Raw genomic sequence first — 57,435 nt, 5'->3', positions numbered from 1 at the left:
GGGATCGGCAAGACCCGCCTCGCGCTGGAATTCGCCCGGAGCGTGCGCGCTGCCGCCGAAGGCCGGGCCCGGTTCGTCGAGCTGGACTCGTTGCACGACGGCAATCAGCTGCCCCGGGCCGTCGCCACCGCACTCGGCCTGGGCGAACGCGGCGGCCGCAGCGGTGTCGAGATGCTCGCCCACACCCTGGGCGAACGCTCGATGCTGCTGATCCTGGACAACTGCGAGCACCTGGCCGAGCCCTGCGCACAGCTGGCCGCGTCCCTGCTGAGCCGGTGCCCCCGGCTGCGGATCCTCGCCACCAGCCGTGAGGTGCTGCGGGTTCCGGGCGAAGTCGTCTTCCGGGTCGGCGAACTGTCCCTGTCACCGCTCGCCGCCAAGGACGACCCTGCGGCCGTGCTGCAGGCCGACGCCGTACAGCTCTTCGTGGAGCGCGCCGCCGGCGCCGTACCCGGATTCGCGGTGGACGTCGGCAACGCCCGTACGGTGGCGGAGATCTGCCGGCGTCTCGACGGGATGCCGCTGGCCATCGAGCTGGCGGCCCGCCGCACCGGAGCCCTTCCGCCGAGCGACATCCTGGCCGGCCTGGACGACCAGCTCGCGCTCCTGACGGACGGCAGCAGGACCGGGCCCCGCCGGCACCGCGAACTGGCCGCGGCAATCGACTGGAGCCATCGATTACTGGACGCGGAGGAGCAGACCCTCTTCCGCCGTCTCGCCGTCCTCGTCGGCGGATTCGACGCCGTGGGCGCGGCCGCGGTCTGCGCCGACGGCGAGGTGTCACCGCGGGATGTGCTGCGCGTACTGTGCGCCCTGGAGGCCAAATCCTTGATCGTGCGGCTGCCGGGGACCGAAGGAACTGCGAGATTCAGGCAGCTGAGCGCCATCCGGGCCTACGCACTCGACCGGCTCGCCGACTCCGGCGAACTGCACAGGATCTGGCAGCGCGCCCTGGACTGGCTGACCGGTCTGCTGGAGCCCACGGCCGGCCAGCTCTTCGCCGACCAGATCGGCGGAGCGCCGGCGGGGGAACGGGAGAACCTTGCTGCGGCAGTCGCCTACGCCACCGACCGCGACGGCAGGCCGCCCCTCGGGCTGGCCCTCGCGCTGGCACGGGTACATTTCCAGCAGGAGCAGCTGACGGCCGCCCGCGCCCTGCTGACCGCGGTACTCGCGCAGGACGACGGCTGCGCGCACGGCGGTGCGGCACTGGCGCTCGCCGCACGCGCGGCCTGCCAGCAGCAGGACCCTGCGGCCGCTCTGCACTTCGCGGAGCAGGCGGTGGTGATCGAGCGGCGGCGCGACAACCGCACCGCACTCGCCAACGCCCTGGACGCCCGGGCCGCGGCCCTGGTGTGCGGCGGGGAGTTCGCCCGGGCCGTCGCCGACTTCACGGAGTGTCTGGAGATCGTCGTCACACTCGGCCGCCCCCGCGACACCGCGTCGTGCCGCCACCATCTGGCCTGGGCGCTGCTGCACATCGACAAGGCGGCCGAGGGCGACGAACTGATGGCCTCATGCCTGCCGCTGTTGCGGGGGCAGTCCACCTGGGCCCAGTCGGCGGCGGCCCTGCACACCGCCGGTGCGATCCGGCTCGCCCTGGGCGATTCCGAAGCGGCTCAGCACCTGTTCGCCGAAGGTGTGCGCACGGTGCCCGGCGAGAGCTTCCACGCGCTGTATCCACTGGAGGGGCTTGCCGTCGTGGCGGCTGGGCGGGGCCAGATGAGGCGGTCCCTGCGGTTGTTCGCGGCTGCTGCGCAGGCGCGCAGGCGGCTGGAGAGCGAGCCGGAGGCCGAGTGGCGACGGCAGGTCGAGGCGGCGACGGCCCGAGCGGCGGCGGCGCTGACCCGCGCGGGACGGGACGCCGCGGTGACTCAGGGACGCGGGATGGGCTGGGAGCGGCTGATCGCCTACGCCTTGCGCGGCAACGACGAAGGAGCGACGCCGGGCGTCCGTACGGACATCGGGCAGTCCCTGCTCACAGGGCGGGAGATGACGGTGGCGGCGCTGGTCGCCGAGGGACTGACGAACCGTGAGATCGCCGCTCGTCTGGATCTGTCGGCGAGCACCGTCTCGACCCACCTCGACAAGGTGCGGGACAAGCTGGGCATGCGCTCCCGTACGCAGATCGCGCTGTGGGTTGCCGGAAAGGAGAAGCGTCGGGCCGCCCCCGCGCACGATCCGCGCCGCGGCGAGGTTTCGTAACGCCGCCAGGTCGCCGGTCATTCGATCGATCCGCGTGCCCGCCGCAGCGACCAAGCTGAGCGGAGCAGGGCGTTCCAAGGACCCGACGGCGTGGATCCGGGCCCTTCCCCCACGGAATGCCCTGCTGGACAGCAATCCGGCGCAAGGAGACGCGATGCGGCACGGCCACGATGCGGATGGCGAACACACGAGTTCGAGGCGGGCGTTCATCAGAACGAGTTCCGTGGGAATGACCGCTGCCCTTGTGGCGACAAGCGCGGCCGGTGCCGCCCTGGCGGCACCGGTGAGCCTGGTGCAGGAGGCGCGTGTGGCGGGACGCCCGCTCGCCGTCACGCCCGCCTGTGACGGTCACGAGACCCCGGCGGCGACGGAAGGCCCGCTCTTCAAGCCGCAGTCCCCCGAGCGGACGGACTTCCTCACCCCTGCCGTCCGCGGAGTGCAGCTCGACCTGAGCGGCATCGTCTACGACACCGCCTGCAAGCCGCTGCCCGGGTCGCTCATCGAGTTCTGGCAGTGCGACCAGAACGGCGACTACGACACCGCCGGGTTCTCGCTGCGCGGACACCAGTACACCAACAGCAGGGGCGCGTTCCGGCTGCGCACGATCATCCCCCGGGACTACTGGGGCCGTTGGGGCCGGCGGGCGCCCCACATCCACACGCAGGTCCAGGCCCCCGGCGGACCGGTGCTCGTCACCCAGCTGTACTTTCCCGACGACACCCAGGCGTACGGCCGCAACTTCGCCGCGCTCAACGCCTCCGACCGGCTCCTCAACCGGGCCTGCACGATCACGCTCGCGGGCCCGCAGGGGGGATACACCGGCGCCTTCGATTTCGTCATCCAGACCACGGCCACGTAGCCGACCGCCGATCACCCAAGGATTTCCGTGATGAATACGAGCAAGTCATCCCGGCGCCTGCGCCTCGGTCGGTCGCCACTGGTCGCGGCGTTGGCCGCAGGCGCCATAGCGGCCGGGGGCCTGATCGCCGCCGGCACGGGCTGGGCCGGACCCACGCCCGCCGACGAGGACGTGGCGGCCACACCGGCGCGCGTCGCCGGACAGTGGCAGTCGACCAAGGTCCCGGTGGCCAAGGGCGACATCACCGCCGTGGCCGCGCTCAGCGACAAACAGGCCTGGTCCGTCGGCTACCGCCTGAAGAGCGACACCGAGCTGGAGGCTCTGGCCCTGCACTGGGACGGCACGTCCTGGACGCAGCAGTCGACGCTGCCGGACGGCAGCTTCCCGCAGGCGCTCGCCGTACGGTCGGCCCGTGACATCTGGGCGGTCGGCGGGACGGCGGCCCACTGGGACGGCACCTCCTGGACCACGCACGATCTCGACCGTGACCCCGCGGGCCGGTTGACACCCGATGCCGTGGTGACGACGTCCGACGGGAAGGCCTGGACGGCCGGCCGCGCGGTGCCTCGGGGCATCAAGAACGGGGTCCCCGCCATTCAGTCGTGGGACGGCACGGCCTGGCGCCGGCAAACCCTGCCCGACGTCGGCAAGGGCGAACTCACCAGTCTCACCGCCGTCGCACCGGACGACATCTGGGCGGCGGGCACGTCCTTCGCCACCGACGACGCCGCGGAGACGGCCCTGCTGCTGCACTGGGACGGCACCTCCTGGACGCGGGCCGCCGCACCCACCGCTGCCAAGGACGAGCACCGCTGGCTCAGCGGCATCACCGCACTGCGTGCCGACGACATTTGGGCGGTGGGCGGTTCCGCGTCCAAGGAAGGCGATCGCCCCTACGCGGTGCACTGGGACGGCAAGAAATGGACCGACGCCCAAACACCCGACATCGCTGACGGCCGGCTTCGAGCCGTCGGCAGGGCCGGGGACGGCAAGCTGTGGGCGGTCGGCGGCAAGGGTGCCGTCTCACTCGCCCTGCACTTCGACACGCAGCAGCGCCGCTGGGAGAAGGCGGCCGATCCCGGTGTGGTGGTTCGAGGATTCTCCACCGTGCCGAGCACCGCAGACCTGTGGTGCGTGGGCATCGCCAAGGAGGGCGACCTCGTCCCGGTGGTGACACGCTTCACAGGCTGACCGGCGGCACCCGGGCCCGGACCGCACGCCACGGTCCGGGCCCCACCCATGCGGATGGTCATGCCCTCGGCATGGGAGGCGACCGCGCCCAGGTGGTCATCGTCGAGAAGGACTCCGGCGGCAGCAGGCCAGGTGCAGGTGAGCCCAGTGTCCGGTACGACCGCGTGAGGTGCCGTACCGGACAGATGGAGATCAGGCCTCGCGCGAACCCTCGTACATCCCCTCGATGACCTCGGCGTACTCGCGCTCCACGACAGGGCGCTTGACCTTGAGGCTCGGGGTGAGTTCACCGTGCTCGACGTCGAGGTCTCGCGGCAGCACCGAGAACTTCTTGATTGTCTGCCACCGTTGCAGGTCGCCGTTGACCCGCTGGACGAACCCGTCGATCAGCTCGTGGACCTGGGGTGAGGAGACGACGTCGGCGTAGCTGCGGCCGCCGAGGTCGTGAGACGCCGCCCACGGCATGATCACGGTCTCGTCCAGGCTGATCAGGGCGGTGCAGAAGTTACGGCCGTCGCCGATGACCAGGATGTTGCTGACGAACGGGCAGATGGCCTTGAAGCGGTTTTCGATCTCGGTGGGCGCCACGTACTTGCCGCCGGAGGTCTTGAACACGTCCTTCTTGCGGTCGGTGATCCGGACGAAGCCGTCCTTGTCCATCTCGCCGATGTCGCCGGTGTGGAACCAGCCGTCACTCTCCAGTACCTCCGCGGTCTTGTCCGGGAGGTTGTGGTAGCCACGCATGAGGCCCGGGCCTCTCAAGAGGATCTCACCGTCCTCGGCGATGCGGACTTCGGTGCCGGGAAGCGGTTTGCCGACCGTGCCGACCCGATAGTCGTCGACGGGGTTGACGATGCAGCCGGCGCTGGTCTCGGTCAGCCCGTAGCCCTCGAGGACGTGCACGCCGGCGCCGGAGAAGAAGTAGCCGATGTCGGGGGCGAGGGCGGCACTGCCGGAAACGCTGGCGCGCAGATTGCCTCCGAAGGCTGCGCGGATCTTGCCGTACACCAGCCTGTCAGCGACGGCGTGCTGCACGGCGAGCGGCAGGGGCACCCGGCGTCTTCCGGTTGCCGCCATGCTCTCCTGCCCGGTCCTTGCGTAGTCGCGGGCGACCTTCGCCGCCCAGAGGAAGATCTTGTATTTCGCGCCACCCTCGGCTCTCGCTCTGCCTGCGATGCCGTTGTAGACCTTCTCGAAGATCCGCGGCGCGGACGCCATCAGGGTGGGCCTGACGGCTGGCAGGTTGCTGACGATGCGGTCGACCCGTCCATCCACCGCCATGACGTGGCCGGTCTTGATCTGACCGGAGATCAGGGCCTTGCCGAAGACGTGTGACAGCGGCAGCCACAGAAACTGGACATCGTCGGCCAGCAGCCCGCCGGCCTCCTGAGCCACGGCCTGGTACGACCAGCAGTCGTGCACCAGGCGCACGCCCTTGGGCCGGCCGGTCGTGCCGGAGGTGTAGATCAGGGTGGCGAGTTGCTCCGGCTCGATCGCCCGGACCGTGTCCTCGATCGCCTTCGGGTGCTCTTCGAGATACGCCATCCCCTGTTTCTCCAGCTCAGCGAGGGAGAGCACCTCCAGCCCCGGCACCTGAGGGAGGTCCGCCTGAGGGTCGAAGAGGATGGCGTGACCGAGCTCGGGCAGGCGTTCGGCGTGGGTGACCACCTTGGCCAACTGCGCGGCGTTCTCGACGAAGATGGCCCGGCTGCCGGAGTCGGAGAGGATGTACACCGTCTCATCGGCATTGGTGCTCGGGTAGATGGCGGTGGCTGCGGCGCCCGCGCACATCGCGCCCATGTCGGCCAGGATCCACTCCACCCGAGTGGAGGAGGAGATCGCCACCCGCTCCTCGGGCCGCACACCGAGGGCAAGCAGGCCGGCGGCGATCGCCTTGACGCGCTCAGCGGTCTGCGCCCATGTCAGCGAGCGCCACTGCTCAGTGCCGGAAGCGCCATCGTCGGCCGGCACGGGGTAGCGGTAAGCCTCCCGGTCGGGTGTGGCCTCGAGTCTGGAGAGAAACAGGTGCGCCACGGAAGGCGGGCGGTTCTCGAGAAGGGACTGCGCGGAACTCACATTGACCTCCGGGGCCCGGGTACGCCCATCAACGATGGTTAACTGACAGGTAACTTGCGCGTACGGGCCCAGGGTATGGGGATACCCGCCCACGCGTAAGGGAGGAAAACGCTGAACAAAGCCGCAGAATCGATGCCGCAGCACACATAAGGGGACGCGGTCACCGCCGACTTCCGCCTCGAAGACCGGCACGACCCCTACTGGCACGACGCCTACTGGCACGGCCTCGAACTCGACGTGGCCGCACCTCTGCACGGCCAGGGCCCGCCCCGCGCCGGCCGGTCAAGGGTGAACTCGTGATCCTCCGGCGCTGACCGCGGAGGCGGCGGAAACTACCGCGGCCCAAGCGGCGGCAGCCCCATCGCATTGGGGAACGGCACGCCGCCCGCCTCGACGATCCGACGAGCGATCGGGCGCAGGCAGTCGGCCAGCCGGGCCACGCCGTCCGGTCCGAGCACATCGACGACGGGGCGGGCAAGTCGGTCGGTGGTGGCCTCCAGTGCGTCGCGCTCACGGCGCCCCTCGGTGGTGAGAGCGCCGCCGTCCTGTGCGAGCACGCCGCGACCGCGGAGTCGTTCCTCCGCGGCCTGCCACTCGGCCTCGGTCCAACCGCGGTTGAGTCGTTGCTCGGGCGGGGCGAGACCCAGTGCCACCGTGATCACATTGGCTTCGCAGCCGTCCACCCCCGCGGTCACCAGGGCGGCGACATGACCGTCGCCGCGGAATTCGCGCAGCGCGGTCGCCGCCCACCACAGCGCCAGATGGGGAGGCTCGGGCACCGGCAGCGCGGCATGCGCGGCGAACAGCACCCGCCCGGCGGGCGGCAGGGTCCCGACCGCCCGGCGCGCGAGATCCGCGGCTGCGGCTATCTGCGGACTGTCGACGAGATCCCCGAGCAGCCGACGCAGACACCGGTCGACCACGTCGAGACGGGCGGCCAGGACCGTCTCGGGCGGGCAGCGGTCCCAGGCGTCCGGAAGCGCGCGGGCAACCCGGGCCGGGGCGAAGTTGTAGAAGGCGGCCGTCACCACGTCCGCGGGGACCGCGCCGAGTGCGGCCGACCGGGAGGCGAAGTACCCCATCCAGAAGCCCTTGAGCCCGGCCCCGGCGGCGGAGTAGACGGGTCCCGCCTCCGGCGCGAAGTAGACGGGTGCGTGAGTGCACTCCAGCAATTGCCAGATGTCATCCATGAACGCGAGGCTAGAGGTAACGGCCGAAGGCGTGGCCTCCGAGTCCCCGGATGTGATCACGTCAACACCCGCGCACAGGGGCCGCTGCACGGTCATCGTCACTCATCCGGCCCAGCAGCGTCGCTCAGCCTCACCCCGATCCGCCCTGGCCGCCCAGGGACCTTCAGGGGGAGCTGATGAAGGGTTCTCTGGTGCGCCACCGGTCACGGCCTGCTCGGGGTGTCCGCAGTCAGCGCGATGGCGGCGGCCACGACGCGACCGTGCCCGCCGTCAGCAGAACACCGAACGGCGACCGGTCGGCGATGCGGCCGCCCGCCGTGAGGCCGGCGCGGCGTGCGGCCTGCGGCCGGGCCGGTCGACCCCGCCCCGGGGCGAGGTCGTGCTTCCCGGTGCAGGTCGCCTCGACGACACGAGGGTTCGGGGCGCGTCGCCGGACCACACGTGCAGTGACACACGCGAGGCCTTCTCCTGATTCAGCTGCTTGGCCGCCGCTGGTCTTGGAAGGCCTCGTTCCGTCTCGCCCTCGCGCCGCTCCGTGGATGCGGACACCGCGAGACGGCTCACCCAGGAATCATCCACGAGGGCCAAGAAATCTGGACGGCGATGTCGAGAACCCGTGACTGGCTCCGTCCCCGCGATGAACGCGACAACAATGGGTCGCCCCAGCACCGAGGAGAAACCCGATGGCCAAGTACTTGCTGCTCAAGCACTACCGCGGCGCCCCGGCTCCGGTCAACGACGTGCCCATGGACCGGTGGACGCCGGAGGAGATCTCGGCCCACGTGCAGTACATGCGCGACTTCGCGGCCCGGCTCGAGGGGACCGGCGAATTCGTCGACGGTCAGGCCCTTGCCCCCGAGGGGACGTTCGTCCGATACGACGGAGAGGGTCGCCCGCCGGTCACCGACGGCCCGTTCGCCGAGACCAAGGACCTCATCGCGGGCTGGATGGTGATCGACGTCGACAGCTACGAGCGCGCCGTCGAGCTGGCCGGGGAGCTGTCCGCCGCCCCCGGGGCGGGCGGGGAGCCGATCCATGAGTGGCTCGAGGTGCGCCCGTTCCTGGCCGCGGCGCCCACCATCACGGACTGCCCTCATCGATGAACGAGGCCCTGCTCCGAAGCCTCACGCCGAGCGTGATCGGAATCCTCGTCCGCCGCGGAGCCGACTTCGCGGCGGCCGAGGACGCCGTGCAGGACGCGCTGGTCGAGGCGGTCCGCGTCTGGCCGGCCGGCCCCTCCCCAAGCTCGTCGAGCAGGGGAGACCCCATGCGGGACCCGAAGGGCTGGCTGGTCACCGTTGCCTGGCGCCGTTTCCTCGACGCGACCCGGGCGGACACCGCCCGCCGCCGGCGTGAGGACCTCGTCGACGAGGAGCCGGCGCCCGGGCCCGCGCCCGCCGTGGACGACACGCTCCAGCTCTACTTCCTGTGCGCCCACCCCTCGCTGACGCCGTCGTCCGCGGTCGCGCTCACACTGCGCGCCGTCGGCGGGCTCACCACCCGCCAAATCGCCCAGGCCTACCTGGTGCCCGAGGCGACCATGGCGCAGCGCATCAGCCGTGCCAAGCGCACCGTGTCCGGCGTGCGGTTCGACCAGCCCGGCGACGTCGCCACCGTGCTGCGCGTCCTCTACCTGGTCTTCAACGAGGGCTACTCCGGCGACGTCGACCTCGCCGCCGAGGCCATCCGGCTCACCCGGCAGCTCGCGGCCGCGATCGACCACCCCGAGGTGGCGGGGCTGCTCGCCCTCATGCTGCTCCACCACGCCCGGCGCGCCACCCGGACCGCGCCCGACGGCAGCCTGGTGCCGCTCGCCGAGCAGGACCGCGGCCGGTGGGACACCGAGTCGATCGCCGAGGGCGTCGAGATCCTGCAGGCGGCCCTCGCCCGGGACCGGCTGGGCGAGTTCCAGGCCCAGGCCGCCATCGCAGCACTCCACGCCGACGCCCCCACCGCCGAGGAGACTGACTGGGTGCAGATCGTCGAGTGGTACGACGAGCTCGCGCGCCTGACCGACAGCCCGGTCGTCCGGCTGAACCGCGCGGTGGCCGTCGGCGAGGCCGACGGACCGCGCGCCGGCCTGGCAGCGCTCGCGGCGCTGAACGACTCACTGCCCCGCCACACCGCGGTGGCGGCGTACCTCCACGAGCGCGACGGAGACCTGGCGACGGCGGCACGGCTGTACGCCGAGGCGGCCCGAAAGGCGCCCAACCTCGCCGAGCGCGATTACCTGACACGCCAGGCCGCCCGGCTCAACGCCCGCGGGCGGCGCTGACGGATCGTTGTTCGGATTTCCCGTGGAGGTCTCCACCACAGCCGAGGGCGAGCGCGACATCGGTGCCGGCCGGCGGGAGCGACGCCTTCAGCGGCGCTCCGCCGGGCTGAGCGGTGTGAACGGGGCAGTGGTGGTCATGACCGTTCCTGATGGGCCGGGGGTCAGCGGGCGGCCGGTCGCAGCCGTACGGGCAGGGCCTGGTGCCCGTTGCTGATCAGGGAGGGCAGCGGCTTCAGCTCATCGGCGGGCACGGCGAGTTCGATCTCGGGAAACCGCTCGAAGAGCTGCTGGAGGGCGGTGGCGACTTCGAGGCGGGCGAGCGGGGCGCCGAGGCAGAAGTGGACGCCGTACCCGAAGGCCAGGTGCTCCTTCGTCGGCCGGGTGATGTCGAAACGGTCGGCGGATTCCCCGTGCCAGTCGCGGTGGCGGTTGGCGGCGGCGTAGGAGGCGAGGATCGCCTCGCCCTGGGCGATCGTCTGCCCGTCCGGCAAGGGGATGTCCGTGAGGGCGTAGCGCAGGGGCAGGTGCTTGACCGCGGGCTCGTGCCGCAAAGTCTCCTCGACGACGCTGCTCCAGTCGGCGCGGCCGGACTGGAGATGGGCGAGCTGCTCGGGGTCGGTCAGCAGGGCGGTGACGGCCTGGTCGATCACGTTGACGGTGGTCTCGTAACCGGCGGAGATCATCAGCAGGAGCGTGTCGCGCAACTCGTCGTCCGTGAGGGCGCTGCCGTCGCCTTCGTCGTCGCGGGCGGCGATGAGGAGGGAGGTCATGTCGTCGCCGGGCTCGGCACGTTTGGCCGCGATCAGCTGGTTGAGGGCCTCGTACAGGGCGGCTGTGTTTGCGCCGGCCTGTTCGGTGGTGAGGGTGGTGTCGAAGACTCCGTCGACTTCGGCGCGGAAGCCGTCGCGCTGTTCGTGGGGCACGCCCATGAGTTGGCCGATCACCTCGATCGGCAACGGGTAGGCGAGGTGCTTGCGCAGGTCGACCGCTTCGCCGGCCGGTTTGGAGTCGAGGTCGTCGAGGAGCGTGGTGACGACCTTTTCGACTGCGGACCGCATGGCCTGGATGCGGCGGGCGCTGAACGCCGGTGCGACCATGCGGCGGAGCCGTCGGTGGTCGCCGCCGTAGGCGGTGAACATGTTGTTCACCGCGACCCACAGGGCGAGGGGCCAGGTGGAGACGGTCTCGGCGAACGCCGGCCAGTGGGCGCGGGCGTCCTTGGAGACCTGCGGGCTGGTGAGGAGTTCCTTGAGGAGAGAGGGGTCGGTGACGGACCACGCGGTCACACCGAGGATGTCCACGCGGGTGGCCGGACCGCGTGCGCGCAGGGCCTGGTGCTCGGCGTGGTGGTCGGAGCCGGTGGGGTCCAGGACGAGTATCGGCTGCTGGGACACTGTGTTCTCCTTCAGTGGCGGTCGGCAGGCGGACGGGGAGGGCTTCCAGGGCGCGGTGGAAGGGACCGGGCCGGCGACGGGGACGGCGAGGTCTGCTCCGGGCATGGCTTTGAGCGGTGGCAGATCACGGTCTCGGCGATGAGGTAGGTGTCGGAGCGGGCCAGGTGTGGGACTGATGCTCCAGGCCGGTTGGGCGCGGTTGCCTGGGATTGCGCCCGGACTCGGGTGAGTTCGGGGGTCGTTGCAGGCCGCCAGGGAGATGGCGCCCCCCTGGTGCGTCGGGAGCAGGACGGCATCGAGGTCCGCGGGGTAAGGGGATGGGTGATGCAGTGGTTCGCCAGCGGCGGGTCAGTCTAGAGGACGGTGTCGAGAGCGTCACACACCGTGGTCCGGCCCGGCGTGCAGACTGGCGGAAAAGTTCTCGTCGGTGACGTTCATCAGCTCGGTGTTGCGATGCGGTTGGTCAAGGGTTCGAGTCCAGTGACGAGATCACCGACCAGTTGGTACGACGCGCGCCGACCTGGTCGTCACTTCCGCTGTCCTCGGCGATCCGGTCGGTCTCCACGCCCACTGCGTGGACGGCTGCGGCGACCGCGAGCGCGTGTGCAGCTCGCGGTCGCGGTCGGATTCGGACAGAGGCAAGTCCGCTTGCTGTGGAGCCGGTTCAGTCGGTCTCCAGAGGCCTCCCCGGTTCGTGTCGCCGCTCGAACCGGGCACGAGAGGCGTCGTGGGCGCCGCGCAGAAGCCGCACGACCGTGTCCGTCGTTCTCTCACCGGGATTGACGACAGAGATCCAGCCGAGCGCGCCGTACACCGGGTGGGGCATCACCCTGTCGGCGGCTGCGTAGTCGCGAGGGCGGCTGAGACTGCGCGGCTCCTCCCCAGTGAGCTCCCGGAACGTCGGCCGATCGACGTGGATGTTCACACGCCAACGGCCCGGAGGGTCAAGGTCGGAAACGGTGTCGTCGGGGTAGTTCTTGATGACGATCGTCCCGTAGGGCTGGGCGTTCTGAGGCATGTGGCCGTCGGGGGTGCAGTAGAAGAACGCATCCCCCCACGCCAGCTCGGGGAAGTCGCCTCCCGGCTCCGGGACGACCACGAGCGCGCCGTCGAAGCCTCGCACGGCCGCGATGATCTGTTCCATACTCATGGTTCAAGGATCACCTTCAAGTGCTTATGTGGGGTTGGCCGATGGACGAGCCGGTGAGCGGTTCGCAACGGGTACTGCTCCGAACAGTCGATGTCGCCAGAGAGTCGGGGTACTCGCTGCAACAGGTTCGCGACCTGGAGCGGCTGGGAGTCATTCCGCCGGCCGCTCGGTCGAGCAACGGTTACCGTTCCTACACACCGATTCACGTGCACGCTCTTCGCGCCTATCGAGGACTCGCAGGTGCCGTTGGGCCTGTCGCAGCCCGCCAGATGCTCGCGGAGCTGCGAACACAGACGATGGCGGAGGCGGCCTCGGCGATCAACGCGGTACATGTTCGGCTCGCGCGGGAACGAGACGAGGCTCTTCGCGCCCAGCAGGCGTTGCGTGCGATCCAGGCCGAAGCGAACAAACCCGAGTTCGAGCAGGAGAGTGACGCGATGACGATCACAGAGCTCGCCGGAGCGCTCGATGTACGTCCCTCGACCCTGCGGTTCTGGGAGCAGGAAGGGCTTGTGACCCCCGAGCGAGTGACGTCACTGCGGGCACGTCGCTACGGTCTTTCAGCCATCAGAGCTGCCCGAATCGTTGCGGCCCTCCGCAGCACCGGTTACAGCATTCTCGCGGTGCGCGAGATCATGGGCTCCCTGCACCGGCTCGACGGCCTGGGAGAGACCCAACGCATCCTGCGACAACGTCTTGACCGGATCGCCACACAGACCGTGGCATTACTCCGAGCAGGCGCAGACCTGGCAGCCGTCGTCGTGTCCGACCAGGAACGGACGACCGCCCAGCGTCCTGCGCCGGAGAGCCGTCGGCAGAAGCGGGCGGGCGAGGGCGACGCAGGCAACCAGCTGTTGGCGGATCGCTCTCCCAGGGGTTGAACCGGCAGGCTTACGGCAGCGGTTGACGCGGGGCGATACTGACCAGCATGGTCGACTGGTTCATACTCGTGGGCTATCTGGCGGTCGCCATGACGGCCTGGTGCCTCGACGGCATCGCACACAGCAGCGCTGCGCAGGCCCGGCTGGAACGGTTCGTGGCCATGGACCGCCAGAACGCGGTCGTCGAACCGGCTGCCTCTGAGCGACTTGGGCCGCTGGCGCTCGGTCTCTTGGCGGACACCTCCAGGGCACGGGCGAAGCAGGGTGCCGTGGCCGGGCTGGTGGCGAGCGGGGCGCTGCACCGGGCGCCCCCGGATGGGCTGCCAGGCCCGCAACGATGGGTGGCTCACCATCCGTTGCCTGAACACGCCAACGACCTCGAGGGCGAAATCTGGCGCGCAGCCGCCCCGCGGAGCAGCGCGTACTCCTACGGGCCCACAGGGCACTACTTGTGGGACCTGCCCAGCGGCGATCGCTGCCTGAGCGCGGTCGAGAAGCATCTGGTCGGCGAAGGCTACCTGCGCCGTTCATCCCTGCCCGTCCCTGACGAACAGCGCCGGCGGGGCTGGTGGTCCACAGCAGCCGCTGCGGCGGTGGTGCCCGTGGTAGCGGTGCTGATCTTCGACCACGCATGGATCCGCGCCATGTCGGCACTGTTCGTCGGCGCCGTGACGGTCGCGGTGGCGTCGAACCCGGAAGGGCTGCACCGCAAGCGAACGCTGCCCATCCTCACCGCCCAGGGCGAAATGGTGCTTCGGCAGGCGCGCGAACGGTTCGCGGACCTGAACCCGGCGATCAGGCCCGCACTCACGGCGTACGACCCATGCACGGTGGCCACGGCGGTCGCGCTCTTCGGGAGCCAGGCGGTGGGACACGTCGACGAGAGGATCCTGGACGACTGGTACGCGCCCGTGACCTACGTGGACGGCCCTGGAGACTGAGCTCGTAACAGAATGCGGCACCGTCCAGCAGGGCTCGAGCGGCGAACCGCGTCGAAATCCACGAGTCATTCGGTCGCGGACCAGGCCGGAGGTGCGCATGACCCAGTCGCGTCGGATGGCGGCGCCGGAGCAGTCGTCTCGGACGTGGAGCAGGACGGCGGGAGGGTCACGGGCGGTGCGGGCCCGTATGGCGTCCACGTACGACTGGGAGCCGAAGCCGCGTACGGCGTGGACCCGGATGCCGAGCTCGGCGAGCCGGTCGGTGAACATGCGGCGCAGCGTGTCCTTCTCGGCCGCCAGGTACGGCGCGGTTGCCTGGCCGGCGGTGCGGTCCAGGGCGAACCAGTCGGGGCCGCCGGCGAGGAACGCGCGGGTGTAGGCCCAGGCCACAGAACGTGGACATTACGAGGGACATGGCTGTCACGTGAGGAGGCGGCCGGCTGTGTTGCCCTGCGTGCCGGCTTCTTCGTCGAGCCGGTCGACGAGGATCATCGCCACGTCGTCCGTGAGGCGGCCCTCCGTGTGGCGGAGCAATTGCTGGTGCAGTTCGCCCAGGAACTCCGGTCGGGCGAGGGCGTGCGCCGCTTCCATCGCCTCGGGCAGGCGGAAGAAGTCCTTGCCGGGGCTGCGGGCCTCGATCACGCCGTCGGTGTAGAGCAGCAGACGGTCGCCCGGTAGGAACGGATAGGTCTCGGGCTTTCCGGGAGGGCCTGTGATGAGCTCTTCCAAGCCGAGCGGTGGCAGTGGAGTGGTGGGCATCAAGGCCTTGGCCCTGCCCTGGTGCAGCACCAGCGGCGGCGGATGGCCACGGTTGATCAGTTGCACGACGGGCTTGTCGGGCACCTGGGCGATGAGCGCGGTGACGAACCCCTCCATCACAGCTTCCTGATTGAACGCGCCCGGCACGGCGGCCTCCCGGCGCAGCGCGGCCGAGCAGTGGTTCATGACTTCCACCAGGTCGTCCTCGTAGTGCGCGGCCTCCCGGAACGCGCCCAGGACCACCGCGACCGCTCGAATGGCATTCAGCCCCTTGCCGCGAACGTCGCCCACGATCATGCGGACCCCGTAGGGGGTATGCACGGCCTCGTACAGATCACCGCCGACCTGCGCCCCGGTTCCCGCCACGAGGCCCAGGCTCGCGGCCCGCACCGGACCCATCCGGGTGGGGACGGGGCGCAGGATGACCTCCTGTGCTGCCACGGCGATCCGGCGCACCTGCTCGAGCTCGCTCTGCCGGCGCGTACGCACCGCGTTACTCAGGATGACACTGGCCACACAGACCACGAGCAGACCCAGGAAGTTGCCGTAGACCTGCGGGGTACCCCACGCCTGGTTGTAGGTGGCGGTCGTCACGCTGACGGCCAGAGCGACGGCTGCCGCGCACAGGGTGCCTGTCGGCCCCATCGTCAGTGCGGCCAGCGCCGGCGTGGCGATGAGGAGGGGGCCGGTGACCAGATCATGCATGGGCGAGAGCTCGATGCCCAGCACGGCCAGTGCGAGCGCGAAGGGCAGACTCTGTGCGAGCGTGAAGAGGAGCTGGCTGTGACTGCCCCCTGGTCGAGGAGACGAGCGGAAGAGCGACCGCATGGGTACAGCCTGCCTCGCTGAGGGCCTTGTGTCCTCCCAGGAAACCGGTGAACCGTGGCCGACAGACCTCGGTGCTGTTACGGCCCTGAAGCGCTGAGATCCGCCACTCGAGCACTCACCCACCGGCTGAAGCGCTCGCTCACCACTGTGGCCAAGCGTCCGGCTCGGCCCGTTCGGCCAACTACAACGCTTGACTCCGGACGGATTGGGCACGGCGTCGAGGTGCCGGCACCTGCCGCGCACTCGGCGCCACTCCTGTCCGCGGGCCGCCGGCCCTCGTCGTCAGGTCGAACGTCACTGGTCGCCGGGGCGGCGGGGTGCTGTCATGGGTAGGGAAGACGCGTTGACGAGCCGGCAGGGCCGCGGAGGCCGACGCGCGCGCGTCGTCCGCCCAGGCGGTCCGACCGCGGCCGCCCCGTCGCAAAACGGAGGAGGCCGACGCCATGCTGCACCGCCGCACGGTCGGTGATGTGATGACCGAGGAGGTCGTCACCCTCCGCCCCGACACACCGGTCCGGGAGGTCGTCGGCCTGCTGGACGCAAACGACATCGCCTCGGCCCCGGTCGTCGACGCCGACGGCACTCCCGTCGGCGTCGTGTCCGCGTCCGACGTGCTGCGGCACGAGACGGGCATGCCCGATCCGCAGGGGCAGGACGGGAACGACGAGGGTGCCTGGGGCAAGGCCCGGGCCCGGACCGCGGGCGCGCTCATGAGCAGCCCCGTCTTCACCGCCCGCGCCGACTGGACGATCACCCGGGCCGCGCGGGAACTCCGCAGGCGGCACGTCAAGCAGCTGCCGGTGGTCGGCGACCACGGGCTCCTCACCGGCATCGTCAGCCGCAGCGACCTGCTCGACGCCTTCATCCGCTCCGACGCCGAGATCCGCGGCGAGGTCGAGCAGGACGTCCTGGCACGCATCCTCGGCCTGGACAAGGGCACCGTCGCGGTCGAGGTCCGGGACGGTGCCGTCACCCTGCGGGGTCACGTCCCGGAACCACGTCTCGTCCCGGTGGTCGTGGGGCTCTGCCAGGGCGTCGACGGTGTCGTCGCCGTGTACGCCCACCTCGCCGTCGCCCAGGCCGGCTAGGCCGGGGGTTACCTGCACGCCACCTGGAGCGCTACCGCCGGCCCATCAGGACGCTGATCGGCCGAGCACGGCACTCAAATGGTGCGCCAGTGGCGCACCAGGTCGTCGAGAGCGGACGGCGTCATCGCCGGGACGCTCCGAGGGTCTGGTCGGCCGTCGCGAAGCAGTGCTCCGTTGGCTTCAGCCCTTCGTAGAGGTGGCCGAAGTACTCCGTTTCCGCCGTTCCTGTGAGCACCGCCAGCAGGAAGTCGAGGCACCCCATGTCGTGGTGCTCCCACAGTGGGCCGCGCCCCTTGTTGTAGAGCACGGTCCACTCGTCGGGCTGCTGACCGGGCCGCGCCAGCCAGTACAGGAAGGCCCCCGTGCCCTCCTCGAATGCCCACGGCAGGACCCGCGCCCCCGCCTCCAGCAGGCCGGCGGGCTTCGCCTCGAACTCCCACAGGTCGGCCAAGATCTCGTCCCGTTCCGTCGTCTGCGCGTGCAGGTCGCAGTCGTCGTGGGCGGAGTCGGGGACGAGCAGCCAGATCGTGTCGTCGAAGATGCCGGCGCCGTATGTCTCGACCAGTTGCTTGTAGTCGGCGGGCAGAGCCGCGCCCAGGGCGCGCTCCGCCTGCGCCCAGTCCACCGCGGGCGGCGGATCGGCGGGCGGCGGGCAGAGGCGGACGAGGGTATCGAGGGCGATCACGGAAGGGACGCTACGGGACCCCCAGCCGGCGCCCGTGGGCGGCATGAGCGGGGCCGAGAGTGCGCCGCAGCGCGCGAGCAGGAACGCGGGCACCCTTGGCGCGTACGCCACGCGTCCGCATGCGCAGAGACTGATGATCAGTCCTACGGGGCAGGGCGCTCAGTCGTCGGCGATCTGCAGGGCCAGCGCGAAGTGCTCACCGTCCGTTCCTGCGAGCAGGCTGTCGAACAGTGGGGTAAGCCCGTTCACGGCGCCGCACCCGGGGTCGTGGTTGGTCCACCAGCTGGCCTCCGGTCCGAGCAGCGACACCACCCGGTCCGCGGCGCGCTCGGCGGCCTCGATGGGCAGGTGTCGGTGGCTCGGCCAGACCAGGTCGACGGCCGCGACCCGGGCCAGGAACGCGGCGGCCCCGTGGGTTTCCACCGGTTCCAGTGCGGCGCAGATCTCAAAGGCGGACGGCGGGGCGTACCCGAGCAGGAAGCGCCGCCAGGCCTCGTCCACCGCGACCTCGGCCAGCAGCGTGCGGATCCGGCCCGCCAGCTCTGGCAGGTCGGGGGCCGGCTCAGTGAACCGCCCGGTCGCCACGAACACCCGCATCGGCGTTGACAGCTCTGCCATGCCGGCTTCCAGATCGGTCAGGACCCCCATGGACGTCACAGCGGGATTCTGCCGTACGCCCCCGCTCGCTCACCCGCGCCCGTTCCATCCAGAACGCTCAAGGGCCGGCTGAAGCGCTCCGTCACAGCAGCCCTGCCAGGCCCTGGCAGGGCGCCCCGGGGGACGGACGTTCGATTCTTGTTCGAGTACGGTGGAGGTCGGGAGGTGTCGCGATGGACGAGCAGCACGACCAGGCCGCGGGGGCCGGTTCCCCGATCCTGCATCTACGCTGCCCGCGGGATGTCGATCCCGAGCTGTACCGCCTGCTGCTCGGCCTGGTGGCGGATGTGACTCCGGTGGTACAGGCCCTGCCGCCGTCCGCTGCCGTTGCGGATGTGTCCGGCAGCCTCCGCTTCTTCGACCGCGGTCCGGCCGAACTCGCCCGGCTGATCCGGGCCCAGGCCCAGGCGCTGTACGGCTTGCCCGTGGCGATCGGGGTGGGGCCCAGCTGGACGGTCGCGGCGATGGCGTCCCGGGAGCCGGGGCGGGACGGAGTACGTGCGGTCGGCTCCGGCCCGGAGGCGGTGGCCGCGTTCCTTCACCCGCGGCCGGTCGGTGAGCTCCATGGCATCGGTCGCGCGCAGGAGCGGACGCTGACGGCGTACGGGGTGGATACCATCGGCGCGCTCGCAAACCTGCCGGAGGCGACCGTGCAGCGGGTGCTGGGCGGGAGGCCTGGCCGACTGCTGAGTGAGCGTGCCCGCGGTATCGACCGGCGCAGGGTGGTACCGGCCGAACTGCCGCACAGCGCGACCGCTCAGCGCCGCTTCCCCACCGACACCCTGGCGCCGGAGGTGGTGCGGTCCGCGCTGTTGTCGCTGGCGGTCGAACTCGGCGAGCGGCTGCGCGGTCGACGGCAGGCGGCGAAGGCCGTGACGCTGACGGTGACCTTCGCGGACCGCACCCAGCTCCACCGCGGCCGCCGGCTGCCCGGCGGCCCGTCCGCGCATACCGACGACTTGCGCGACGCGGCGTACGAGATGTACCGGGCGCTGGGGTTGCAGCGTGCCCGGGTGCGGGCGGTCGCCCTGTGTTGCGAGCAGCTGGTGGACGCGGCCGCGGCCTGCGAGCAGCTCTCCTTCGACGCCGACCGGGAGCACCGGCTGCGCGCCGAGCGGGCCGTCGACACGCTCAACGCCCGTTTCGGCTCCGGCACTGCGGGCCCTGCGGCAACCTACCGGCGTGCCGGTTGAACCTCCGGCGCCCTGAGGCCTTGGGTCGTCCGGTTCTCCAGCGGCCGTCGGCCTACCGCTCGAGCAGATCGGCCGGCTCCGGCCGGCTGTCGCTGCCGAGGCAGTGGGCTGCCCTCACCTTCAGAGCCGTGCCGGTTGTCCTTGCCGAGCGGGTGGCGCCGACTGGACGCTGTGAGCCGTCCATACCGCTCCTCCCCCACCAGCGCCGTCGAGGTCTGGCCGCGCACTAGCGCTTTGTCGCGTGGGCTGTTGACGGCCCCTGGGAACGGATCCTTTCGGCTGTTCGGCCGGGACGCCGTGACGAGGTGGGTCGGCCAGTGTCGGTGGACTACACGTCTCGTAGGAGGGTCCGAGAGACAGGCTCCAGCCGCCAAGGCCCGCTTCACCACCCGGGACGCCGAACAACTCGCCCACCAGGACGGACTCTTCGACGCCATGGTGTGCGGCTGCGCACTTGCGCCTTTCCCGGAGAAGAGTGGGGACGCCTGATCGCTTGTGGCTCCCCACGCCTTTCGCTCATGGGCCGCCGTTGGGAGGTGGGGCTTCGTGCAGACGCAGCGCCTGTGCGTCGTAGTCATGGAGGACTTGGCGGAGCTGTTCCAGCGCCTCCTGCGGGATGTCCGGTGGAGCGGACTCGGCCACGAATCGGGCAGCGGCCACCAGCGCCGCGAACTCGAAGGCGTGAGCGGTCGCGCGCAGGACACCGGGCCGTGCCCACTCCAGATGCATGATCAGCCCTTGGATGCCAGGTAGGCCTTGATCTGCCCGAGTTCCTGCTCGAAGTCGTCGTAGTCCTCACGCATGCCGTTGAGGTAGGCGCTCCAGCCGAGGCTGTTCTTCGCGTAGTGGACAGCTTCCTGAATTTCCTCGTCCGTGGCCCCGAACAGCTTCGCGGCCTCGGTGTGGAAGAGGGTGCAGTAACGGCACTTCGTCTCCGAGTGCAGTGCGATCCCGATCAGTTCCTTGTACTTGTTCGGGATGAGCGTCTCACCCAGCTCGATCTTCTTGAAGATCTCCCACTCGTGGTCCAGCAGGTCATCGGGGATCTGGGAGAAGAAATGCGGCACAAGGCCCAACGTCTCCTTGATCTCCGCCTCGACCTCGCTTCGGCTGCGGCCCGCCATGGCGACCACTCCTCTCGGTCCGGCGAAACAAAACCCCCTCCGTCCACGCTAGAACGCACAGGTGATCAGGGCGACCGCGGCAGCGCTCGCCTCTCCCCGCGCTCATTTGGGTGGCAGGCCGGCCGCGAAGCCGCGTCCCCGGTCGATCCAGTCGTCAAGGTCCGAGTCCTCGGACAGGGCGGAGGCGGCAACAACCACCCACCCGCGCATCGGGCGGCCGGTGAAGTCGAAGGGCCGCGTCCCGGGCCGCGCGAGCGCGGCGTCGGTGGCCTCGGGTCCGACGCGGACCATCAGCCCGTCGCCGATCACGCCCACGGCCATGTTGCCGGCGTGCAGGAACGCCAGGCCGCCGAACATCCGCTTCTCCGTGACCGCCGGATCCGTGCCCAGCCGGTGCCGGATCCGTTCCGCCAGTCCTTCGTCGTATGCCATGACAGCCCTTCGGATCGTGCTCGTCAGCGGGACGGGGTCAGTCGCTGTTCCAGGTCCCGCAGGTCCTTGACCAGGGAGGAGCGGACCTTGCGCCCCATCAGGGGCGCGGCCGGCCGGTGGAAGCCGGCCGTATCCCCCGGACTCGGATGCGGGCCGGCGGGCCGCCCTGGTGCGGGGTGAAGGTGTACGTGAACCCCAGCCGGGTGCCGGCATGCAACCGCCCCGAACATGCCCCGGCCCGGCCGCATCGTCCGGGGCACTATCGGCATACGGTCCCGGTGGGCGGAACCTTGCCGTCCAGGAGGTACCGGTCCACCGCGCCCTGCACGCATGTGCTGCCGCTGTTGTACGCGCCGTGCCCCTCGCCCTCGTAGGTCACCTCGATGCCGACCCCCTTGCCGAGCTCCTCCGCCATCGCCCTGGCGCCCTCGTAGGGGGTCGCCGGATCGCCGGTGTTGCCGATGACGATGATCGGGTTCGCCCCCGGCGCGCTGACATCGGGGTCCTCCCACTGCCCGGACACCGGCCAGTGGCTGCAGCCCATCAGGGCCCAGCCGAGATAGTCGCCGAAGACCGGCGAGACACGACGGAACTCCGGGAGCCGGGCCTTCGCCTGCGCCAACGTGTACCGCTCCTTGTAGTCCGCGCAGTTGATGGCCGCGTTGGCCGCCTGGAGATTGCTGTACTGCCCTTCCCTGCTCCGGCCGTTCAGCGAGTCGGACAGCGCGAGCAGGAGCGCGCCGTTGCCGCCGTCGGCCTCGTCGAGCCCCTGTTCCAGCAGCGGCCAGTACTCCTTGGAGTAGAGGGCCTGCGCGATGCCGTTCGTCGCCTGGGTCTCGGTGAGATCGCGGTCGCCGATCCCTTTGATCGTCTTCTTCTCGAGCCGGTTCTGGAGATCGATGATGAATTCCTGGATCTCCTGCGGGGTGCTGCCCGGCAGCCGGCAGTCGTCGCCGCGCGCGATGCAGTCTTCGGCGAAGTTGGTGAGCGCCAGCTGAAAGCCCCTGGCCTGGCCGAGCGAGCCCTCTTCAACGTTGCTGGTGGGGTCGACCACGGCGTCGAAGACGGCCCGTCCGACGTTCTTCGGGAACAGGTGCGCGTAGACGCCGCCCAGTTCCGTGCCGTACGAGATGCCGAAGTAGTGGAGCTTGTCGTCGCCGAGGACCTGACGCATCAGATCCATGTCACGGGCGGCGTTGGCGGTGCCGACGTGCGGCAGATCCACACCGGAGTTCTGCTCGCAATTGCCGTCGTACATACGGAGGTTGTCGGTGTACGCCTTCTCCTCCGCGGCGGTGTCAGGGGTGGCGTCCTGCGCGTAGTACTTGTCGAGTTCTCTGTTACCGAGGCATTCGACGGGCTGGCTGCGTCCGACCCCGCGCGGATCGAAGCTCACGAGGTCGTAGCGGGCGCGCAGCCTCTCGAAGTCCGGCGCCGCGGCGGGCAGGGTGCTGACCCCGGAGCCGCCGGGACCGCCGAAGTTGAAGATCAGCGAGCCGATCCGCCGGGACTGGTCACGGGCCTTCGCCCGTATGAGGGCCAGCTCGATGGTGTCGCCGCCGGGCTCCGTCCAGTCGCGCGGGACGTCCACGAAGGAGCACTCCCACTTGGTCCCGCCCGGCAGTGGCGAGGGCGCTGTACCGCCGCCCTCCGCCTCCGAGGGGGCCGGGCACGGCTGCCAGTCCAGCGTCTGGGCCCCGAGCTCACGGTCGGGTTCCTCGCTGCCACCGCCGCCGTCGGAGCAGCCGGCGGTGACAAGGAGGAGGGACGCGGTCGCGGCGGCGAGGACGGTGCCGGTGCGCCGCGCGACGCCCTGGACGCCGGCGCCGGCGCTGTCGGCGGGGTGGCCGGTGGGGGAGGTCGGCATGAGCCCATCGTGCGGCGCGGCGCGGCGGTCCGCCTGTCGGCGGCGGGCCGGACGGGTGAACCCGGCCGGTGCGGCAGGCCGGTGGGGCCGAGGAAGGGGGCTGATCGGGCAGGCAGGTTGAACGGCGCTCATCATGAACCATCCGGGGCTTGCACCACGGGGCGGGCGCTGCCCATTGCGCCGCACCGGGACCGGACTTGCGGACCGTCTCGTGAACGCCCCGCCGACGGGGAGTCGCGTCGGCCGATCCCGGCCGAGGCGGGGTGCAGCCGGTCGGGCCGGCCCCCGGGAGTCGGCGGTCGAGTCGACGCGGGCGGGGCGTCGACGTACTCCGTGTCCGGCTCCGGCACTCCGGCTCCGGCTCCGGCTCTCCGGCGGAATCGGCTGACCGGTGAGGCGTCCATGCAGAAGGCGTTGAAGATCCCGGCCCCCCATGCCGCTTCCGCACCAGCCATGCCGGAGCGTGGCGGGCTGCGAAGATCCGTGGCTCACCTGGTGCGCGTCCGAGAACGCGACCGAGCTGATCCAGTCCGTGGAGCCGGTGACGACGAGCTCGTACCCCGCCGTCGCCTCGTCGTCCCAGGTCGAGTCCAACGGGACGCGCGCGGTCAGCTCAACGCCTGCGGGCACTTTGACCTGGAGCCGGTTGACGGGCCGGCCGGACCGGGGCTCGGCCACCACCGTGCCGGACGCGTCGAGGAGTTGCAACGTGCAGAGGTCGGCGATCTCCTGTGGCGCCTGGCCATCCCCTGGGCAGTCCCAATACGTCGCGGACGAGGACGTCCTCGCTGTTGAGGGCCACTCCCTCCAGGGCTCGTCCGGGGCGCTGGGGGACCGCAGAGGCGGTGGCCATGCCGACCGCATCCGGCGATGCCGCGGTCGGTGTCGCGACGTCCATGACGTAGCCCCGTGGGACGGGAAATCTGCGAGCGGGCAGTGAATACGCCTCAGGAAGGCGGTGTGGTCGCCGGCGGGGAGGAAGCCGGCTCCAGGCGGACGCAGCAGTGACCGGGGCTGGGCGCCAGGCACGCCTGGAGGCAGCCTTCGTCGAGCCCTTCCAGCACGCCGCGGAGCAGGTGGAGGTTCATACCGCACACCGTCCGGGTGTGCTCGCGGGCGAGCGCATGGAAGGGGCAGTTGCCCAGGACGATGGCGTCGCCGTCGGAGCGGGGCTCGAATCCGTACCGCTCCAGCAGGTCGAACACATCTACCCGCTCCTGTCCGGCAAGCTGCGTGCCCAGCTCGTGGGCCTTTCGGTGCAGGACGGTCCGCACCGGTTCACCGGTGGATTCCGATTCCTCCAGGGCACGGGCGAGGAGCCGCCCGGCAAGTTCGTAGTGCCGCTCGGGCAGGCTGACGGTGACCTGCTTGGTGGAGCGTTTGTAGAGCTTGGCCGGCCGGCCCGCTCCAGGGCCGGTGCGTCCGCTGCGCCGCTCGTAGACCACGTCGAGCAGTGTTTCGTCGGCCAGGCGGTCCAGGTGGAAGGCCGCGGTCTGCCGCGCAAGGCCCAGGGCCTCGGCGGCTTCGTCGCGGCTGACCGGTCCCGGCTGGCGCACGACGTGGTTGTAGAGCCTCCGGCGGGTCGGCTCGTCCAGAGCGGCGACGGCGGAGACATCGGGGCGGGGTGCTTCCTTCGAGTGGTCCACGAACACCAGTGTAAAACCCACAGCCATTGACTAAAGAGAGATGGCGCTTCTATCGTTAATGGGAGTTGTCGATAGAAGGAAGGGCGTCATGTCGTCCGCAACCACACCCACCATGTCCGCCGGCTCCCGGCGGGCCGCGCTCACCGACCCCGGCTACCAGGCGTTCTTGATCCTGCGCACCGGCTTCACCGTGGCGCCGATCCTGTTCGGGCTGGACAAGTTCGCCAACCTGCTCGTCGACTGGCCCACCTACCTCGCGCCCTGGATCAACGACGTCGTTCCGGGCAGCGCCCAGGCGGCCATGTACGCCGTCGGAGTCATCGAGATCGTCGCGGGCCTCGTCGTCGCCATCGCCCCGCGCTTCGGGGGCTGGCTGGTCGCCGGATGGCTCGCCGGCATCATCATCAACCTGCTGACCATCCCCGGGCACTACGACATCGCGCTGCGCGACTTCGGCCTCCTGCTGGGCGCGGTCGCCCTCGCCCGGCTCGCCCAGCGCTACCACGGTAAGGACCAACGGCACTGACAGCCCCGCAGAGGGCACGGACGGCGAACGAGGCGGGTGAGCGCCCAGGGCCCACCCGCCTCACATCTGCCCGAGGCCCGCATGGCACGGGCGGCACGAAAACCGGCGCGGGCGGCGCAGTGGGGCGGATGGGAAGCTGGGGACATGGGAACCAACAGCGGTTCTCCGCCCATGCGCAGCGATCCGGACCCGTCGAGCGGGGGCTTGCGCCTCGGTGTCTACGTTCCGCTGCGGGAGTACGCAGTGATCGGTGACGGCCGCACTGCCGCTCTGGTCGCCCGGGACGGGTCGGTGGACTGGCTCGGCGTGCCCGACCTGGACTCCCCCGCGGTGTTCGGCGCGGTGCTGGACGCCGCCCGCGGTGGCCGGTTCGCTCTCGCACCGTCCGTGCCCTGTCGGGCGGAACGCCGCTACCTGCCCGGAACCAACGTCCTGGAGACGACCTTCGTCACTGCCCGGGGCGCGGTGCGGGTCACCGACGCGCTCACCCTGCACGAGAACGCGACGCTCACGCCGATGCGGGAGCTGCTGCGCCGCGTGGAGGGACTGTCGGGTTCCGTGCCCATGTGCTGGAGCGTGCAGCCCCGGTTCGGCTACGGCACCCGCCGCACCCGCTTCGCCCGGCACGCCGGTGGCCCCGTGGCGACAGCCGGAAGGGTTGCGCTCGCGATCCGTGCCTGGGACGTCGGCGAACCCGAATGCGACTACGGAGCGATCAGCGGCCACTTCGACCTCGCCGAGGGCAGCCGTGCACTGATCGCGGTGCCGTTCGCCGACCAGGAGCCCCTCGTTCTGCCGACCCGCGCCGAGTGCGAGGCACGCCTGGACGGCACATGTGCGGCCTGGCGGAGCTGGGCACACGATCGCCTCTACACCGAGCGGTGGCATCAGGCAGTGATGCGCAGCCTTCTGGCGCTGAAGCTGCTGGTCCATGCGCCTTCCGGTGCGGTCGCGGCGGCGGTGACGACCTCGCTGCCGGAGAACATCGGCGGCGAGCGCAACTGGGACTACCGCTTTTCCTGGGTGCGCGACTCCGCCTTCACCCTGGCCGCGTTCCTGCGGCTGGCTGCCCGGCGGAGGCACACGCCTACTTCTGGTGGCTCATGCATGCCTCGCAGCTCACCCATCCGCACCTGAACGTGCTGTACCGGCTGGACGGCGGCCACCGCACCCCGGAGAGGTCCCTTCCCTGGGAGGGGTACCGAGGGTCCGGTCCGGTCCGCATCGGCAACGCCGCGGTGGGCCAAGTCCAGCTGGACACCTACGGCGAGTTGCTGCAGACGGCGTGGCAGTATGCGTTGGCCACCGGACGCCTCGACGCAGACATCGCACACCGCCTCGCCGAGCTGGCGGACTTCGTCTGTGCGACCTGGCAGGAGCCCGACGCGGGCATCTGGGAGGTCCGCACCGCCCCGGCACTTCACCCAGTCGAAAATGATGTGCTGGGTGGCACTCGACCGCGCCGCCGACCTCGCCGAACGCGGTCTGATCCCCGCCCGGCACTTCCCCCACTGGCAGACCACACGCAGCCGGATCCGCGCCTTCGTCGAGACGCGCTGCTTCTCACGGGACCGCAACAGCTACGTACGCTCCGCCGGCAGCGAGGACCTGGACGCCGCCGTCCTCCTGGGCCACTTGTACGGATACGGTGGCGACGATCGTCGCATGCGGGCCACGATCAGCACCCTGGACCGCCATCTGCGGCACGGGCCCTACGTCGACCGGTACTCGGGAGAAGACGGCCTCAGCGGCGACGAAGGAGCGTTCCCGCGCCGCGTGGGGAACCGCTGCGGGCGCCTTCGTCGGCACACTCGCGCTGACGACCGCGCTGCGCACCGCCAGCGAGCTGCGCCTGACCCGCATGGATGTGCCGTTTCTCCTCGGCACCGCGGTGACCGTCAACCGCACCCGTGCAAAAGCCATCGGCTACCTGATGCACTTCCTCAACGGGCAGGTCTTCGCGTTCGTCTACCTCGCGGTCTTCGTTGCCATCGACCAGTCGGGCTGGTGGCTGGGCGCCCTGTTCGGACGCGCGCACGGCTTGTTCGCCGGCACCGCACTGGTCAACATCCTGCTGCCGCTCGTCCACCCGCGCATCGGCAGCCCCCTGACCAGCGCCCCGCAGGTGGCTCTGCTGGAACCCCCGGGCTTTCTGATGCGCAACTACGGGCCCGGCACGCCTGTGGTCACCGTGCTCGCGCACATCGGCTACGGGGCGACCGTCGGCGGCTTCACGAATCTCGCAGCCTGATGCGACGGACCGCGATGCAGGTGTCCGCCGGCCCCTGATCCGGATGCCGTCACGCCGTCCCCGGCGGTCGGGCGAGGACGGCGACGACGAGGGGCACGAAACGGTCGTGGTCAGCCCGTGGCGGCCGCCGTGATCAGCTCGGTCCGCAGTTCATGGCTCCCGTCGGGCAGCCTTGCCTCATAGAAGATGCGGTATCCGCCCGCGGGCAGGGAGAGGACGTCGAGGTAGCGGACATCCACGACAGGGGCGTCGTCGAACGCCATGAGCGCCGCATCCCCGCCCGTGGACTGCGGTCCGGCGAGAGAGGTGCGCTCGAACCAGTTCTCCTCGGCAGTGGCTCTTCCGTCGTAGCTGACGCGGCCATCGGCCAGGACGCTCGTCAGCCGTGCACCGCGAGCGTCCCACGCGCCGGGACGACCGCTGAGCACGGTGCCGTGCTGTTGCCACCGCAGCCCGTCGTCGCTCGTGGCGTAGGACGTGGTCATGCGGTCCTCCTGGCCCGGCTCGTCGAGGAGGTGACAGCAGATCCACGCCTGCCACTGACGGCCGTCGTGCCGTATCACCGGGTCCTTGACCGCTGTGGCCTCATCGCCCTCGAACACCGGGTGCACCTGCGCATCGAGCAGCCCCTCCGGAGACGGTGCCTCAAGAACGCCGATCCACCAGTGCTTCGTGCCGGGCGTGGCGCAACTGACGTAGAGCCGCCACCGTCCGGAGCCGGTCCGTACCAGCGCGGGACGTTCGACCATCATGGCGCCGAAGCGCTCCTTGGTGAGGATGCCGACCGTCGTGTACCGCTCGCCGTCGACCGAGCGGGCGATGACGTTGTAATCGTCCGCGTCCCGTACGCGGTAGGCGAGGACGATGGATCCGTCCGTGTCGAGGGCGGCGCTCGGGGCACCCGCCCACCGCTGCGGGCCCGTGCCGGGGGCGGGTACGGCGACCATGGCGCGACCGGGCCCGGGCAGCGGAAAGGGACCGGACACTCGGTGTGCCGCGAGGCCGGAAGTGCTGGTGATTCTGCTGAATGCCATGGCCACAGGCTCCCTGCCGCCTCCCTGGAGCCGGAAGTGGCATGACTGCCAGGGTGCGGGAAGTTTCTGCCATACTCGCCTCCGTGATCGGTGATGTGGTTGCTGTGATCGGGGACCGGGCCGCCGCCTTCGAGCTGGGTATCGTGTCCCATGTCTTCGGGTTGGACCGCTCGGACGACGGGCTGCCGACGCATGACTTCGCCGTGTGCACACTGCGCCCTGGACTCGTCCCGACCACCTCGGGTTTCTCGATCGCCGTGGAGCACGGAGTGGAGCGGATCGCGACCTCCGATCTGGTGACGGTCCCGGCATGGCCGCAGCTGGACGCCCCGGTGCCCCCGCAGGTTCTGGAAGCACTGCGTCACGCGGTCGCCCGCGGGGCCCAGGTGCTCTCCGTGTGCACCGGCACCTTCCTGCCGGCCGCCGCCGGCCTGCTCGACGGCCGCCGGGCCGCGACGCACTGGCAGTTCACCGACCTGCTCGCCGAGCGGTTCCCCGGGGTGGACGTCGACCGTGACGTCCTGTACGTGGAGGACGGCCCCATCCTCACCAGCGCCGGAGCAGCGGCCGGAATCGACGCCTGCCTGCACGTGGTGCGCCGGGAATACGGCGCTGCGACAGCCAACGCCCTGGCCCGCCGCATGGTCGTACCGGCTCACCGGTCGGGCGGACAGGCGCAGTTCGTCGAGACACCCGTCCCGGCACCTCGAACGACATACGAGCTGTCCGGCCTGATCGACTGGATACAGGGGCACCTCGACCAGCCGCTGACCGTGCCCGCCCTCGCCGCCCGGGCGGCAATGTCGCCCCGGACCTTTGCCAGACGGTTCAAAGCCGTCACCGGCACCACCCCGCACCGCTGGCTCCTCGATCAGCGGCTCCACCTTGTGGAAGAACTCCTGGAAACCACCGACCTGCCCATCGAGGCGGTGGCTGCCCGGGCGGGCTTCGGCAGCGCCGCCACCCTGCGTCACCATTTCGCCGCCCGCCGCGGCGTCGGACCCGCCGCCCACCGGCACACCTTCCGCACCGAGCACCAAGGGGCTGACGCCCGGCGGTGACACACCAGGCGCTGGGGGCTGCGCGCTTTCGCCGCCGCCGTCGGTTGACTCTGGGAACCCGTCAGGGGCCGGCGCGCCGCTGAACCGCGCTGATCTCCGTCCCGCGCTGCATCACGCCGGGACGGCGTATGGGGCAGGGAGCGCGGACAGCGACTTCGGCGACGTACCGGGCCGGATCCGGCGACAGCTGCCACCGGGGCTCGGCCGGGTCACAGCGAGCCGAACGGGCGCCTGAGCCCGCCCGGCTCGGTCAGCGCAGCCCGTCCCAGCCCCAGCGAGGGGTGGGACCTGGCTCGCCGACGTCCGTGCCGGGCGGGTCGGCCGACACCGTGCGGGCGATCTTCGTGCCCCAGTCGAAGTACTCCACCACCCGGCGCTGCAGCAGCTCGTCGCCGGGCAGTTCCTTCGCGACCGAGTCGGTCATCAGCTCCATCCAGCGAAGCCGCTGCTCCTCGGTGATCTGCAGTCCGAGATGGGCGCGTAGGAGGGCATGGTGACCGCCCAACTCGTCGGTGAAGCGGGTGGGTCCGTCGAAGACCTCTGCCAGCCAGACGGCGACATGCTCGATATGGGTGGGGGTGAAGTCGGCAAACACGGGGGCGAGCACCGGGTCGGCGAGTACCGCCTCGTAGAACGTGTTGCTCAGGCGGCGCAGCGCGTCCGCGCCGCCGACCGCCTCGTACAGCGTGCTGGGCTTCTCGCTCATGACTCCCACGATTTCCCGGATGACGGGAAACAGCCAAGCCTTTCCGCTCTGGGCGCATGGACCGGAAGGACGAAATCCGGGTGGGCCCTGGGAGCGTGCCGGCCCCGGCCAGGCTCGCGTCCGGTCCGCCGACCTTGCTGGAGCTGTAGGGAGAAGGGCCTCGGTGGAGTGCACACGTGCGTCGGGCCTGGGGCACCAGCCTCAGGTGACCTGCGCCGATGCTGCTGCCGCCGGCGGTCCTGGCCACGAGCGTCGTGCGCCCACGGCATCATGGCGACCCCGCCCCCGGCCGTGGGGCTGCGGACATCAGTGGTGGAGATCGCCCGGGTGGACTGCGGCTGCCGGGGAAGCCGGTGCCGGCGCCCCTCGGCGCGGCCGGCGCAGCTTGCTTGCTCCACGGGGCGGGAGCGGGTGACGGTTCTGTGCCCGAATTGCGCTGTCAGCTGCCCAGTCGGGTCCGCAGCAGTTCCTTGCCCAGCTCGGCGCCCTTGCGGCTGTCGGCCTGGGCTTTGCGGAACAGCTCGGCAACCTCGGTGTCGTTGTCGCGCTCGGCGTCCTGGATGTAGGTCTCCATCCGCAGCGCGTTGTTCAGGCAGGCCTCGATGTACCAGATCAGGTTGTAGTGCTTGTCCTTGGTGCCGGTGACGTCACCGGTTTCGCTGCTGCTCATGCCGTCTCCTCAAGAAGGTTGGCCTCGGGAGGACCAGGTGTTGCCGTGGTGCAGTGCTCAGTGGTTACGACCGGTGATCAGGTCGCGGGCCCGGTCCACCAGGCCGGCACCGGGAGCGAGGATTTTGTTGGCGGGAGGGGTGTCCGGCGCGGAGGGGTGCGGCCGGGTCGGGGCCGTCTTCTTGGCCCTGCGGATCTTGTCGCCCAGTTCGTCCAGCTCTTCGGCAGTGCAGGCCGCTGCGAGCAGGGGGAAGAGGCGGTTCTCCTCGTCCCTGACGTGTTCGGCGACTTGGAGTTTCAGCTTTGCCACCAAATGGTTGAACTGATCGTCGTCGGTGTCGAGGCCTTCCAGGTCCTTCAGCATCCGCTCGACGCCGGCGTGGTCCTCGAGCTCCTTGCCCGCGAGATCGTCGCCGCCGTCGACGTGCCGGCGGACCGCCGGGTAGAGGTACTCCTCCTCGGCGACGGAATGCCGCACCAGCTCGACCGTGAGCTGGTCCGCGAGCTGACGACGCCGCTTGTCCCCGACCGGCTGCTGCTCGATCCGGGCGAACAGCTCGTCCACCTCACGGTGGTCGGCCGTCAGTTCGTCGATGACGTTTCCGCCGTGTCCCATGCCGGTTCCCTTCTTGATCTTCCAGGCGCAGTACACCGTGGCAGCCCGAGTACCCAACACCCGAAACGACACGCATGATCCGGCCGACACGTGCGGCAGTCGGACCACAAGCAGGGCCGCTCAGCCGCAGTCCGGGCTGCGCTCGGCCGATACGAAACCGGTCGGGTCGGTGTCGAGGCGCCGTTTTTCGTGCGGCAACTGCCGGATCTGCATCCGCGGCATGACCGTGGGCCGGGCACACGAGTCACGCGGTGCGGGAGATCGCCGATCTCGGGCATCTCCCCGCGATCGTCGGCGACGCTGCACCAGGGGCCGATGAGCTCTTCGCCGGGGGCGGGTCGCGCGGGTCGGCGAGCCCGCGTCGGTCATCTCCATCAGCGGCTGCCCAGCGCTACTGCGGCTGTTGAGGTGGGGCCTCGCGTTGCGGCACCACCGCGACCGGGCAGTCGGCGTGCTGGAGCGCGGCGTGTGCCACGTGACCGAGGGGCAGCGCGAGAGGCCCGTGCCGTCGAGGGGCGCCCAGGACAAGCAGGTCGGCCGTGGCCGACCGCGTGAGCAGGACTTGGTGGACGGGGCCTTCGGCGGCGACGCGACGCACCAGTACGTCGGGGTGTTCGTGTTCCCGGTCGCGCAGGGCGTCCTCCAGCAGCGTCGCTGCCGGGTCCTCATCATGGTGTGCGGGGCCCCCGGTGAGCAGCGGATGTCTCAGGGATTTGAGGGCGGGGCGGCGCCAGGCGTGTACGGCTTCCACCGTGCAGCGCCGCGCTTCGGCCTCGCGGAACGCGAAGCGGATCGCCGCTGTGCTCGTTGGGGCGTCGCCGACGCCGACCGTGATTCGGCCATTGGCTCCTTGGCGGTTCTGCGGGCTGCCGCGTACGACGATCACCGGACAGTGCGCGTGCGTTGCCAGAGAGCGGCTGACGGAACCCAGCAGCGCACCCGTGATCGGCCCTCTGCCGCGGCACCCTGTCACCACGGCGGCGGCGTGGTGTGCCTCCCGCAACAACGCTGCCTCGGCGTCCTCGGGAACGATGTCGACTGTGATCTCCGCGTCGGGGTGGCGTCGCCGAGCCCGTTGGGCAGCGTGGCCGACGATGTCCTGCGCGAGCGCATGCTCAGGAGGAACCTCCGCCGACTCCGACTGTGTGAAGACGGGGCCTTCGTAGCGTTCCCAGAGGGAGGCGTGCACGATGCGCAGCGGCAGGCCGTGCAGGGCCGCTTCGTCCGCAGCCCAGTCGGCCGCCCCGAGACCGGCTTCCGATCCGTCGACGCCCACGACCATCGGTAGTGTCATCTGCCCCACCGCCTTCAGCACGCATGCGCCAGGATGCCTCAATTCTCCCGCGCCTTTGCCCCTGTGCCATGTCTGGATGGTGCAGCGCTGACGGAAGGCGCGGAGTCCGGCCCGTTCTCCCGGCGACCAGCGCGGCAACCTCACTGCTGAGCGAAAAGGTCCGGCCGATCCGGCCCCGGCGAGCGAGTGCTCGGGCTTCGAGGTGAATCCAGGCAACGGCGTGGGGATGCCCGGCCGGCCTCAGGGCCGGCTTCGGACGGCTCGAGCGCCACCGAACGCCACACAGAAAACGCGCTGGTCCGCATGGATCAACGCAGTTGCGAGAACGAGCGGTGGGACACCGCCGACCCGCGACCCTGGTCGGTGCTGGACAGACCGCCATGCGGGTCAGGCGGCCCCACGACGGCTATCGGTCGACTTCGTCCAGGAGGTGAGGGCCGTTGTTGCGCACACTGTTCACGGCTGTCGAGACAGGGCGGACGTCCAGGTTGCCGTCCGCCGGCCGGCTGAGGAGGGCGCGTAGGTCGCCGGTGTCCTCGTGGCGCGGGTCGAGCCAGGCGTCGTAGTGGTCCGGGGTGAGGGCGAGCGGCATGCGGGGATGGACCCGGCCGGCCGCGTCGGTGGCTTCCGTGGTGATGACCGTGCAGGTCATCAGCCACGCGGCGGTGTCGTCTTCCTGTTCGACCTCCGGATTGCGCCAGTACTCGTACAGGCCGGCAAGCGCCATCACCTGCCCGTCGGCCGGTCGGATGTAGTACGGCTGCTTGCGGGCCTTGCCAGCTCTTTCGGTCTTGGACTGCACCCACTCGTAGAAGCCGTCGGCCGGGAGCAGACAGCGGCGCTGGGCAAAGGCACGACGGTAGGCGGGCTTCTCGTGCACCGTCTCCACTCGCGCGTTGATCATGCGAGAGCCGATTTTCGGGTCCTTCGCCCAGGACGGCACCAGGCCCCAACGCAGCGGCCGGAGTTCCCTGAGCACGGATGCCTCGTCGCCGCCCTTGCGCGGGCTGCGCTCCAGGACGGCGTAGACGTCGTCGGTAGGGGCGACGTTCCAGTTCGGCGCCAGTGCTTCTTCGGGGCGCCAGTCAGTGACGTTGAAGAGCCCGGTCAGGTCCTGCGGACTGCGGGTGGAGACGTAGCGGCCGCACATATCGCCACTGTGCCACGACATCCGCGCCGGACGGAGCATGGGACTTGGAGCTGCTGGAGTTCGTCGATCCGGATGCGTACGCCGTCCTTGACCGACGTGCCGTCCCCGTCCCCGATCTGAAGGGAGCGCCGCCGGCGGGCATGCACTCACCGGCCGGTCTTCCCGGCCTTGCCGCAACGAGGCCGGCGGTCCCGGGTCCGACCTCCTGCTCCTACGGATCGAGAACGCTGCCTGAGACGGCCCGGCGGTCTGCGACAGAGAGAACGCACAGTCGAACACCGCTGTCGGCATGGACGCAAGGGGCTCAGGGAGTGAGGCAGCCGGGTGGCGTAAGGAAGCACCCGGAGAGCACTCGCCGAGCGGTGGAAAGGACTCTCCGGTGGTTAAGTGACGCATCGGACGTGATGCGGAGATAGGGGTCTACATGCGAGTGCGTGATTCCGTGGTCGTGATCACCGGGGCATCCAGCGGCATCGGGCGGGCCACCGCGGTCGCCTTCGCCCGGAAGGGATGCCCTGTGGTGCTGGCAGCCCGGCGGGGGGAGGCACTGGAGGCGGTCAGGCGGGAGTGCGAACGTCACCGTGGCGCGGAGGCCCTCGTCGTGCCGACCGACGTGACGGACGCCAAGGCGGTCCACGACCTCGCCCGGCGGGCGGTGCAGCACTTCGGCCGCATCGACGTATGGGTCAACGCCGCGGCGGTGACAGTCTTCGGCTCGTTCGACGAAGTCCCTCTGGAGGACTTCCGCAAGGTCATGGATGTCAATGTCATGGGGTACGTGCACGGCGCCCGTGCCGCCCTGCGGGTGATGCGGGAGCAGGACCGGGGGACGCTGATCAACGTCTCCTCCGTCGTGGGTGTCGTGAGTCAGCCGTACACGCACGCGTACGGCATGTCCAAGTACGCCGTCCGGGCGTTGAGCGCAAGCCTTCGCCAGGAGCTGCAGCTGGACAAGGCGAAGCACATCCACGTGTGCACGGTGCTGCCCGCCACGATCGACACGCCGCTGTTCGAACATGCCGCGAACTACACGGGGCGCAAGCCGCTGGCGATGCCCCCTGTGTACAGTCCCGAGCGGGTGGCACGGGCCATCGTGGACCTGGTGCGCATGCCCAGGCGCGAGGTCGTGGTGGGACCCATGGGGCGGTCCATGGTGCTGGAGTCCAGGATCATGCCGGGGCTGGTGGAGCGGATGATGGCGCGGCAGGTGGACAGGACGCACCTGTCCCGCAAGGAGCCCGCTCCGGCCGGCCACGGCAATCTGCACGTGCCGGCGCCCGGGGAGGGGGCGGCGCACGGAGGATGGGGTGGACGCCGCCGCACCGCGATGCGCCGCCTCACCGCCGCCACGCTGATGGCCGGCGCGGCGGCGAGTGTCGCGCGGCGGGTCCGCGCCCATTGAGCGGCTGGGACGCGCACGAGTTCACCGCTACGGCCGGCACCCGCGTCCACGCCGCCGTCCTCGGCCACCGTGGGCGCCTGGCCGGCTGCCTGGTGGAGCGCAGGACCGTTGCCCCGCCACATCGCGGTGGCAGGCATGTGCCTGCCGCACTGGGTGGTAACGGTGAGTAGCCCGCTTCCGCGTCGGTGATCGCCGGACTACGGAACTCCGTCGGCGATCGCGGCCACTGGTGCTGCACGACGCGCGGAAGCCACGCGCTCCCCCGACCTGGGGGCGCACGTTTCTTCCGCCGCCGTGGGGTACCCGTCCTCCATGTACCGACAACGGGAAGCCGATGGCCAGGTCTCCATCACGCCGATACGCGCGCTACAGCGGTTGATGCCGTCAGCCGCGGGCCCGGGAAAAGTTCTCACGGCAATGGATCGCCTCGAGCGCAATGCCGGGCTCGACGGCATCGCCGACTCCGTACGGCGAGTGGTGCGCGGCCTTCCACTCGGCCGCGGCCGCGACGTCCTGCACGGACGATGGCTGGGCCATCCGGTGCATCCCTTGATGGTGCAGCTTCCGGTGGGCAGCTGGTTTTCGGCAGCGGTGCTCGATCTGCTGCCCGGGCAGCTCCGGGGAGCCCGAGCGCTGATCGGTGTGGGGCTCGCCGCCGCCGGACCCGCGGCGGTGGCCGGCTGGGTCGACTGGGCCGAGCTGCAACGACAACAGATGCGTGTGGGGCTCGTGCACGCCGCGGCCAACATCACCGCAGTGGCCCTCTACAGTGGCTCGTTGGCTGCGCGGATACGGGGACGTAGCGGCCTGGGCAAGGCTCTGGGATTCGCCGGCCTTTCGGCCGTGAGTCTCGGCGGCGCGCTCGGCGGCCACCTGGCCTACCGGCAGGCCGCCGGGGCCAATCACTCCGAAGTCGTCCCCCATCTGGTGACGCTCGGCTGGCACGAGATCGGGGCGGTGGCCGACTTTCCCGTCGGACAGGCGGTACGGCGCCACATCGACGACGTGACCGTGCTTGTCGTCCGCGAGAGCGGCAACAAGGTTCATGTCCTGGCCGACAGGTGCAGCCACATGGGCGGGCCGCTCACGGAGGGTGTGATCGCGGACGGTTGTGTTCAGTGCCCCTGGCACGGGAGTGTCTTCCGTCTTGCCGACGGCTGGAACGTACGCGGCCCGGCGACGGCACCGCAGCCCGCCTTCGACACGCGCATCACGGACGGCCACGTGGAAGCATGCTTGCGCCTTGACGAAACGAGGGCCGGCAAGACAACGGATGCCGCCTGACACCCGAACTCAGGGCGCAGGGTCCCGGACCCGGGACAGCCACTGATCGAGCCGTTCTCAGGTGCTCGCCAGGGGCACTCCGGCCACGGGCGCGTTCTCGCGGGTGCTGAGGGCGCGGGGGCCGAGCCATTCGCACAGCACGATGGTGGCGTCGTCCTGGAGTCGGCCGCTGTGGTGGTGCAGGTGGGCTCGCATGAGGCGGCGCAGGGTTTCGGGGACAGGCAGTCCTTCGGTGTGGTGGCGGACGAGAAAGTCGATGAAGGCTTCGAGTCCGAATTCTTCGCCGCGAGTGCGGGCCTCGGTGATGCCGTCCGTGTAGAGGACGAGGCGGTCGCCGGGCTGCAGCTGCTGGTGACACATGATGGTGGTCAGGCCGAGGTCCGTACCCATGGGGTGGGCAGGCGGGCAGTCCACCATGGTCGCCGCGAGTCCGTCGCGGAGAAGGACCGGTGGGTGGTGTCCGCGGTTGGTCCAGGTCAGGACACCGGTGGTGGTGTCGAGGTCGGCGAGGATGCCGGTCACGTAGTGGTCGGCGCCGAACTGCTCGAGGAGGACCTGTTCGATGGCGTCGCCCAGATCGGCAAGGCCGGTGCCCTGTCTGCGGCGATTGCGACAGGCACTCATGGCGAGATTCGCTGTCAGACCGGCGGCGGTGTCGTGTCCCATCGCGTCGAAGATGGAAAGGTGGACGATGTCGTCTGCCGTGGAGTAGTCGAAGGCATCGCCGCTGACCTGGTACGCAGGCTCCATCACCGCGCCGATGGTGACCCGGCCGTCGGCGTAGGTGCGCGGCGGCATCAGCTGCCACTGCATCTCCGCGGCCACGTTCATCGGCTCGCTCCGGATGAGGCGGGCGTAGGTATCGCTCAGATTTCGCCTGCTGACCACCAGCATCGCCACCAGTGAGGCCAGCGACAGCATGGCCTCCTGCATGTCCCGGTCATCCGCCGGGGCGGTCAGGTACAGGAGCCCGAGCCGCTCGGTGCCGTCCAGCAAAGGGACCCACCAGCAGTGCGTCTCGTCTCCGGTAGGCATGATGCTGCCGTACTGGTAAGCCCGCCCCGGGATGCTGCCCTCGATGGTCACCTTCGCCGGGCGTCCCCCGAGCCCGTGCGCCGCATCAGGGCGTTCGCCGGTGAACAGGCGCAGTTCGTCGTGCTGCAGGTCAGCCAGGTAGATCAGCGCCTCGCTGAACCCGGCAGTCGCCGCATGGTCGGACACCCGCGCCGGCAGCTGTTCGAAGGACATGACATGGCTGTCGGCGAGCAGCCCGGCCAGCATCCGCCGGACATCGCGGTCCCGGTCCCTCACCGCGGCACCTCATCTCACAAGTCGGTCCGGTCCGACGCCTTCCACGATCCCACACGCGCAGAGCGTGCACTCCTGCCGCCGCGCTGTGCTCTTGCCATGCCGCGAGCTTCATTGGCCGCCAACGCATTCCCAAGATGAGCATCCGGCAGCGCCGGCCCCTCCGCGCATCCTGGTCGAGCGCGTCGAACCCGCTCCGACCAGGCCAGTCATCGCCCTGCTGGTCAGCGCCCCGCACCTCAGCATCCGGACCACCCGCGGCTACGTCGCCGTCTTCGTCGAGGACGTGATCCGCCACTACCAGGCCCACCTCCACCCGAGGCGCCCGTCCGGTGGCGAACGCACATCGGGACGCCACCGCGCAGGACGGGAACGAGTTCGAGGCGCACTTCGACCACCGCAAGGTCGAGCTCCGCTCCTGCGGACGCCCCTACGGCACCCCCTGCCGGCACGAACACCCCTGCTTCCCTGAACCAGCGACAGCCCGGGCGACCGGCAGGAGGGGAGATCATAATTCTCTCGGCTCGCCTCGGGGCCAGGAACTACTGTCGCGAGCATGGTCGAACACGATGCCCTCAGTGCCACCCGCGAGGCTTATGACGCCGCTGCCCCCACCTATGCGCAGCTGTTCCGCGACACGCTGCGTGACAGTCCCCTGGACCGCGCGATCTTGGGTGCCTTCGCCGAGGTCGTAAATGCGAGTGGGGACGGTCAGGTCGCGGACCTGGGGTGTGGGCCTGGCCACATCACCGCTTATCTGGGAGAGCTGGGGCTTGCTGTGTTTGGCGTTGACGCCTCTCCTGCGATGGTCGAGTTGGCTCGGCAGGCCTATCCGGGCCTGCGGTTCGACGTGGGCTCGATGGCCGCGTTGAACATCGCTGACGGCGTGCTGGGCGGCGTACTCTCACGTTGGTCCATCATCCACACTCCGCCGCGAGAACTCCCCGTCATCCTCTCGGAGTTCCACCGTGTGCTGGCCCCTGGCGGCCACCTCCTGGTCGGCTTTTCGGCAAGCGACGATCCGTCTCACCCGACGCAGGTCTTCGATCACACAGTCGCGCCGGCCTATCGGTGGTCGCCCGATCACCTCGCCGCGATGCTGCGCAAGTCCGGGTTGGCCGAGGTGGCCCGGATGGTTCGCGAGCCTCAGCCCACAGACCGACGGCAGTTCCAGGAGATCCAACTGCTCGCCCGCAAAGCCTAGGCGGGAGCTGTCCGACCGGACACATGGCCGCGTTCAACCTGCCGGACGGGGAGCCGTCCGGCTCCAGGCGTCGACTCGTGATCAGGGCTCACCGCCCGTTCGAGCTCCGATCCGGTCGAACGAGAGGACTTCGAGGAACACCCTCCAAGGACTGTCCCCGCAATGATCCGGCGGCCTGCGTCGCGGACCGAAAAGGCGCGATGTCGTGCGCGCACTGTGTGTACGGTGCCGGTCGTGGCCGCGTACTGACGTTCCAACCTGACGCTGCGCCGGCTCGCCCCTCCCTTCGGCGTCTCGAAGTCCGCCGCTGACCGCATCATCCACCGCCTCGGGCCCCTGCTCGCGCTCCGGCCCGCAAACGGTTCAGTAAGGATGCCGTGCTCATCGTGGACGGCACCTTGGTGCCCACCGCGGAGAGTACGGACAGGCCCGGGAAGCTGGTGATGATGTCGGCATCCGGGTGGGCGACCCATCAGATGCGATGTGCCCGGACCCGCGGGCAGAGCTGGACGCCTTGGCCGGGCGCCTCGATCCCGAACAAGCCGAACTCCGCGAGACCCGGCGACGATTGAGCGAGCTCGCATCAGGTGGTTGGGGCGCGTCGGCAACGTCATGCGTGGCCGCAGCTCATCGACGGCCCGGTCGAGAGAGGTCCGGCTGTCCAGCAACTCCCGGTGACGTCCCGAAGCTTCTGGTGCCGCACCGCCAGGAGGTTCGGGACCCCACTGCGCGTCAGTTGCCGCCCGTCGTTGTCAGGGTTCAGACGCCGTCCGTGCAGCCTGTGTTCCAGACGGCCGCGCGTACAGCTCGTGCACACCACTGCATTCAGCAGCGCCGGGTCGCGGAAGGTCGCCGGCGTGATCGTCACCTCGGTGATCCGGATCGCGTCGCCCATCAGGCGTTCACCTGCGTGCACAGGACCGACCCGGCATCGGTGATTCGCCGGCCGGATGAAGTGAACGGTGTCACCGAGACGAGTTCCGAGCCATGCAGGTGCTACAGGCGGACGATGATCAGCGCGATGTCGTCGTCTCCGCCGCCGCTGACCCCGAAGCGGGACAGCAGCGCGTCGGCCAGGTGTTCAGGGGTCATACGAGGGTTGGCGGCGAGGATGTCGGTGAGCCGTTGTTGGCCGGCGTCGATGTCCTCGCCGCGGCGTTCGATGAGGCCGTCGGTGTAGAGCACGAGGGTGTCGCCAGGAGAGTAGGGCACGGCGGCTCTGGGGCGCGGGACGTGCTGGAGACGGGCGCCCAGCGGTGGGTCGGTGGCCTGGTCGAGCAGGACGGTGGTGCCGTCGGGGCGGGCAAGGACCGGTGCGGGGTGGCCGGCGTTGCTGTAGGTGATGTGGCGGCGGCGGGTGTCGATGACGGCTTCGACCGCGGTGGTGGCCAGTGCACCTTCCACCGCGCGGGCATACAGGCCCAAGACCTCCATGGCCCTGGCGGGGTCGTGCAGGGCACGGACGGCGGCGGACAGTGCGCTGCGGAGCATGCCCATGGCGGCGGCGGCCGCCAGACCGTGGCCGACGACGTCACCGACCGCGACCGAGAAGGCGTCGTCGGGCAGGTCCACCACGTCGTACCAGTCCCCGCACACGTTGAGCCCTTTGGCGGCGGGCAGGTAGCGCACCGCGATGTTCCGGTGCCGAGCCAGATCCGGGGACTGCAACATGGCCTCCTGGAGGGTGACGGCGACCATCCGCTCCCTGTCGTGGGCATGCCGCAACTGCTCATTCAGCTGCTGGAGCTCCTGGGCTCGCCCGTAGAGTTCGGCCTCCATGGCCTGCCACTCGCTGAGCGCCTGCCCCGGCTGCCCGTGGGCGGAGTGGGAAAGCACGAACTCGGTCACGTCCTCCACCCGGTGGATGATCCAGGCCACCCGCCCGTCCGGCCCGAGCACGGGGGTGTTGATCGGTGACCACCACCGTTCCTCGAAAACCCCCGGGTCGTCGGGGACGGGGATGTCGTACTTCTGCACCGCCATCGTGTCCGGCTCCCCCGAACGCAGAACCCGTTGGAGGGAAGCACTCAGGTTCCGTACCCCGTCGGCATGGGGGTCTGCCGGGTTGTCGGGGAATGCGTCGAAGAGATACTGCCCGACCAGGTCTTCGCGGGAACGACTGGTGGCGCGGCAGTACGCCGCGTTGACGTCGAGGATCACAAGATCGGGGCCCAGCACCAGATACGGACTGGGGGTGGCAGCGAACAACGCCTGGTAGCCGATCGGCGGTGTGGTCACAGGTGCTCTCCCGTTCCTGTGGGTGGCCCCCTGCCTGGTTCTACTATGCGCGTCGCCGATCGCCACAGCGTGGCAGGGCCCTCGGAGTGTCGTAGAACCCCTGGTCAGGACGGTGGTGGTCCTTCTTGCACGGTGCCTTTCGGGGAGTGAGGTCGGATCCGGTTGCGGGTGGTGGAGCGAGCCGGGTCCGGAGAGTGAAGGCAGACCTTCACGGCCCGTTCCGGGTGGCCGCGCCGACGTCGCCCGCGATGCCTCGTGCCGGTGGCGCCGGCCCGCGCGACTGCACCGCGACCGCCCTGCCCCTCCCCCGCTGACGTGCCCGCGCCCGACGTCGCGTGGCCGGCGGCCCGGCCGACCCCGCAGGAGGGCAGCCGTTTTCAAGAATCGCCGTCCGCGCAATCGGCCGAGATCGGACCTCCTTCGGGTGAGGCGGTGCCGCAGGTCCTGAGACAGCGCCTGCATCCGGTGATCCTCATTCACGTCGGTCGGTGACAGCGAGAGGAATGGGTCTGCTCATGAGTGGGGACATCCCCGTCGGCGAAGGGGCGGATACAGCCGGCTCGCGGCACCGCAGGCTGACCCTTGCCGGCGCGCTCATGTTGGGCGGCTTCCTTCTCAATGTCGTCCTGACCGCAGGGCTTCATCCTTCAGGAGAGGAGGACGACCACCCCGCGATCTTCACCCAGTACGCAGAAAGCAGCAGCTGGATCGCCGTTCATCTGGGCCAATTCATCGCCGTCCTGGTGACGCTGAGCGGTCTGCTCGTGCTGTACCGGGTCCTGCGCGGTACCGAGAGGTCATCCCTGGTGGCACAGCTGGCGGCCGCGGCAGTTGTGGCTACGGCCGCCATCTGGGCCGTACTGCAGGGGCTGGACGGGGTGGGTCTGAAGCAAGCCGTCGACTCATGGGCCGGCGCTTCGGGCACGGAGAAGACGATCCGCTTTGCCAACGCCGAGACCGTGCGCTGGCTGGAATGGGGATTCCAGAGCTACTTCCGCATTCTGCTCGGGCTGAGCCTCGCCCTGTTCGGGACAGCGATTCTGGCCGGTCGCCAGATCCCCGGCTGGCTGGGCTGGACGGCCCTCGCTGCCGGCCTATGCTCCGTGATCTTCGGAATCGACGTAGGTTACAGCGGCCTGGCCGGCGGGCTCCAGGACGTCCTCGGCATCGCCACCTTCGTCCTCGTCCTGGTCTTCGCCATCGGAGTGCTCGTTGCCGGAGTACGCGAGCGCGGCCACCACAGCTGAACCGAAACGGTCCAACAGCCCGAAGAGCGGGCCGGGCTGCGCAGCCGGGTCAGCAGCCGGTGGGCCACGGGGGCCGACAGCGCGGTGTGAGCCGGAGGCCGCGTGCGGATCGCCGTGAACAGTAGCGGCGGGCGATTCGGTCGGGGTGACTTCTTGAGCACGTGCAAAGGGCCGTGCGGATGCGCCGTGGCCGCCGGTTCCTCATTCCAGGCTCATTCCCATCTTGTCGGCCAAACCCGCGGCGAGCGCCGCGATGGTGGGGTGCTTCCAGACGAAGTCGCCTGCGAGTTTGATGCCGAGGCCTGCCTGCAGTCGGGTGCGCAGTTCCATGGACAGCAGTGAGTCGAAGCCGAGACTGCGCAGCGGTGTCTGCGGGTCCAGTCGCGCACTGCCGGACTGGAGGACGATGCTCATCTCCGTGGCGAGATGGTCCTCCAGGGCCGTTCGGCGGGCGAGAGGGGAGTCAAGCCCCGCCAGGCGGGCACGGACGTCGGCTGCGGTCACGGTCTCGCCGCCCGGTGGTGCGGTGCCCTGGGCCTCGTGGCGGTCCACGAGGCCCTCGAAGAAGGGGGCGCTGCGGACCTTGGGCGGGATCCAGGTCACGGGTGTGCCGGGCAGGACACCGGTCACCACCCGCCGGTGGGTGAGCAGCGCCTCGAGGGCGCGCAGGCCGTCTTGGGTGGCCATGGTCTCGTAGCCACGGTCGGCGAAGTCGGTTGCGACGCCGGTCTGTCCCCACGGCCCCCAGTTGACGGCAAGGGTGTGCAGCCCTTGGGCGCTCCGCCAGATCGCGAAGGCGTCCAGCCAGGAGTTGGCGGCGGCGTACGCGCCCTGGCCCGGGTTCCCCAGCAGCGAAGCCATGGACGAGTAGAGCACGAACCAGTCGGCCGCGTGCCCTGCGAGGGCCTCATGGAGTCGCCATGCCGCGGTGACCTTGGGACGCCAGACGCGTTCGAGCTGTTCGTCGGTGATGTTGGTGAGCGCGGCGTCGTCGAGGACCATCGCCGAATGCACCACTCCCCGCAACGTCAGCCCGCCTGCCGTGGCCGCTGACACGAGCCGCTCGGCCACCCCGGGCCGGGAGGCGTCCCCCAGTTCGACGGAGATACGGGTGCCTGCGGCACGCAGCCGGGCCAGCTTCCTTTCAGCGGACTCGCCGGGCGGTGTCCGGCCGTTGAGGACGATGTGCCCGGCGCCCAGTTCGGCCAGGCGGGCCGCCGTGGCCAGGCCGACGCCGCGCAGTCCCCCGGTGATGACGTAGGCGCCGTCGGAACGGACCGGCGAGGGCGGTTCGGCCTGCACGGCGGTCGTCTCCCCGTGTTCGGGCACGGTCAGGACGAGTTTGCCGATGTGGCCGGCGCCCGCCATGAGACGGAACGCCTCCGTGGCCAGGGCCAGGGGGAACTCCTGGTGCGGCAGCACCTGGAGGGCGCCGGCGGCGAACAGGTCCATGACCTCGCCCAGGAGATCGCGGAACGCCTTGGGGCGGCGTTGCTGAAGTCCTATGAGGTCGACAGTGCTGAACGTGACGTTGTGGCGGAACGGCGCCAGCCCGAGGGAGGTGTCGGCAAGGATGTCACGGACTCCCAGCTCGACGAACCGGCCGAAGGGACTCAGTGCCTCCAGCCCCATCCGGATCGCCGGCCCGGAGAGCGAGTTGAGTACGACGTCGACGCCCATGCCGCCGGTCGCCTCGCGGGCCTGTTCGGCGAAGTCCAGTGAGCGGGAGTCCATCGCGTGCCGGACCCCCATGCCGCGCAGGTAGCCGCGCTTCTCGTCGTTCCCTGCCGTGGCAAGCACCTCCGCCCCCAGGTGCCGTGCGACGGCGAGCGCGGCCAGGCCCGTACCGCCGGTGGCGGAGTGGATGAGAACGCGTTCGCCTTCGGCGAGGTGCGCCACATGCCGCAGGGCGTACCAGGCGGTGAGATACGCCGTCGGGATGCCCGCCGCCGCAATGGTGTCGACGCCGGCCGGCAGGTGGACCACGGCGTCGGCCCGGACCGTCGTGAACGAGCCGAAGGCGCCACCGGCGAGATCCACGGCCAGGACGGAGTCCCCGACCCGGACATGCTCGACGCCCGGGCCGACCGCGGTCACCGTCCCCGTGCATTCGAAGCCGATACGGTCGGCGCCGCCAGCGCACCGGTCCGCGGCCGGCAGAAGTCCCATGACGGTGAGGACGTCACGGAAGTTCAGTCCCGCTGCGGTGACTTGAAGCTCCACTTCACCCGGACCCGGCGGGTGCCGCTCGCCCACCACAAGATGCAGGGAACCGAGGTCCCCGGCCCGGCCCGCGCGCAGCCGGAAGCGGTCGACGCCGTAGCGTACCCCTCGGGCGGTCACGCTCAGGCGCTCGGTGTCGGTGAGGGGAGCGGGGACGAGCCGGGCCACACGGCGGTCCGCGCCCCGCACGGCCATCTCGTCTCCGGGCGTCCCGCCCAGCAGGAGGTCGGCCGTCTGCCGCAGGTCCTCGTCGGACCGTCCCGTGTCGACGAGGGTGGCACGCACCTCCGGGTGCTCGTGCGCCAGGACGCGCACCAGACCGCGGACCGGACTTTGGGCGGGGTCGGCCGTCTCCCCCGTTTCGACGGCGCGGGCGCCCTGCGTGACGACGTACAGCCTCGGAGGGCGGGAGCAGTTCGCGACCGCCTGGACGACGCCGAGGAGCCGCCGGGTGCGCTCCAGGGCGTCCACCGTGGGATCGGCAACCGGCCCGTCGGCGCCGGCTGCCTGCGCGGAGGCCGAGCGGACGACGCCGGAGGCCTCCGGTCCGCCGGACGGTGTGCAAAGGAACACCACGGCACCGGGCGGATCGATCAGTTCGCCCTCGGCAAGGCGGTCCCGCAGTGCGGGGACACGGTGCTCGCCCTCGGGAAGGGCGGCGACCCGGACACGGGCCCCGGACACGCGGAGCGCGTCGGCGAGTTCCTCCGCCCGGGTGCCGCGCTCGCCGACCACCAGCCAGCCACCGGCCGACGCGGCCATCGCCGTCCTCGCGGGCGGTGCTTCGGCAGCGGTGGGCGCGGGCTGCCAGTCGACGGCGTAGAACCACCGGTCGACGTCGGTGCGCTCGGTGACTTCGCGCTGCAGCAGGCGCAGGCCGTTCAGGGCGAACACCGTATGTCCGTCACCGCTCAGCAGCCGGATGTCCGCGGTGATCCCGTCAGTCTGCTTCCGCGTGATCTTCGCGTGCCCGTGGACCGCCGCACCGGGATCACCGTGGATTCTCAGCGACTTCACGCCGACCGGTAGGACGAGGCCGCCGGCGGCCTCGTCCCGTACCAGGGTGGCGACTGCGAGCTGGGCGCACAGGTCCACGAGCACGGGATGGACGCACAGGGAACCCGGTGTGGGACCGGCCGGGGAGGGGACGTCGACCCGTGCCCAGACGCTGTCACCGGTGGGCGACAGGCGTAGTTCGCTGATCCCCGCGAACGCCGCTCCATGGTGGAGGCCGCGCGAGCGCAGGCGCTGGTACATGGTGGCAGCGGGCAGAATCACGGGGTGCTCCACATGCCGGGTGTGCACGGGGACGAGTTCGGGCTCTCGCGGTGGCCCGCCCGAACTCAGGATGGCACTGGCGTGCAGCACCCATTGCTCCTCGTCCCCGTCGGCGCGCGCGAAGATCTCGCAGGTGGCGCGGCCCCGGCCGGACAGGTCCGCCGTCGTGGTGATCTCTGATCGACCGTCCAGGGCGAGCGGTTCATGGAAGGCGACGTCGGCGACCTCCACCTCACGCGGCGGCACGTCGAAGGCCTGGCAGGCGGCGGTGAGGGCGAGGGCGCAGTAGGCGGCCCCCGGCAGGACCACCACGTTGTTCAGCTGGTGGTCGGCCAGCCAGGGATGGGCGCGTGTTCCGGCTTCTCCCCGCCAGCTGTGCCGGACGGGACGGCCCGGTGTCCTCCCGTGGACTCCGGGGAGGGAACTGTGCGCGCCGCTCGGCCCGGAATCCGCCGCGAGGCCGGGTGCCGCCGGGGACCTGCCGTCATCGGGCCGTTCACTCGGGTCCACCCAGTGGTGTCTGCGGTCGAAGGCCATGGTGGGCACGTCGGCCAGGGCTCGGCCCTCGTACAGGGCGGCCCAGTTGACGGGTGCGCCGGCGCAGTGCAGGGCGCCGAGCTGGGTACGGAAGGTGGCCTGCTCGTTCTCCTCGCGCCGGAGTGTGGGCAGGACGACGGGTGCGTCGACGAGCCCCCTCAGGCTGCCGGTGACCGCCTGGGTGACGACCGGATGCGGGGACACCTCTACGTAGGCCGTGTGCCGGTCCTGGGCTGCCGTACGGATCGCATCCGCGAAGCGCACCGGCCGGCGCAGGTTGTGGCACCAGTACTGGGCGTCGAGGACCGGGACCGTGCGGGGGTCGTCCAGCACGGTGGAGTAGAACGGTACGGTCGGCGGGCACGGCGTCAGGTCGGCGAGATCCGCCGCCAGTTCGTCCAACAGCGGCTCCACCTGTGGGGAGTGCGAGGCGACGTCCACCGCGATCAGACGGGCGGGTACATCCCGGGCGTCCCAGCACTCGACCATGCGCTCCACGGCAGCCCTGTCGCCGGCGACGACGGTGGAACCGGGCGCGGCCAGGACCGCGACGGAGACCAGTGCCGAGGCGTCGGCGGATGCCAGGTCCGCCTCCACCTCGGCACGGCCCAGGGCGACGGTTGCCATGGCACCGGCGCCCGCGATGCGGGTCAGCAGGGCGGACCGCCGGCAGATCACCCGGACACCGTCCTGCAAGGACAGCGCCCCCGCGACGACGGCGGCGGCCACCTCGCCCATCGAGTGGCCCACGACCCCGGCGGGCTCCACACCGCAGGCCCGCCATGCGGCGGCCAGAGCGGTCTGCACGGCGAACAGCACCGGCTGCACCCGTCCGCATCCGGTGATCTCCCGGCCTTCCCGTACGACGTCGAGTACGGAGAAGCCGGCCTCGGCGGCGATCAGCGGCTCGATCTCGGACAGGGCGGTGGCGAAGGCCGGTTCGCGCGCGAGGAAGTCGCGGGCCATGCCCGGCCATTGGGAGCCCTGTCCGGAGAACACCCACACCGGCCGCCTGCTCACACCTGCCGCGACGGACCCCCATACCACGCCCGGCACAGCCTCTCCGGCGGCGAACGACCGCAGGGATCGGACGAAGGCCGGGCGTGAGGACGCCACCACGCCGAGCCGCCCACGTCCGACCGGGCGGCGCAGCGCGAGGGTGTGGGCGATGTCGGCGAGAGGCACGCTCGCGCCGTCGCCCTCCAGCCAGTCGGCAAGCGTGCGCGCCGCGGCGGGCAACACGTCGGCCGAGCCGGCGGGCACCAGCAGGACATGCGATTCCGCGGCCATGGCACGCGGCCGGCCGGGGCGCGTGCCCGGCGGGCGGCGCTTGGCCGTGGCAGGCGCCTGCTCCAGCACGACATGGGCGTTCGTGCCGGCGAACCCGAAAGAGGAGACGGCTGCCAGCCGGGACGTCGTCCGGGTGGGCCAGTCCGTCGGCCGGTCTGGCACGAAGAAACGAGTGTTCTCCGGGGCGACGGCCGGGTTCCAGCGGGTGAAGTGCAGGCTCGGCGGAACGACACCCTGCTGCAGGCACAGCACCGCCTTCATCAGGCCGGTGACCCCGGCAGCTGGTTCCAGGTGCCCCAGGTTGGTCTTCACCGAACCCAGCGCACAGCGATCCCGGCCCCTTCCGTAGACGCGGGCCAGACTCGTGAACTCCACCGGATCGCCGACCGGGGTGCCCGTGCCATGCGCCTCGATCATGCCTACCTCACCGGGGTCGACCCCGGCACGGGCCAGCGCCTGACGGAACAGTGCCTCCTGGGCCGCCGCCGACGGTGCGGCCAGGCCGTCCGACCGGCCGTCCTGGTTCACGGCGGAGCCCCGGACCACGGCCAGCACCCGGTCACCGTCCCGCACGGCGTCCTGCAGACGCTTCAGGACCACGACCGCACAGCCCTCACCGCGCACGAAGCCGTCGGCCGCCGCATCGAACGCTCGGCAGCGCCCCGTCGGCGAGAGCATGCCCATCCGGACGAACGACCGCGTCGTCCTGGAGGCGAGCACCAGGGTGACACCCCCGGCGAGCGCCACATGACACTCCCCGTTCCGCAGTGCCTGGCCCGCCAGATGCAGGGCGACCAGTGAGGACGAGCACGCGGTGTCCAAAGCCACCGACGGCCCTTGCAGCCCCAGCAGATAGGAGATGCGCCCCGGAGCCACACAGTGACCGTTCGTCAGGACCGCTCCCTCCAGCTCTTTGGGATGCCCCGCCAGGCGGTCCATGTACTCGGTGTAGCTCAGCCCGGTGAACACCCCGGTCGAGGTCCCTGCGAGGCGGTCGGGTGGCAGTCCCGCGTGCTCCAGCGCCTCCCAGGACACTTCGAGTAACAACCGGTGCTGGGGGTCGAGTATGTCCGCCTCGCGTCCGGAGACACCGAAGAACGCCGCGTCGAATCCGGAGACGTCCCTCAGCCAGCCGCCCTGCCGGGGCAGCGCGGCATCCCGGCCCCGCCCTATGTCCGTACGGGTGGGCGGCGGATCTCCTACCGCGTCGCGGCCGGCCGCCAGCAGCCGCCACAAGGCAGCCGGGGAGTCGACGTCCCCGGGCAGCCGGCAACCCATGCCGATGACGGCGATGTGTCCGCCCCCACCGGCCGAAAAGTCCTGCGTGTTCTGTCCCATGATCTTCCTGCCTCTGCTGCCGTCGTCGGATCACTTCGATGGTGGGGAGGACGACCGTCGACGAGACGGGGCGATCGGCGCCGCCGGAGCCGGCCGTGGTCGGCGAGGGCGACACCAGGTCGCGTGTCCTTCCCTCTCCGGCCGGGCCGCGAACCGGGTTGCACCACGTGGCAGGCACGCGGGTGCCGGAACGGACCGCCGTCAGACGGCGTCCGGGCTGCCGACGAGAAGCACGCTCTTCACCCCGCCGATCTGGTAGTTGCAGGTCAGCGCGTAGTCGAAGTCGAGAGGCCTGCTGCTCGTGCCGGGAACCGGATCGAACGGCAACCCGTCGGCGGGCTCTTCGCAGTTCGCCGTGGGACACACCTGCCCCCGCTGCATCATCAGCAGGCTCAGCGCCACCCCGAGGCAGCCCGCCGGCGCGCCGTTGTGGCCGAAGCAGGCCTCCTGCGAGGTCATCACCAGGCCGCTGTCGGGGCCGTAGAGCTGCTTGACCGCGTTCGCCTCAAAAGCGGTGACCACCACATCACCGTCGCTGCCGCCGTGTACATAGGGAATCTGCGAGATGTCCCACCGGTCCCCCAGGCACTGGCGGACGGCTTCCACCAGCGCGGCTCCGCTGTCGTCACTGGCCAGGGGGTTCGCCAGACCGTCGCGGGTCATGGCATGAGCCAGCACCTGACCATGGGCGCGTGCGCCTCGCTCATCGGCGTGCCTGCGGGACTCCAGGATGAGGGTGGCCGCGCCTTCACCGTGGTTCACGCAGTCCGCCCGACGGTCGTACGGGCGCATCAGGCGGTCGAAGGACGGCAGGAGTTGCGGCATGCCCTCGACCCGGACGGCCTCGTACGCCCCCTGGGCGGCACGCAGCAGCCGTTGGACGTTCAGGATGACGTCCAGACCGAAGAGGTCCACGCCCGACACGACGGCAAGGTCGACCACACCGTTGGCGATCAGCTGCTGAGCGGTGCCGACCTGCACCGCGGACGAGGCGCACCCGCAGGACACGGTGAAGCACGGGCCGGTCGACCGTATGAGCGCGCCCTGTACCAGGGAGACGTCGGACGGTGTGAGGCCCTGCTGGCCCCGGACGAACAGTTCCATCGCCTCCTGCGGGCTGGTCGTCAGGGGATCGGCCTCGAGCACTGCCATGTAGGGCCCGACATTGGTGTCCACCCCGCCACGCCCGGTCAGAACGGCCGCTCCCGTCAGATCACCGGCGCGGAAGTCCAGCCCGGCGTCGGCGCAGGCCTCCACCAGCGAGACCAGCCCGAACCTGTGGGCGTTCGTGTAGTGCCGGGAGAACGTCGGCGGGATGTCCGGCAGCCGTGCATCGAACATGGCCTGCGACAGATCGACCGCACCGTAGTGGACGTCACCGTGGACGAGGTTCGACGCGCCACGTGACGCGACGTCCCAGACGTCGTCCGCGGTGAAGACGGGCCGGCTGCTGCCCGGCAGACAGAACCCCATCCCGGTGACCATGACGTCCCGCGCGCTCACTCCACCGCGTTCTGGTCCTGCGGATATCCGGTGTTCTGGCGGTGAGCAAAAGGAGTTGCTCATCTCGACCTCCCATAGGCGGTTGATGGTGCGCCGGTGTCGCGACCGGAAAGCAGATCCGCCACCGGTATTGCGGGATCCCGCTCATCACCGTCGGCTGCGAAACCGACGCCCCGCTATTCCGCTCCGGGCTGATGGCGCGTCCAGCGGTACACCGGCATGGGGCCCTCACCGATGTCGGCGAACTCTCCTGTGAATTCGTAGTGCTCGTAGCCGCCGACGTACGCGATCTTCACCGGAACTCCCTCGCCGCCGGACGGCGCCTGCACTACCTGCGGAGCACCGCTCGGACCACCTTTGAGCAACACGAGACCGGGAGAAGACATGGGCGTATCACCTCCTGTGGTGTAAAGAGAATGGCGGGGGATCGATCCGATGACGTACTTGTAAAGGTAGTTGGCAGAGTCTTACCAACTTAGGCCTCGGGAAGGCCGATAGAAACGGGGCATCGGAGCACGAACAGAGCGTGCGACCACAGGCCGGTCCCAACGTCAATCGCCACGCAAACGAGCTACCTGAATGTCGGGCAGTGCTCCGGCGCACACCTCTGACGCGTTACTTTCCGACCCGCGCGCGGACGATGAAGGAACCGGAACGCAGAAATGCCATGCCATGGGGCGCCCGGGGATCGCGGGCGCTACGGCCGGGACGAACGCCCAGCGGTCGTCGCACACCCTCGGATGCGGTTCACGCACGTGGACGGCGCTTCGAGGTCGGCGGGAGACGGATCGTCGGCTCGGTCGCGGTCGGCCGATGAAGGCAGGGCGTTGGCCCGGGCCGGTGGTCTCGGAACCCTCCGGCAACCCTCACCTCGGCTGCACCGCATGTCGTCTTCCGCCGCCGCCTCACCTGGGCCATCATGAGCCGCCATCAGCCCACAGCAGTCTGCGAAGAGGTGGCTCATGGCAGGGCTCCGGATGGGACAGGGCGTACTGCGCCGCAAGCCCATCGAACAGATCGAAGAAGTCGCTCCGAGCGAGCAGCTCACCAGAACACTCGGCCTGGCGCAGCTGACGGCCATCGGTATCGGCGGCATCATCGGCGCCGGGATCTTCGCCCTCGCCGGGGCGGTCGCCAACGGTACCGCCGGACCCGCGGTGCTCGTCTCGTTCCTGATCGCGGGCGTGGCGAGCGCGGCCGCGGCCTTCTCCTACGCCGAGTTCGCGGGCATGATCCCGAAGGCGGGTTCGGCGTACACCTACGGCTATGCCGTGCTCGGCGAGCTGGCCGGCTGGTTCATCGGCTGGGACCTGTTGCTGGAGTACACGGCGATCGTGGCGGTGGTCGCCATCGGGATCTCGGGCTACTTCGGCTTCCTCCTCGGCGCGATGGGGGTCGACCTGCCGGTGTGGATGCTGGGCGCCCCGGGCACCGCTGAGGGGCGTCAGGTCGATCTGTTCGCGATGATCCTGTGCCTGTTCACCGCGTACCTGCTCACGCTCGGCATCAAGAACGCGGCCCGGTTCGAGATGGTCGTGGTGGTGCTGAAGGTCCTGGTCGTCCTGCTGGTGATCGTCATCGGCTTCTTCCACATCGACACCTCCAACTACAACCCGTTCTTCCCGTACGGCGTCGGCGGGGCGTTCACGGGTGCGGCGACCGTCTTCTTCGCCGTGTTCGGATACGACGCCATGTCGACGGCGGCCGAGGAGTCCAAGGACGCACAGCGGCACATGCCGAAGGCGATCATCTACTCGCTGGCGATCTCGATGGTGCTGTACGTGCTGGCCTGTCTGGTGCTGACGGGTATGCAGAACTACACGGAGATCGACCCGGAGAGCGGGTTCTCCACGGCCTTCGAGTCCGTGGGGCTGGACGGTCTCGCGAACCTCATCGCGGTGGGCGCGATCATCGGCATCCTCACGGTGATGTTCACCTTCATGCTGGGCGTGACGCGGGTGTGGTTCTCGATGAGCCGCGACGGGCTGCTGCCGCACTGGTTCGCGAAGACACACCCGACGCGGCACGTGCCGGTGCGGGTGACATGGATCGTCGGCGTGGCGTCGGCGCTGATCGCCGGATTCCTGCCGATCGGTGAGGCGGCGGAGCTCACCAACATCGGCATTCTGCTCGCGTTCGTCGTGGTGTGCATCGCGGTGATCGTGCTCCGTTACCGGCAGCCGGAGTTGCCACGGAGCTTCCGCTGCCCGGGAGTGCCGTTCGTGCCGGCGATCGGTGTGGTGTTCTCACTCTGGCTGATCACGTTCCTGGCCTGGCAGACCTGGCTCCGGTTCCTGGTGTGGCTCCTGATCGGCCTGGTGATCTACTTCGGTTACTCGTACCGGAAGTCGAACCTGGCGAAGGAGGAAAGCGAGGCCCCGCCGAAGCAGCCGTGATGTGACCGGCCGCGGCGGGGCCGCGGCACGGCGCAGACCGCCGGTCACGCCCGGACCGGCGGTCAGGCCCCCGGCCCGCTGCCGGGATGACCGACTCCGCCCGCGCCGCATCCCGTGGGATCGAGCGGCCGGGACTCCTGATCTCGCGTTCGGGCGCTGGGGCCAGACGCTATCCGCGCGCCGCCCGCCGCAGCTCGGCGATCGAGCCGCTGATCGCGTCGGCGAGCGCGGCGGCCCCCGGCAGCGCCTCAGGATCGGCGCAGAGTCCGACACCGACCGTTCCTGCGTAGGAGATCGCCGACACCCGAAGCGCGTGGCGCTGCGCCGGTTCGGCGACCGAATACAGCCGCTCGACCGGCCGGCCGATCACCGCGAGCGCCGCGTGCGGGCCAGGCACGTTGGAGATCGCGAGGCTGAACTCGTGTGGGCCGGCGGCGATGCGCTCGACGGCGCGCTCGAGCGGCGGACAGCGGGCGAGCGCGTGGAAGAGGTCGTAGAGCTCCTGGGCGTCGCCGGCGGTCTTGCAAGCGGCGGTCTCGCCGCTGATCCGATCGAGGCGGGCCAGCGGATCGGGTTCGGCGAGCGGCAGGTCGACGTTGAGGAACGAGTCACGGTTGCCGAGCTCGGCCGGATCCTCGTCGCGGTGGTGGAGGCTGACCGGCACCTGGGCCCGGAGCCTGCCGGCGCGCGCGCCGGCGGCCGCCAGCCAGACGCGCAAGCCGCCGGAGATCGACGCGAGCAGGACGTCGTTGACCGTGGCCCGGCTGGGCCGCGATGTGCCGATCGCCTTCAGTTCGGCAAGCGGTGCGGTGGTGAATGCGAGCTCGCGCGCGGCCCCGATCCTGCGGTCGAGCGCCGAGTCCCTCGTCCGATGTCCGAACTCGCGCAACAACGTCGCCGGAAGCCGGCGCAATTCGCGCCCGCGCGATCCGGCCGCCGCGGGTACCGCAGCCCCACGCGGCGGGGATGGCGCATGGCCGGACGGCTCCCACAGGACCTCGTCGAGGAACCGAAGGCAGCTGATTCCGTCGGCCATCGCGTGGTGGATGCGCGCAACGACCGCCTCGCGGCCATCGGCAAGTGGGCCGACGAGGTCGAACGCCCACAGCGGGCGGCCGTGTTCGAGGCGCTCGGACATCAGCTGACCCGCCGCCGCCCAGGCGCCACGCTCGTTGATCCCGGCGGTGCCATCGCAGCGGCGGACGTGGGCGGCGACGTCGAACGCGTCGTCGGTGACCCACTGGGGGCCGGGGAGCGCAACGCGCTCGCGGCCGCGTGATCCGGCCTCGAGCCTCGCATCGACGCTCTCACGCAGTCGATCGATGTCAAGCGGGGTGTCGCTCGGCTCGAGCATGACCATCTTCAGCGTATGACCGGCGATCGCCGCCGACTCGAGCTCGAGGAGCCGGGCATCGTCGGCGCTGAGCCGATTCGATCCGTCCACACACCGACCCTACGCCCGGGGACGCCGGAGGGAGTGAGCACACGCCGGGGACCGCCTGCAGCGTGCCACCCGACTGCCGGACCGCAGGTGGCTCTGTAGCGTTGCGAGCGAAAGGCCCCGTCTTCGACAGCACACGCGGCCGGGCGCTTCCGCGGTCGTTCGCGGGTTACGCGGAACCGCCCCATCCGTAGAGCCGTGATCTCGAGGTTCAGGACGGGGAATGCCCAGTGGACGATGCCCGACTGGTGATCTGCGTGATGCAGAGGGCGGGCAGGGCAGAGCGGGGGTGCGACCGGTCCCCTGTTCCGGTCGCACCCCCGCCCTGGCGGAAGTTGACGGCGGTCACGAGCTGCAGCAACCGCGCGGGGGACGATGCGCACGCCGGCAGTGCGGCGCGCTCACTGGTCAGAGGCCGAGTGGCCTGGCTTCGGTGATACTCGCCCAGTCGTTCTCGGGATTGGCCCAGAAGGAGATCTTGAGGTAGCGGGCGTCCAGGGATCCCGTGGTGAAGAGCACCGTCTCGGGCGCGGTGGTCGTCCCCGAACTGCGGCCCTCCCACACCTTGGTGTAGGAGATACCGTCCTGCGAAGCGTGAATGGTGTAGTCGTTCCACCGCAGGTCGCCGCGGTGCCAGGCCACCGTCGCGCCGCACAGCTGGCGTGGCGCACCAGTGTCGAGGATCAGCGCGGCGCCGAATCCCTGACCGGACCAGCGGGTCAACAGGTCGCCGTCGATGGCATTGGCGGGCGGGTTCGCCGGCTCGTACGTGGTGGCGGACGCGGAGGCCACCGACGGGGCTCGCGTACATGTCCTCTGGGGTGCGACGTCCCTGTGAACGGCGCGCTCGTCACCCAGACGCAGAGCGTCGTAGTACATCACGCGCTGGGTGGTGCTGGAAGGAGCACCGGTGTTCCAGTCCCACTTGTAGATGCCGAACTTGAAGTAGGGCGATCGCGGGCCCCCGTCGTGGGTGGCGCCCGTACGGTTCACGACACGTTCGCCGTTCTTCCAGACCTGCAGCAGGCCGGTGCTGTCCGTACGCCAGGTCACGTGGAAGACCCAGTCGACCCAGGCACCCGTGGTGTACTGACCCAGATCGATGAACTGGCCGCGGAAGTCGATCTTCCAGCGCCCGTCGTCGGTCAGAAGTGCCAAGGGCGGTGAGCCACCCGGGCAGCCGACGTCACACTGATGCCACTGGCTCACGATCTCGGCCGAGGTGTCGTGGGCCCATGTCGTCGCCAGATTGATGCTGAAGCCGTACCACCGCTCGGCATTTGCCGGTTGCTCGTCGCGCTGCGATATCTCCGCCCGCTTGCTGCTCGAGACGACCGGGTCGGATTTGCGGAGCTCGAAGCGGGCTGCGTAGGAGCCGTCGCGGGTGGGACCGGTGACGTTCGTGGCGCCGTACGACGTGGCCCACTGCTTGATGAGGTTGGGAGGTGCTGCGGCGGGGAGAGTGCGATCGGCCGACTGTTCCCAGTCGAGGGTGCGTTGGACCCCGGCGGGGTCGGCCGAAGCAGTCTGCCCGGGTGATAACGCGACTCCCGCGGCCAGCATGGACGAGATGACTGCCAGGAGCCACGCTCTGGGACGCGATCTTTTCATGGTGGAGCTCCTCCATGGGGTGCCAAGCGGACGGTTCCGCAATGCTTCTGTTCCGTTGCGGGCCCCGACTCTTCCCCCGGGGACAGCTGTGGGCAAGGGCCGACAGCACGGCGCGCGGGAGCATCCGGGCCTCGGCCTGCACCACCGTCCAATGGCCGATCCCGCCGCCCTCGATGGCCGTATCCGCTTCCCGACCACGCGTAGACGAACCGGACACATCCAAGTCCCCGGCACGCCACGATCTGCCGCTTCTCCCAGGCCAGGCCATGGGACTTGCGCCTACGCCCGCTCATCACGACCCTGCGTGCCCGGACCCGCGCGGCGGCGGGCACGGCGCCGACGCGCTCAGAACCGCAGGGAAGAAATCGATGAGATATGGGCTACATCGCGGAACGGGAATGAGACGAGACCGCGCGGGATGCGTATCGCCTCACGACGAAACAGTGAAGCCGACCCGCGCGGCCGGCACCCGCAAGGGTGCCGCCCTCGCAATCACCACTCAGGATCACGGTACCCAAACGCTCACTAAAGACGCGACGGTCTGTCTCGGACAGGTCATCCAGCCGTCGGTTGAGGAGGACAGCCGGTGGGACTCTACGACACCGAGCCGCAGCGAGCGCCCGGTTCGACTCCGGACATCGCGCAGGACATACAAGACTCCTTCCAAGCCGTGCTGGACGCCTTGGACGCCGCACGCGCCGACCTCTACGCGTCCGACGAGCATGGGGGGTGGGCCGAGGGCGCGCCACCGTCCTGGTCGCAACGCAGCCGGACGGCCGGGAGATCCGGCTTCACTCACCCGTCCCCACCCCCGTCCGCGACTCCGGCGCCGCCCCCACCCCGACGGGTACAGCCGGTTGGGCGGGGTGAGGGACTCGATGGCGTGGATCCGGGTCGCCGCCCGCATGTTGTACCGCCCGCTGCCGTTCAGCCGCTGCGGACCGGTGGCCTACGCGGGGCCGACACCCCGCAGCATGTCGCGGTGGAGCCGCTGTGGTCGCGCGGTGCGCGTCTGTCTCCAGTTCCTCCCCCGTCGCTGGGAAAGCCACGGATGGCGAGTGGCGCAGGTCCGGCGTATGCAGCGCCGCCGATGGTCTTCCCGCCCCGGGTAGTCCCGCGCGAGGGCGGGTACCGCAGGACCGGCCCGCCCCCGGAGACCACCGTGCCGGTGACCCCCCGGCGCCCGGCTCCGCCCCCGGAGCAACTCAACGGCCCGTACCCCGAGGAGCCGACACCACTCGCCCGCGCGCGTGCGAGAAACAGAAGTCGCGGATGGCGGCGTTTCACCGCCTGGCGGGCCACTCGTGTCGCCGGAGCCTTCGGGGCGGGCGCAGTGAGCGGACTGATCCTCGCCTCCTGGCTGCTGGTCGACGACGACCGCCCGTCG

At 70.3% G+C, this 57,435-nt stretch carries 44 protein-coding genes and 4 pseudogenes (2 of these 48 running past the window's edge); 21 read left to right on the top strand and 27 right to left on the bottom strand.

Features of this window, described 5'->3' with window-relative positions:
* The 3 genes from IE198_RS19245 to IE198_RS19235 form a co-directional block, all read left to right on the top strand.
* Nucleotides 1–2,205, top strand: partial view of an ATP-binding protein gene (locus IE198_RS19245; RefSeq protein ID WP_189888203.1) — the 3' portion only. The gene continues 327 nt to the left of window position 1, outside the view; the window shows 2,205 of its 2,532 coding nt (coding positions 328–2,532); its start codon lies beyond the left edge, outside the window; its stop codon occupies nucleotides 2,203–2,205.
* Nucleotides 2,206–2,434: 229 nt separating this feature from the next.
* Nucleotides 2,435–3,064: a dioxygenase family protein gene (locus IE198_RS19240; protein ID WP_229834103.1), complete on the top strand. Its 630-nt coding sequence runs from the start codon at nucleotides 2,435–2,437 to the stop codon at nucleotides 3,062–3,064.
* 30 nt (nucleotides 3,065–3,094) lie between these two features.
* Nucleotides 3,095–4,255, top strand: coding sequence for a hypothetical protein (locus tag IE198_RS19235; protein WP_189888200.1), 1,161 nt, complete (start codon nucleotides 3,095–3,097; stop codon nucleotides 4,253–4,255).
* Between the two features lie 192 nt (nucleotides 4,256–4,447).
* On the opposite strand, the gene IE198_RS19230 is transcribed toward IE198_RS19235, so the two are convergent.
* Together IE198_RS19230 and IE198_RS19225 are read right to left on the bottom strand one after the other, a co-directional pair.
* A complete protein-coding gene (locus tag IE198_RS19230) occupies nucleotides 4,448–6,331 on the bottom strand; it encodes an AMP-dependent synthetase/ligase (protein WP_189888344.1) in 1,884 nt (627 codons plus the stop codon).
* 332 nt (nucleotides 6,332–6,663) lie between these two features.
* Nucleotides 6,664–7,521 (bottom strand): SCO6745 family protein, encoded by an 858-nt coding sequence (locus IE198_RS19225; protein ID WP_189888198.1) that lies wholly within the window; start codon nucleotides 7,519–7,521, stop codon nucleotides 6,664–6,666.
* Nucleotides 7,522–8,204: 683 nt separating this feature from the next.
* Between IE198_RS19225 and IE198_RS19220 the strand changes: the two genes are divergently transcribed.
* Together IE198_RS19220 and IE198_RS19215 are read left to right on the top strand one after the other, a co-directional pair.
* A complete protein-coding gene (locus tag IE198_RS19220; protein ID WP_189888197.1) occupies nucleotides 8,205–8,624 on the top strand; it encodes a YciI family protein in 420 nt (139 codons plus the stop codon).
* Nucleotides 8,621–9,796 (top strand): RNA polymerase sigma factor, encoded by a 1,176-nt coding sequence (locus IE198_RS19215; RefSeq protein WP_189888195.1) that lies wholly within the window; start codon nucleotides 8,621–8,623, stop codon nucleotides 9,794–9,796. Before IE198_RS19220 ends, IE198_RS19215 begins: the two co-directional genes overlap by 4 nt.
* Nucleotides 9,797–9,957: 161 nt before the next feature.
* Here the strand turns inward: IE198_RS19215 and IE198_RS19210 are convergent, their stop codons facing one another.
* Both IE198_RS19210 and IE198_RS19205 read right to left on the bottom strand, forming a co-directional pair.
* Entirely contained in the window at nucleotides 9,958–11,190 is a 1,233-nt protein-coding gene (locus IE198_RS19210) for a cytochrome P450 family protein (RefSeq protein ID WP_229834102.1), read from the bottom strand.
* A gap of 664 nt (nucleotides 11,191–11,854) precedes the next feature.
* Entirely contained in the window at nucleotides 11,855–12,334 is a 480-nt protein-coding gene (locus tag IE198_RS19205; RefSeq protein WP_189888191.1) for a DUF6194 family protein, read from the bottom strand.
* 47 nt (nucleotides 12,335–12,381) lie between these two features.
* Here IE198_RS19205 and IE198_RS19200 point away from each other — a divergent pair, with 47 nt between their 5' ends.
* Nucleotides 12,382–13,221 (top strand): MerR family transcriptional regulator, encoded by an 840-nt coding sequence (locus IE198_RS19200; protein WP_189888189.1) that lies wholly within the window; start codon nucleotides 12,382–12,384, stop codon nucleotides 13,219–13,221.
* Between the two features lie 47 nt (nucleotides 13,222–13,268).
* A complete protein-coding gene (locus IE198_RS19195; RefSeq protein ID WP_189888187.1) occupies nucleotides 13,269–14,162 on the top strand; it encodes a hypothetical protein in 894 nt (297 codons plus the stop codon).
* Nucleotides 14,163–14,582: 420 nt separating this feature from the next.
* On the opposite strand, the gene IE198_RS19190 is transcribed toward IE198_RS19195, so the two are convergent.
* Nucleotides 14,583–15,749, bottom strand: a complete 1,167-nt coding sequence (locus IE198_RS19190; RefSeq protein ID WP_189888185.1) for a PP2C family protein-serine/threonine phosphatase — start codon at nucleotides 15,747–15,749, stop codon at nucleotides 14,583–14,585.
* A gap of 443 nt (nucleotides 15,750–16,192) precedes the next feature.
* Here IE198_RS19190 and IE198_RS19185 point away from each other — a divergent pair, with 443 nt between their 5' ends.
* Nucleotides 16,193–16,837, top strand: coding sequence for a CBS domain-containing protein (locus IE198_RS19185; protein ID WP_189888183.1), 645 nt, complete (start codon nucleotides 16,193–16,195; stop codon nucleotides 16,835–16,837).
* A 121-nt stretch (nucleotides 16,838–16,958) separates the two neighbouring features.
* Here IE198_RS19185 and IE198_RS19180 read toward each other — a convergent pair whose 3' ends face one another.
* On the bottom strand, nucleotides 16,959–17,522 hold the full coding sequence (locus IE198_RS19180) for an SMI1/KNR4 family protein (protein WP_229834101.1): 564 nt from the start codon (nucleotides 17,520–17,522) through the stop codon (nucleotides 16,959–16,961).
* 159 nt (nucleotides 17,523–17,681) lie between these two features.
* Complete coding sequence (locus tag IE198_RS19175) at nucleotides 17,682–18,140, bottom strand: hypothetical protein (protein ID WP_189888181.1); 459 nt, start codon at nucleotides 18,138–18,140, stop codon at nucleotides 17,682–17,684.
* A 212-nt stretch (nucleotides 18,141–18,352) separates the two neighbouring features.
* On the opposite strand from IE198_RS19175, the gene IE198_RS19170 reads away from it, so the two are divergent.
* Nucleotides 18,353–19,372 carry a DNA polymerase Y family protein gene (locus tag IE198_RS19170; protein WP_189888179.1) on the top strand — a complete coding sequence of 340 codons (1,020 nt, stop codon included), beginning with the start codon at nucleotides 18,353–18,355 and terminating at the stop codon, nucleotides 19,370–19,372.
* Nucleotides 19,373–19,888: 516 nt separating this feature from the next.
* Here the strand turns inward: IE198_RS19170 and IE198_RS19165 are convergent.
* From IE198_RS19165 to IE198_RS19145, 5 genes are all read right to left on the bottom strand, one after another.
* Entirely contained in the window at nucleotides 19,889–20,101 is a 213-nt protein-coding gene (locus tag IE198_RS19165; RefSeq protein WP_189888177.1) for a hypothetical protein, read from the bottom strand.
* Nucleotides 20,102–20,103: 2 nt separating this feature from the next.
* Nucleotides 20,104–20,496 carry a carboxymuconolactone decarboxylase family protein gene (locus IE198_RS19160; protein WP_189888175.1) on the bottom strand — a complete coding sequence of 131 codons (393 nt, stop codon included), beginning with the start codon at nucleotides 20,494–20,496 and terminating at the stop codon, nucleotides 20,104–20,106.
* A 102-nt stretch (nucleotides 20,497–20,598) separates the two neighbouring features.
* A complete protein-coding gene (locus IE198_RS19155) occupies nucleotides 20,599–20,928 on the bottom strand; it encodes a TfoX/Sxy family protein (protein WP_189888173.1) in 330 nt (109 codons plus the stop codon).
* A gap of 259 nt (nucleotides 20,929–21,187) precedes the next feature.
* Nucleotides 21,188–22,795, bottom strand: coding sequence for an alpha/beta hydrolase (locus tag IE198_RS19150; RefSeq protein ID WP_189888171.1), 1,608 nt, complete (start codon nucleotides 22,793–22,795; stop codon nucleotides 21,188–21,190).
* A gap of 947 nt (nucleotides 22,796–23,742) precedes the next feature.
* Complete coding sequence (locus IE198_RS19145) at nucleotides 23,743–24,447, bottom strand: helix-turn-helix transcriptional regulator (RefSeq protein WP_229834117.1); 705 nt, start codon at nucleotides 24,445–24,447, stop codon at nucleotides 23,743–23,745.
* Nucleotides 24,448–24,529: 82 nt separating this feature from the next.
* On the opposite strand from IE198_RS19145, the gene IE198_RS19140 reads away from it, so the two are divergent.
* From IE198_RS19140 to IE198_RS19130, 4 genes and pseudogenes are all read left to right on the top strand, one after another.
* Complete coding sequence (locus IE198_RS19140) at nucleotides 24,530–24,967, top strand: hypothetical protein (protein WP_189888167.1); 438 nt, start codon at nucleotides 24,530–24,532, stop codon at nucleotides 24,965–24,967.
* 81 nt (nucleotides 24,968–25,048) lie between these two features.
* Nucleotides 25,049–26,319 (top strand): annotated as a pseudogene (locus tag IE198_RS36145) (glycoside hydrolase family 15 protein); the annotation flags it as partial.
* Nucleotides 26,261–26,611, top strand: a pseudogene (locus IE198_RS36615) (glycoside hydrolase family 15 protein); the annotation flags it as partial. The pseudogenes IE198_RS36145 and IE198_RS36615, both read left to right, overlap by 59 nt.
* A gap of 4 nt (nucleotides 26,612–26,615) precedes the next feature.
* On the top strand, nucleotides 26,616–27,218 hold the full coding sequence (locus IE198_RS19130) for a hypothetical protein (protein ID WP_373299895.1): 603 nt from the start codon (nucleotides 26,616–26,618) through the stop codon (nucleotides 27,216–27,218).
* Between the two features lie 110 nt (nucleotides 27,219–27,328).
* On the opposite strand, the gene IE198_RS19125 is transcribed toward IE198_RS19130, so the two are convergent.
* Nucleotides 27,329–28,252 (bottom strand): glycoside hydrolase family protein, encoded by a 924-nt coding sequence (locus tag IE198_RS19125; protein WP_229834100.1) that lies wholly within the window; start codon nucleotides 28,250–28,252, stop codon nucleotides 27,329–27,331.
* Nucleotides 28,253–28,335: 83 nt separating this feature from the next.
* Between IE198_RS19125 and IE198_RS19120 the strand changes: the two genes are divergently transcribed.
* On the top strand, nucleotides 28,336–29,313 hold the full coding sequence (locus tag IE198_RS19120; RefSeq protein WP_229834098.1) for a helix-turn-helix domain-containing protein: 978 nt from the start codon (nucleotides 28,336–28,338) through the stop codon (nucleotides 29,311–29,313).
* A 250-nt stretch (nucleotides 29,314–29,563) separates the two neighbouring features.
* Here IE198_RS19120 and IE198_RS19115 read toward each other — a convergent pair whose 3' ends face one another.
* The 5 genes from IE198_RS19115 to IE198_RS19095 all read right to left on the bottom strand — a co-directional run bounded on the left by IE198_RS19115 (nucleotide 29,564) and on the right by IE198_RS19095 (nucleotide 33,748).
* The gene (locus IE198_RS19115; protein ID WP_189888163.1) at nucleotides 29,564–30,019 is read right to left on the bottom strand and encodes a group II truncated hemoglobin; all 456 of its coding nucleotides are present in this window, start codon (nucleotides 30,017–30,019) and stop codon (nucleotides 29,564–29,566) included.
* A gap of 439 nt (nucleotides 30,020–30,458) precedes the next feature.
* The gene (locus IE198_RS19110; protein WP_189888161.1) at nucleotides 30,459–30,689 is read right to left on the bottom strand and encodes a hypothetical protein; all 231 of its coding nucleotides are present in this window, start codon (nucleotides 30,687–30,689) and stop codon (nucleotides 30,459–30,461) included.
* 57 nt (nucleotides 30,690–30,746) lie between these two features.
* Nucleotides 30,747–31,304 (bottom strand): hemerythrin domain-containing protein, encoded by a 558-nt coding sequence (locus IE198_RS19105; RefSeq protein ID WP_189888159.1) that lies wholly within the window; start codon nucleotides 31,302–31,304, stop codon nucleotides 30,747–30,749.
* 391 nt (nucleotides 31,305–31,695) lie between these two features.
* A complete protein-coding gene (locus tag IE198_RS19100; RefSeq protein WP_189888157.1) occupies nucleotides 31,696–32,598 on the bottom strand; it encodes a universal stress protein in 903 nt (300 codons plus the stop codon).
* A gap of 406 nt (nucleotides 32,599–33,004) precedes the next feature.
* Nucleotides 33,005–33,748, bottom strand: coding sequence for an SOS response-associated peptidase (locus tag IE198_RS19095; protein ID WP_189888155.1), 744 nt, complete (start codon nucleotides 33,746–33,748; stop codon nucleotides 33,005–33,007).
* A 424-nt stretch (nucleotides 33,749–34,172) separates the two neighbouring features.
* Between IE198_RS19095 and IE198_RS19090 the strand changes: the two genes are divergently transcribed.
* Complete coding sequence (locus IE198_RS19090; RefSeq protein WP_189888153.1) at nucleotides 34,173–35,150, top strand: SDR family oxidoreductase; 978 nt, start codon at nucleotides 34,173–34,175, stop codon at nucleotides 35,148–35,150.
* Between the two features lie 417 nt (nucleotides 35,151–35,567).
* Nucleotides 35,568–36,434, top strand: a complete 867-nt coding sequence (locus IE198_RS19085) for a Rieske (2Fe-2S) protein (RefSeq protein WP_229834096.1) — start codon at nucleotides 35,568–35,570, stop codon at nucleotides 36,432–36,434.
* 57 nt (nucleotides 36,435–36,491) lie between these two features.
* Here the strand turns inward: IE198_RS19085 and IE198_RS19080 are convergent, their stop codons facing one another.
* Nucleotides 36,492–37,715, bottom strand: coding sequence for a PP2C family protein-serine/threonine phosphatase (locus IE198_RS19080; protein ID WP_189888334.1), 1,224 nt, complete (start codon nucleotides 37,713–37,715; stop codon nucleotides 36,492–36,494).
* Between the two features lie 583 nt (nucleotides 37,716–38,298).
* Between IE198_RS19080 and IE198_RS19075 the strand changes: the two genes are divergently transcribed.
* On the top strand, nucleotides 38,299–38,946 hold the full coding sequence (locus IE198_RS19075; protein ID WP_189888151.1) for a class I SAM-dependent methyltransferase: 648 nt from the start codon (nucleotides 38,299–38,301) through the stop codon (nucleotides 38,944–38,946).
* Between the two features lie 231 nt (nucleotides 38,947–39,177).
* A pseudogene (locus IE198_RS19070) lies at nucleotides 39,178–39,368 on the top strand (transposase family protein); the annotation flags it as partial.
* A gap of 188 nt (nucleotides 39,369–39,556) precedes the next feature.
* On the opposite strand, the gene IE198_RS19065 reads toward IE198_RS19070, so the two are convergent.
* Nucleotides 39,557–39,841 (bottom strand): hypothetical protein, encoded by a 285-nt coding sequence (locus tag IE198_RS19065; RefSeq protein ID WP_189888149.1) that lies wholly within the window; start codon nucleotides 39,839–39,841, stop codon nucleotides 39,557–39,559.
* A gap of 101 nt (nucleotides 39,842–39,942) precedes the next feature.
* Nucleotides 39,943–41,184: a PP2C family protein-serine/threonine phosphatase gene (locus tag IE198_RS19060; protein WP_229834095.1), complete on the bottom strand. Its 1,242-nt coding sequence runs from the start codon at nucleotides 41,182–41,184 to the stop codon at nucleotides 39,943–39,945.
* Between the two features lie 515 nt (nucleotides 41,185–41,699).
* On the opposite strand from IE198_RS19060, the gene IE198_RS19055 reads away from it, so the two are divergent.
* Nucleotides 41,700–42,431, top strand: coding sequence for a hypothetical protein (locus IE198_RS19055; RefSeq protein ID WP_189888145.1), 732 nt, complete (start codon nucleotides 41,700–41,702; stop codon nucleotides 42,429–42,431).
* Between the two features lie 201 nt (nucleotides 42,432–42,632).
* On the opposite strand, the gene IE198_RS19050 is transcribed toward IE198_RS19055, so the two are convergent.
* The 3 genes from IE198_RS19050 to IE198_RS35310 form a co-directional block, all read right to left on the bottom strand.
* On the bottom strand, nucleotides 42,633–49,097 hold the full coding sequence (locus tag IE198_RS19050; RefSeq protein WP_189888143.1) for a type I polyketide synthase: 6,465 nt from the start codon (nucleotides 49,095–49,097) through the stop codon (nucleotides 42,633–42,635).
* 201 nt (nucleotides 49,098–49,298) lie between these two features.
* A complete protein-coding gene (locus IE198_RS19045) occupies nucleotides 49,299–50,582 on the bottom strand; it encodes a beta-ketoacyl synthase N-terminal-like domain-containing protein (protein WP_189888332.1) in 1,284 nt (427 codons plus the stop codon).
* Between the two features lie 194 nt (nucleotides 50,583–50,776).
* Nucleotides 50,777–50,986, bottom strand: coding sequence for a DUF5988 family protein (locus IE198_RS35310; RefSeq protein WP_229834093.1), 210 nt, complete (start codon nucleotides 50,984–50,986; stop codon nucleotides 50,777–50,779).
* Between the two features lie 576 nt (nucleotides 50,987–51,562).
* Here IE198_RS35310 and IE198_RS19040 point away from each other — a divergent pair.
* Nucleotides 51,563–52,996: an amino acid permease gene (locus IE198_RS19040; protein WP_189888141.1), complete on the top strand. Its 1,434-nt coding sequence runs from the start codon at nucleotides 51,563–51,565 to the stop codon at nucleotides 52,994–52,996.
* Between the two features lie 169 nt (nucleotides 52,997–53,165).
* Here IE198_RS19040 and IE198_RS19035 read toward each other — a convergent pair whose 3' ends face one another.
* From IE198_RS19035 to IE198_RS19030, 3 genes and pseudogenes are all read right to left on the bottom strand, one after another.
* Nucleotides 53,166–54,440 carry a wax ester/triacylglycerol synthase domain-containing protein gene (locus tag IE198_RS19035; RefSeq protein WP_189888139.1) on the bottom strand — a complete coding sequence of 425 codons (1,275 nt, stop codon included), beginning with the start codon at nucleotides 54,438–54,440 and terminating at the stop codon, nucleotides 53,166–53,168.
* Between the two features lie 194 nt (nucleotides 54,441–54,634).
* Nucleotides 54,635–54,786, bottom strand: a pseudogene (locus IE198_RS35305) (MFS transporter); the annotation flags it as partial.
* 59 nt (nucleotides 54,787–54,845) lie between these two features.
* A complete protein-coding gene (locus IE198_RS19030) occupies nucleotides 54,846–56,048 on the bottom strand; it encodes a heparin lyase I family protein (RefSeq protein ID WP_189888137.1) in 1,203 nt (400 codons plus the stop codon).
* A 1,333-nt stretch (nucleotides 56,049–57,381) separates the two neighbouring features.
* On the opposite strand from IE198_RS19030, the gene IE198_RS35300 reads away from it, so the two are divergent.
* A protein-coding gene (locus tag IE198_RS35300) for a peptidoglycan-binding domain-containing protein (protein ID WP_229834092.1) crosses the window boundary here: on the top strand, nucleotides 57,382–57,435 show its beginning. Its footprint extends 327 nt past the window's final position; only the first 54 of its 381 coding nucleotides appear in the window; its start codon is at nucleotides 57,382–57,384; the stop codon falls past the right edge of the window.

Source organism: Streptomyces xantholiticus (assembly GCF_014651015.1).
GTDB lineage: Bacteria > Actinomycetota > Actinomycetes > Streptomycetales > Streptomycetaceae > Streptomyces > Streptomyces xantholiticus.
Note: the sequence above shows the minus strand (reverse complement) of the source record. Positions and strands in the feature narration are given on the sequence as shown.

What these genes read in the sequence shown, in the direction of transcription:
- IE198_RS19240 (WP_229834103.1), top strand. Translation starts at nt 2,435, where the DNA reads ATGACCGCTGCCCTTGTGGCGACAAGCGCGGCCGGTGCCGCCCTGGCG.
- IE198_RS19235 (WP_189888200.1), top strand. Translation starts at nt 3,095, where the DNA reads ATGAATACGAGCAAGTCATCCCGGCGCCTGCGCCTCGGTCGGTCGCCA.
- IE198_RS19225 (WP_189888198.1), bottom strand. Translation starts at nt 7,521, where the DNA reads ATGGATGACATCTGGCAATTGCTGGAGTGCACTCACGCACCCGTCTAC.
- IE198_RS19220 (WP_189888197.1), top strand. Translation starts at nt 8,205, where the DNA reads ATGGCCAAGTACTTGCTGCTCAAGCACTACCGCGGCGCCCCGGCTCCG.
- IE198_RS19215 (WP_189888195.1), top strand. Translation starts at nt 8,621, where the DNA reads ATGAACGAGGCCCTGCTCCGAAGCCTCACGCCGAGCGTGATCGGAATC.
- IE198_RS19205 (WP_189888191.1), bottom strand. Translation starts at nt 12,334, where the DNA reads ATGGAACAGATCATCGCGGCCGTGCGAGGCTTCGACGGCGCGCTCGTG.
- IE198_RS19200 (WP_189888189.1), top strand. Translation starts at nt 12,382, where the DNA reads ATGGACGAGCCGGTGAGCGGTTCGCAACGGGTACTGCTCCGAACAGTC.
- IE198_RS19195 (WP_189888187.1), top strand. Translation starts at nt 13,269, where the DNA reads ATGGTCGACTGGTTCATACTCGTGGGCTATCTGGCGGTCGCCATGACG.
- IE198_RS19190 (WP_189888185.1), bottom strand. Translation starts at nt 15,749, where the DNA reads ATGCGGTCGCTCTTCCGCTCGTCTCCTCGACCAGGGGGCAGTCACAGC.
- IE198_RS19185 (WP_189888183.1), top strand. Translation starts at nt 16,193, where the DNA reads ATGCTGCACCGCCGCACGGTCGGTGATGTGATGACCGAGGAGGTCGTC.
- IE198_RS19175 (WP_189888181.1), bottom strand. Translation starts at nt 18,140, where the DNA reads ATGGCAGAGCTGTCAACGCCGATGCGGGTGTTCGTGGCGACCGGGCGG.
- IE198_RS19170 (WP_189888179.1), top strand. Translation starts at nt 18,353, where the DNA reads ATGGACGAGCAGCACGACCAGGCCGCGGGGGCCGGTTCCCCGATCCTG.
- IE198_RS19165 (WP_189888177.1), bottom strand. Translation starts at nt 20,101, where the DNA reads ATGCATCTGGAGTGGGCACGGCCCGGTGTCCTGCGCGCGACCGCTCAC.
- IE198_RS19160 (WP_189888175.1), bottom strand. Translation starts at nt 20,496, where the DNA reads ATGGCGGGCCGCAGCCGAAGCGAGGTCGAGGCGGAGATCAAGGAGACG.
- IE198_RS19155 (WP_189888173.1), bottom strand. Translation starts at nt 20,928, where the DNA reads ATGGCATACGACGAAGGACTGGCGGAACGGATCCGGCACCGGCTGGGC.
- IE198_RS19150 (WP_189888171.1), bottom strand. Translation starts at nt 22,795, where the DNA reads ATGCCGACCTCCCCCACCGGCCACCCCGCCGACAGCGCCGGCGCCGGC.
- IE198_RS19140 (WP_189888167.1), top strand. Translation starts at nt 24,530, where the DNA reads ATGTCGTCCGCAACCACACCCACCATGTCCGCCGGCTCCCGGCGGGCC.
- IE198_RS19125 (WP_229834100.1), bottom strand. Translation starts at nt 28,252, where the DNA reads ATGGCATTCAGCAGAATCACCAGCACTTCCGGCCTCGCGGCACACCGA.
- IE198_RS19115 (WP_189888163.1), bottom strand. Translation starts at nt 30,019, where the DNA reads ATGAGCGAGAAGCCCAGCACGCTGTACGAGGCGGTCGGCGGCGCGGAC.
- IE198_RS19110 (WP_189888161.1), bottom strand. Translation starts at nt 30,689, where the DNA reads ATGAGCAGCAGCGAAACCGGTGACGTCACCGGCACCAAGGACAAGCAC.
- IE198_RS19105 (WP_189888159.1), bottom strand. Translation starts at nt 31,304, where the DNA reads ATGGGACACGGCGGAAACGTCATCGACGAACTGACGGCCGACCACCGT.
- IE198_RS19100 (WP_189888157.1), bottom strand. Translation starts at nt 32,598, where the DNA reads ATGACACTACCGATGGTCGTGGGCGTCGACGGATCGGAAGCCGGTCTC.
- IE198_RS19095 (WP_189888155.1), bottom strand. Translation starts at nt 33,748, where the DNA reads ATGTGCGGCCGCTACGTCTCCACCCGCAGTCCGCAGGACCTGACCGGG.
- IE198_RS19090 (WP_189888153.1), top strand. Translation starts at nt 34,173, where the DNA reads ATGCGAGTGCGTGATTCCGTGGTCGTGATCACCGGGGCATCCAGCGGC.
- IE198_RS19085 (WP_229834096.1), top strand. Translation starts at nt 35,568, where the DNA reads ATGGATCGCCTCGAGCGCAATGCCGGGCTCGACGGCATCGCCGACTCC.
- IE198_RS19080 (WP_189888334.1), bottom strand. Translation starts at nt 37,715, where the DNA reads ATGCTGGCCGGGCTGCTCGCCGACAGCCATGTCATGTCCTTCGAACAG.
- IE198_RS19075 (WP_189888151.1), top strand. Translation starts at nt 38,299, where the DNA reads ATGGTCGAACACGATGCCCTCAGTGCCACCCGCGAGGCTTATGACGCC.
- IE198_RS19065 (WP_189888149.1), bottom strand. Translation starts at nt 39,841, where the DNA reads ATGGGCGACGCGATCCGGATCACCGAGGTGACGATCACGCCGGCGACC.
- IE198_RS19055 (WP_189888145.1), top strand. Translation starts at nt 41,700, where the DNA reads ATGAGTGGGGACATCCCCGTCGGCGAAGGGGCGGATACAGCCGGCTCG.
- IE198_RS19050 (WP_189888143.1), bottom strand. Translation starts at nt 49,097, where the DNA reads ATGGGACAGAACACGCAGGACTTTTCGGCCGGTGGGGGCGGACACATC.
- IE198_RS19045 (WP_189888332.1), bottom strand. Translation starts at nt 50,582, where the DNA reads ATGGTCACCGGGATGGGGTTCTGTCTGCCGGGCAGCAGCCGGCCCGTC.
- IE198_RS35310 (WP_229834093.1), bottom strand. Translation starts at nt 50,986, where the DNA reads ATGTCTTCTCCCGGTCTCGTGTTGCTCAAAGGTGGTCCGAGCGGTGCT.
- IE198_RS19040 (WP_189888141.1), top strand. Translation starts at nt 51,563, where the DNA reads ATGGCAGGGCTCCGGATGGGACAGGGCGTACTGCGCCGCAAGCCCATC.
- IE198_RS19030 (WP_189888137.1), bottom strand. Translation starts at nt 56,048, where the DNA reads ATGAAAAGATCGCGTCCCAGAGCGTGGCTCCTGGCAGTCATCTCGTCC.